Annotated in this window: 41 protein-coding genes; 13 read left to right on the top strand and 28 right to left on the bottom strand. The window is 67.1% G+C overall.

The features are described 5' to 3' along the window. Positions 1–163 precede the first annotated feature (163 nt). Entirely contained in the window at positions 164–322 is a 159-nt protein-coding gene (locus tag A5789_RS36890; RefSeq protein WP_156747602.1) for a hypothetical protein, read from the top strand. A gap of 145 nt (positions 323–467) precedes the next feature. Here A5789_RS36890 and A5789_RS36885 read toward each other — a convergent pair whose 3' ends face one another. From A5789_RS36885 to A5789_RS24870, 5 genes are all read right to left on the bottom strand, one after another. After that, positions 468–608 (bottom strand): hypothetical protein, encoded by a 141-nt coding sequence (locus A5789_RS36885; protein WP_156055821.1) that lies wholly within the window; start codon positions 606–608, stop codon positions 468–470. 18 nt (positions 609–626) lie between these two features. Further along, a complete protein-coding gene (locus A5789_RS24885) occupies positions 627–1,172 on the bottom strand; it encodes a DUF5994 family protein (RefSeq protein WP_064902766.1) in 546 nt (181 codons plus the stop codon). Between the two features lie 517 nt (positions 1,173–1,689). Then, positions 1,690–1,893: a cold-shock protein gene (locus A5789_RS24880; protein WP_030517997.1), complete on the bottom strand. Its 204-nt coding sequence runs from the start codon at positions 1,891–1,893 to the stop codon at positions 1,690–1,692. A gap of 218 nt (positions 1,894–2,111) precedes the next feature. Continuing rightward, a complete protein-coding gene (locus A5789_RS24875) occupies positions 2,112–2,336 on the bottom strand; it encodes a hypothetical protein (protein WP_064902765.1) in 225 nt (74 codons plus the stop codon). Beyond that, positions 2,333–2,617: a MerR family transcriptional regulator gene (locus A5789_RS24870; RefSeq protein WP_082940941.1), complete on the bottom strand. Its 285-nt coding sequence runs from the start codon at positions 2,615–2,617 to the stop codon at positions 2,333–2,335. The genes A5789_RS24875 and A5789_RS24870 overlap by 4 nt, the downstream gene beginning before the upstream one ends. Before the next feature lie 1,535 nt (positions 2,618–4,152). On the opposite strand from A5789_RS24870, the gene A5789_RS24865 reads away from it, so the two are divergent. Then, the gene (locus tag A5789_RS24865) at positions 4,153–6,330 is read left to right on the top strand and encodes an acyltransferase family protein (RefSeq protein ID WP_082940936.1); all 2,178 of its coding nucleotides are present in this window, start codon (positions 4,153–4,155) and stop codon (positions 6,328–6,330) included. Between the two features lie 42 nt (positions 6,331–6,372). On the opposite strand, the gene A5789_RS24860 is transcribed toward A5789_RS24865, so the two are convergent. The 4 genes from A5789_RS24860 to A5789_RS24840 form a co-directional block, all read right to left on the bottom strand. Further along, positions 6,373–7,218 (bottom strand): PHB depolymerase family esterase, encoded by an 846-nt coding sequence (locus A5789_RS24860; protein ID WP_197516711.1) that lies wholly within the window; start codon positions 7,216–7,218, stop codon positions 6,373–6,375. A 205-nt stretch (positions 7,219–7,423) separates the two neighbouring features. Beyond that, entirely contained in the window at positions 7,424–8,014 is a 591-nt protein-coding gene (locus A5789_RS24855) for a DUF6461 domain-containing protein (RefSeq protein WP_064906911.1), read from the bottom strand. 1,038 nt (positions 8,015–9,052) lie between these two features. Further along, a complete protein-coding gene (locus A5789_RS24845) occupies positions 9,053–9,577 on the bottom strand; it encodes a hypothetical protein (RefSeq protein WP_064906913.1) in 525 nt (174 codons plus the stop codon). Positions 9,578–10,090: 513 nt separating this feature from the next. Continuing rightward, the gene (locus A5789_RS24840) at positions 10,091–10,771 is read right to left on the bottom strand and encodes a TetR/AcrR family transcriptional regulator (protein WP_064906914.1); all 681 of its coding nucleotides are present in this window, start codon (positions 10,769–10,771) and stop codon (positions 10,091–10,093) included. An 81-nt stretch (positions 10,772–10,852) separates the two neighbouring features. Between A5789_RS24840 and A5789_RS24835 the strand changes: the two genes are divergently transcribed. After that, positions 10,853–12,262, top strand: coding sequence for an amidase (locus A5789_RS24835; protein WP_064906915.1), 1,410 nt, complete (start codon positions 10,853–10,855; stop codon positions 12,260–12,262). Positions 12,263–12,554: 292 nt separating this feature from the next. On the opposite strand, the gene A5789_RS24830 is transcribed toward A5789_RS24835, so the two are convergent. Next, positions 12,555–13,484 carry an AraC family transcriptional regulator gene (locus tag A5789_RS24830; RefSeq protein ID WP_064906916.1) on the bottom strand — a complete coding sequence of 310 codons (930 nt, stop codon included), beginning with the start codon at positions 13,482–13,484 and terminating at the stop codon, positions 12,555–12,557. 102 nt (positions 13,485–13,586) lie between these two features. On the opposite strand from A5789_RS24830, the gene A5789_RS24825 reads away from it, so the two are divergent. The 4 genes from A5789_RS24825 to A5789_RS24810 all read left to right on the top strand — a co-directional run bounded on the left by A5789_RS24825 (position 13,587) and on the right by A5789_RS24810 (position 18,359). Next, positions 13,587–14,501 (top strand): MBL fold metallo-hydrolase, encoded by a 915-nt coding sequence (locus A5789_RS24825; RefSeq protein ID WP_064906917.1) that lies wholly within the window; start codon positions 13,587–13,589, stop codon positions 14,499–14,501. Positions 14,502–14,733: 232 nt separating this feature from the next. Next, the gene (locus tag A5789_RS24820; protein WP_063015732.1) at positions 14,734–15,681 is read left to right on the top strand and encodes a DUF1214 domain-containing protein; all 948 of its coding nucleotides are present in this window, start codon (positions 14,734–14,736) and stop codon (positions 15,679–15,681) included. A gap of 167 nt (positions 15,682–15,848) precedes the next feature. After that, positions 15,849–16,937, top strand: coding sequence for a terpene synthase family protein (locus A5789_RS24815; protein ID WP_082857176.1), 1,089 nt, complete (start codon positions 15,849–15,851; stop codon positions 16,935–16,937). 135 nt (positions 16,938–17,072) lie between these two features. Beyond that, positions 17,073–18,359 (top strand): sensor domain-containing diguanylate cyclase, encoded by a 1,287-nt coding sequence (locus A5789_RS24810; protein WP_064906918.1) that lies wholly within the window; start codon positions 17,073–17,075, stop codon positions 18,357–18,359. 22 nt (positions 18,360–18,381) lie between these two features. Here the strand turns inward: A5789_RS24810 and A5789_RS24805 are convergent, their stop codons facing one another. Together A5789_RS24805 and A5789_RS24800 are read right to left on the bottom strand one after the other, a co-directional pair. Further along, on the bottom strand, positions 18,382–18,927 hold the full coding sequence (locus A5789_RS24805; protein ID WP_197516709.1) for a dihydrofolate reductase family protein: 546 nt from the start codon (positions 18,925–18,927) through the stop codon (positions 18,382–18,384). Between the two features lie 73 nt (positions 18,928–19,000). After that, complete coding sequence (locus tag A5789_RS24800; RefSeq protein ID WP_064906919.1) at positions 19,001–20,242, bottom strand: cytochrome P450; 1,242 nt, start codon at positions 20,240–20,242, stop codon at positions 19,001–19,003. 566 nt (positions 20,243–20,808) lie between these two features. On the opposite strand from A5789_RS24800, the gene A5789_RS24795 reads away from it, so the two are divergent. Next, complete coding sequence (locus A5789_RS24795; RefSeq protein WP_227462826.1) at positions 20,809–21,576, top strand: alpha/beta fold hydrolase; 768 nt, start codon at positions 20,809–20,811, stop codon at positions 21,574–21,576. Positions 21,577–21,682: 106 nt separating this feature from the next. Next, the gene (locus A5789_RS24790) at positions 21,683–22,321 is read left to right on the top strand and encodes a TetR/AcrR family transcriptional regulator (protein WP_063015768.1); all 639 of its coding nucleotides are present in this window, start codon (positions 21,683–21,685) and stop codon (positions 22,319–22,321) included. 24 nt (positions 22,322–22,345) lie between these two features. Here A5789_RS24790 and A5789_RS24785 read toward each other — a convergent pair whose 3' ends face one another. From A5789_RS24785 to A5789_RS24770, 4 genes are all read right to left on the bottom strand, one after another. Then, positions 22,346–23,869, bottom strand: coding sequence for a bifunctional 3-(3-hydroxy-phenyl)propionate/3-hydroxycinnamic acid hydroxylase (locus tag A5789_RS24785; RefSeq protein WP_064906920.1), 1,524 nt, complete (start codon positions 23,867–23,869; stop codon positions 22,346–22,348). A 73-nt stretch (positions 23,870–23,942) separates the two neighbouring features. Beyond that, on the bottom strand, positions 23,943–25,859 hold the full coding sequence (locus A5789_RS24780) for an acyl-CoA synthetase (RefSeq protein WP_064906921.1): 1,917 nt from the start codon (positions 25,857–25,859) through the stop codon (positions 23,943–23,945). Next, positions 25,856–26,794 carry a fumarylacetoacetate hydrolase family protein gene (locus A5789_RS24775; RefSeq protein WP_064906922.1) on the bottom strand — a complete coding sequence of 313 codons (939 nt, stop codon included), beginning with the start codon at positions 26,792–26,794 and terminating at the stop codon, positions 25,856–25,858. The genes A5789_RS24780 and A5789_RS24775 overlap by 4 nt, the downstream gene beginning before the upstream one ends. Further along, positions 26,791–27,924, bottom strand: a complete 1,134-nt coding sequence (locus A5789_RS24770; protein WP_064906959.1) for a VOC family protein — start codon at positions 27,922–27,924, stop codon at positions 26,791–26,793. The genes A5789_RS24775 and A5789_RS24770 overlap by 4 nt, the downstream gene beginning before the upstream one ends. Before the next feature lie 135 nt (positions 27,925–28,059). On the opposite strand from A5789_RS24770, the gene A5789_RS24765 reads away from it, so the two are divergent. Then, entirely contained in the window at positions 28,060–28,731 is a 672-nt protein-coding gene (locus tag A5789_RS24765; RefSeq protein ID WP_064906923.1) for a TetR/AcrR family transcriptional regulator, read from the top strand. Here the strand turns inward: A5789_RS24765 and A5789_RS24760 are convergent. Genes A5789_RS24760 through A5789_RS24750 form a run of 3 tightly spaced genes read right to left on the bottom strand, consistent with a single transcriptional unit; the run spans position 28,711 to position 32,356 of the window. Beyond that, positions 28,711–30,474 carry a bifunctional 3-(3-hydroxy-phenyl)propionate/3-hydroxycinnamic acid hydroxylase gene (locus tag A5789_RS24760; RefSeq protein WP_082940932.1) on the bottom strand — a complete coding sequence of 588 codons (1,764 nt, stop codon included), beginning with the start codon at positions 30,472–30,474 and terminating at the stop codon, positions 28,711–28,713. The two genes, A5789_RS24765 and A5789_RS24760, sit on opposite strands and share 21 nt — an antisense overlap. Then, positions 30,471–31,499 carry a VOC family protein gene (locus tag A5789_RS24755; protein ID WP_064906924.1) on the bottom strand — a complete coding sequence of 343 codons (1,029 nt, stop codon included), beginning with the start codon at positions 31,497–31,499 and terminating at the stop codon, positions 30,471–30,473. The genes A5789_RS24760 and A5789_RS24755 overlap by 4 nt, the downstream gene beginning before the upstream one ends. Beyond that, the gene (locus tag A5789_RS24750; RefSeq protein WP_064906960.1) at positions 31,496–32,356 is read right to left on the bottom strand and encodes an alpha/beta fold hydrolase; all 861 of its coding nucleotides are present in this window, start codon (positions 32,354–32,356) and stop codon (positions 31,496–31,498) included. Before A5789_RS24750 ends, A5789_RS24755 begins: the two co-directional genes overlap by 4 nt. A 154-nt stretch (positions 32,357–32,510) precedes the next feature. On the opposite strand from A5789_RS24750, the gene A5789_RS24745 reads away from it, so the two are divergent. Beyond that, positions 32,511–33,377, top strand: coding sequence for an alpha/beta fold hydrolase (locus A5789_RS24745; protein ID WP_063015740.1), 867 nt, complete (start codon positions 32,511–32,513; stop codon positions 33,375–33,377). Between the two features lie 40 nt (positions 33,378–33,417). Here A5789_RS24745 and A5789_RS24740 read toward each other — a convergent pair whose 3' ends face one another. Further along, entirely contained in the window at positions 33,418–34,053 is a 636-nt protein-coding gene (locus tag A5789_RS24740; protein WP_064906925.1) for a TetR/AcrR family transcriptional regulator, read from the bottom strand. 107 nt (positions 34,054–34,160) lie between these two features. Here A5789_RS24740 and A5789_RS24735 point away from each other — a divergent pair, with 107 nt between their 5' ends. Beyond that, positions 34,161–34,943 (top strand): IclR family transcriptional regulator, encoded by a 783-nt coding sequence (locus A5789_RS24735; RefSeq protein WP_064906926.1) that lies wholly within the window; start codon positions 34,161–34,163, stop codon positions 34,941–34,943. A gap of 123 nt (positions 34,944–35,066) precedes the next feature. Here A5789_RS24735 and A5789_RS36880 read toward each other — a convergent pair whose 3' ends face one another. The 4 genes from A5789_RS36880 to A5789_RS24720 are packed head-to-tail and all read right to left on the bottom strand — an operon-like array spanning position 35,067 to position 38,489. Then, entirely contained in the window at positions 35,067–35,204 is a 138-nt protein-coding gene (locus tag A5789_RS36880) for a hypothetical protein (protein WP_156511404.1), read from the bottom strand. Then, on the bottom strand, positions 35,201–36,337 hold the full coding sequence (locus tag A5789_RS24730; RefSeq protein WP_064906927.1) for a Rieske 2Fe-2S domain-containing protein: 1,137 nt from the start codon (positions 36,335–36,337) through the stop codon (positions 35,201–35,203). Before A5789_RS24730 ends, A5789_RS36880 begins: the two co-directional genes overlap by 4 nt. A 13-nt stretch (positions 36,338–36,350) precedes the next feature. Continuing rightward, positions 36,351–37,256: a VOC family protein gene (locus tag A5789_RS24725; protein WP_064906961.1), complete on the bottom strand. Its 906-nt coding sequence runs from the start codon at positions 37,254–37,256 to the stop codon at positions 36,351–36,353. A gap of 48 nt (positions 37,257–37,304) precedes the next feature. Next, positions 37,305–38,489 carry an acyl-CoA dehydrogenase family protein gene (locus A5789_RS24720; protein WP_064906928.1) on the bottom strand — a complete coding sequence of 395 codons (1,185 nt, stop codon included), beginning with the start codon at positions 38,487–38,489 and terminating at the stop codon, positions 37,305–37,307. A gap of 406 nt (positions 38,490–38,895) precedes the next feature. Here A5789_RS24720 and A5789_RS24715 point away from each other — a divergent pair, with 406 nt between their 5' ends. Then, positions 38,896–39,996, top strand: a complete 1,101-nt coding sequence (locus A5789_RS24715; protein ID WP_082940930.1) for a TIGR03857 family LLM class F420-dependent oxidoreductase — start codon at positions 38,896–38,898, stop codon at positions 39,994–39,996. A gap of 239 nt (positions 39,997–40,235) precedes the next feature. On the opposite strand, the gene A5789_RS24710 is transcribed toward A5789_RS24715, so the two are convergent. The 4 genes from A5789_RS24710 to A5789_RS24690 all read right to left on the bottom strand — a co-directional run bounded on the left by A5789_RS24710 (position 40,236) and on the right by A5789_RS24690 (position 43,524). Further along, positions 40,236–40,970 (bottom strand): SDR family oxidoreductase, encoded by a 735-nt coding sequence (locus tag A5789_RS24710; RefSeq protein WP_063015745.1) that lies wholly within the window; start codon positions 40,968–40,970, stop codon positions 40,236–40,238. Positions 40,971–41,205: 235 nt separating this feature from the next. Next, positions 41,206–41,481 (bottom strand): hypothetical protein, encoded by a 276-nt coding sequence (locus A5789_RS24705; RefSeq protein WP_064906929.1) that lies wholly within the window; start codon positions 41,479–41,481, stop codon positions 41,206–41,208. A 110-nt stretch (positions 41,482–41,591) separates the two neighbouring features. Further along, positions 41,592–42,512, bottom strand: a complete 921-nt coding sequence (locus A5789_RS24700; protein ID WP_064906930.1) for an NADP-dependent oxidoreductase — start codon at positions 42,510–42,512, stop codon at positions 41,592–41,594. 280 nt (positions 42,513–42,792) lie between these two features. Beyond that, positions 42,793–43,524, bottom strand: a complete 732-nt coding sequence (locus tag A5789_RS24690; RefSeq protein ID WP_064906931.1) for a hypothetical protein — start codon at positions 43,522–43,524, stop codon at positions 42,793–42,795. Positions 43,525–43,990 lie beyond the last annotated feature (466 nt).

The following is a 43,990-nucleotide window of genomic DNA, read 5'->3' as shown; positions in this document are numbered from 1 at the left end:
GTATAAACTAAGACCGGTGACACACCCCACCGAATCTCCCGGCGCACGCCGTCGGCAGCGGATCCAGTTCACATCACTTCGGCGTCTCGCTCAGCGTCGGCAACGATGCACCGATAGGTCCGATCGTCCGACGGCCGGGGTACGTCACCACCGCGCCCGCCGGATGTCGAACCGAGAGGGCCGTCGGCACCTCGCTCTCGGCGATATCGACCCGTCGCCGACGCTCTACGACACGCTCGGTGAGTCGGTGCCGATCCTGTTGCCGCGCTGCGATATCGGTGCCACCGAGGGCGGCGATGTCCTCGCCCGCGAGTTCCGGTGACTCGTATCGGCGGCCGGCGGTGACGACCGTGTTCGATCTGCCGATGGCGCACTGTACGGCGTCGGTAGGCCTCTCGACGCCGATGCCGGTGCGGTCGAAGCGGCGCCTGCGGGAGCCGCCATGATAAATCGAGGTGCGGCTGGGGTTAGTCGTCGTGTTGCCGGTCTTCGTGCGCGGAAAGGAATTTCGGTCGCAGGTCGGTGTCGATTGCACTGGCGGGAGTGCTGTCCGGTGCGGTGTATTCGTGGCTGAACAGCTGAGGTCCGGCGGATGCTCTGTCGCTCATGGTGAGTTCTCTCTGTCGTTATCGGATAGGTAGCTGGTGTGCGCTGCCGGATGTGTCGACCCGGCGGATGGTTCCGCTGCTGCGCCACTGTCGTAGGGCTGCGGCTCTGCCGGTGCGTCCGGGAAGCTGGGCCAGCAGTTGGTCGATCGTGGATTCGTCGTCGACGCGGCAGGCCATCGCCATCACGGCGGCGGCCCTGTGGGGATCGGTGTGTGACGGGATGATCAGAAGGATCTGCCGCCGGTCGCGGGCGCCGAGGATTTCGATCGTATGCGCGGTGCCGTGCCGGTTCCCGTCGAGGCGGACACTGCGTCCGGCGTGGGCAAGTTGTTGTGGGGTGGGAGTCCATTCGCCGGGCTGGTAAACCACGCGGTGAATCGAGTCGAGCCGTCCCGCGATCGCGGTGATCAGGTGGGGCAGTTCGGCGGCGAGATCGGTGCTGTGCGGCCACCAAGCGCCGTCGACATACCCCGTTTTCGTCTCGGCTGTCTTGAGTTGCACGCGTGCGCCATGCTCGCGGTCCAGGTGTGCGGTGTTGGGGATGGGGCGGGTCGGGCAGTTCATGCCGACGCTCCTGACTCGGCCGCGGATCGGCCGCATTGAGGGAAGCCGGCGACGTGACGATCGTGAGATCGGTCGGGATGTCGCCGAGCCGAACGGTTCGCTCCGCTCCGGCGTCGCCGGCGCTGGGCCCGTTCGCGGCCCGTGGCGGTCCTGTGGTGAGCGATGGAGAACACACACCCCGAGCAAGCGAATCATGCAGGCGCTGGTTGCGAAGAGTGATCCAGCGGCGTTCGACCGCTCGTGGTTTGCCGATCCGATAGTCGATCGTCAGGACCGTGATCCCGTCTCCGGATCAGAAGCGCCGAGCGGACCCTGTAGTCCACCCTCCGCTGCTACGAGACCGGGTTTCTACCTCGACGCTACGGGAATCTGCCGTCCGTGTCCACGTGGGCCCACGCCATCCGCATACCGCCCATGCCCGGCCGGATGCCGGCGAACGCTCTGCCGCCCGGGCCGGCAACCCTCCGAAAAGCACGAAACCCGCGCCACAGGCGCGGGTTTCGTGGAGACTCGGTCCCTAGATGGCGCGAACGCTCTGGGCCTGCGGGCCCTTCTGGCCCTGGCCGATCTCGAATTCGACGCGCTGTCCCTCATCCAGGGACTTGAAGCCGGAGCCGGAAATCTCGGAGTAGTGGACGAAAACGTCGGGGCCTCCCCCGTCCTGAGCGATGAAGCCGAAGCCCTTTTCGCCGTTGAACCACTTCACACTGCCCTGCGACATACTGATGTACAACTTCCTGTTGCGAGCCGAGCGATCATGTCAACAACCCGTGCTCGTCAACCAGCATGTCACATGAACGCTGACCGGCCCGCGCCCGCCCCGGCCGAACTAACCGCGCCGATGTCTCTGCGGGCAGGGCACTGGGTGAATATGCCGATGAGAAGTCGGCACAACGCGACGCCGCTGAACCCTACCTCTGGGATTGGTCAGTGGTTGTGTCACTCCTGCTGCGGGAGACTACCGGTGGTGTAGGACACCGGCCAGCGGGTGACCCCCGGCGAGTGTGACCGGCCGGTGCCGTACTCGATGGTGGCGGCCGATTCGCCGGTGCGAGCCAGGGCCGAGGCGACGTGGAGACGGATCACCGCGTCGAGGACGGCGACGGCGAGCGCCTGGGGAAGGAAGACATCCATCCGGCCGGTGCGGGCGTCGGGCACGTTCACGTCGTCTCTGTGGGGTTGCTGTGCTGGTCGAGGGTGTGCCGCAGTTCGGTGTTGAGGCGTCGGGCCTCGGCGAGCTGGTCTTCGAGGATGACGATGCGGCACGCGGCGTCGAGGGCGTTGCCGGCGTCGACGAGTTCACGCACGCGTGCGGCGATACGCAGCTGGTAGCGCGAGTAGCGGCGGTGCCCGCCGGTGGATCGTTGCGGGGTCAGCAGTTGCGCGGCGTCGAGGCTGCGCAGAAACGCTTGGGTGACACCGAGGATTTCCGCGGCGCGTCCCATCGAGTAGGCGGGGTAATCGTCGTCGTCGAGTTTGTCGGCGGCACTGGGACCGTCGGCGGAGTGGGGGTTGGGTAGTTGCACAGGGCCTCTCGGGGTCAACGCCGACAGGCCCCGGCGCGGTTGCGCCGGGGCCTGGAATCTACGGAAGGGGGAATGATGTCATTACTGTTCACCAGCCCGTGAGGGCCGCTTCCACACACCGCATCCGCTGCTTTCCCGGATGCGGAACTGATGATCGTCTATTCAGTGACCACCTCCTGGATCGCCGACATTGCTGCGGTGCTCGGACATTCGATTGTTCGGTGATGTTTCGTCCCCTTCCGGCGGGTCCGGCCGACTGCTCCGGGTCTATCTGTCATCCGCCGGAAGGGGACGGTGGAACCTACTTCTTCCGGGCAGTTCACCTGCCCGGCCACTCGGACTCATTAATTCGAACAACAGCGACTCTACAACGGCATCGAGCGAATGTCTACACCCGACACGACAGATTTTCGGCTGCCAGAGGAAGTGCTTATGTCACATGTGTGGGCTGGGTTTCGCGGGCGTGGGGACCGGGTAGATCCGAAGTACCCGAGCGGACGGAGGGGGCGAGGCTCATGGGCACGGCTTCACCCGGGCGCGGGTTCCAGGTCGTGGATCGGCGAAACGCAGCACGGCTATCGGGAGCCGACATGGGCAATGACCAGATACTAGAAATCGCCACCGAGGCGATCCGGCGCTCATCAGCGCGGCTGATCGCCGCCGACGCCAGACTCGCCGCATCTCAGGCCCGACTCACTCGGGCACAACAGCAACTCGACACCGCGCGCCGCACCGCGGCCCACACCGGAAGACCCCTGTTTCATCCGTTCAGGCCCGCGAGCGGTCCCGCCAGCCTTCGCGGTCGAGCGTCGGCGAGTGCGCACAGCAGTCAGCAAGGAACACACTCGAAGTGGTAGCGTGGCCTGCGATTTCCCGGCTGGACACGGTGCCGGCGTGAGATGACCAGTGGCAGGGCTCCCTCGCCGGCACCGGGCCTTCCGGTCCCTCGATTCCCCGGCTCAATGAGGAAGTCGAGGGCACAACAAGCCGGCTTGGGCAAACCGGCCCGCGGAAACCCGTGGCACACACCAAAACATCGGCGAAAGCGCCGCCCCGACAGCGTGTGATGTTGTGGCGCTTCACAACCTAGCGCATCCCCCCGGACGAGCAAACCCGCATCCGGCAACTTCGCAGACATGAAATCGACAGCTCCGCTGCCTGTTTCGCTCGCGCGACCGCTCACCGTCTTCTACGGTGAGGTCGAGGACCCCGGCGGACCGAGCCGCCGGGGCCCTCGTCGCGCTCGGGCGTGAAGGCGCCGGCGGTGACTTCGAGCGCAGACAACGGCCGGACCGGTTCGGACACAAGCGGTTACATTCCGATCCGGGATTCGTACAATTCAGCGACGCGAAAACCGCGTAATTCGACCATAAGTGGCACACCGGGCAGCGGCGAATTTCTTCAAGCCACGAAATCGGCACGTCGTCGCGTCACGACCGGGTCGATCCACCACAATGCTGCACATGACGGACACGGCCGTAAGCGGGTTGGCAAATCGGCAGGCAGACCGGGTTCACCAGGCATCGCAGCCCCGGGAGGGATTTCGGCCCGATATTGAGGGGTTGCGAGCAGTCGCGGTCGTGGCGGTTGTGTTGTTCCATGCCGGAATTCCGGGGATCAGCGGTGGATTTGTCGGTGTGGACATCTTTTTCGTGATCTCCGGATTTCTGATCACCGGAATACTGTGCCGGGAGGTGAGGGCCGGCGGCACCGTCGCGCTGGCCCGTTTCTACGGCGCACGTGCTCGCCGGCTGCTGCCCGCGGCGGGCATCGTGGTGGTCGCCACCGCGATCGGCGCGGTGGTGCTGCTGCCGCCGCTGCAGGCGCGTCAGGTCCTCGGCGACGGGATCGCCAGTGCGTTGTATGTCGGGAACAATCGGCTCGCCCTGCGCGGCACCGACTACCTCGCGGCGAGCGAGCCCCCTTCGCCGTTCGAGCACTTCTGGTCACTCGGCGTGGAGGAACAGTTCTATCTGGTGTGGCCGCTGCTCATCGTCGCGGCGGCGTGGCTCGTGCGGCGCCGCCGCACCGGATCGGCCACCGCACTCCCCTACCTGATCATTCTGGCGGTGGTCGCCGCGCTCTCGTTCGCGATCTCACTGATCTGGACCGGCACGCTGCCGCCCTGGGCGTTCTTTTCGCTGCCCGCCAGGGCGTGGGAATTGGCCGCCGGCGGCCTGATCGCGCTCTCGGTTGCCGTGTGGTCCCGGTTGCCGCACTCGGTGGCCGCACCGGCCGGATGGATCGGCCTGGTTCTGGTCGTGGTGGCCTGCACCCAGTTGAACGGCAGGACACCGTATCCCGGCAGCGCGGCCCTGCTGCCCGTCGCGGGCACCACTCTGATGATCGTATCCGGCTGTGCCGGAGCACGTTTCGGGGTCGGCTCACTGCTGACCCGCGGTCCGGTACGGGCGATCGGCGGCTTGTCCTACGCCTGGTACCTGTGGCATTGGCCGGTGTTGCTGCTGGCGCCGCATATGCTGGGCCACCCGCTCGGGCGAGTCGGCGCACTCGGTGCGCTCGTGATGGCCGGCGGGCTTGCCATGCTCACCCAGTGGACGATCGAGAATCCGGTTCGCTTCGCGGCGCCGTTGCGGAACTCGGCCGTGCGCAGTCTCGCCTGCGGGGGCGCCTGCACCGCGCTCGCCGCGAGTGTGGCATTCGCGCTGCTCGTGCTCGTCCCCGCCCCGGTCGGTCACGGTGTGGCGGCACCGTCCCTCGTACTCACCACGCCCCGGGACTCGGCCGCGCCCGCCGCCGACCCCCGCGACGAGGCGGTCCGGCAGCTGATGGCACAGGCGCAAACCGCGGTCGCCGCCTCGGCCGAAATCCGTGCTGTCCCATCGAATCTCACCCCCTCGCTGGACAGCGCGCCCGGCGACAAGGCCGATGTGTTCACCAATGGCTGTGTCCGGTCGTGGCGCGAGGTCGGCCAGGCCGAGTGCGCCTCGGGTGATCCGGACTCGCCCACCACGGTGGCTTTGGTGGGCGATTCCCATGCGGCGATGTGGAATCCGGCGCTGGAGCCGATCGCCGAGGCGCGGCACTGGCGGCTGGAAACGATGGCCAAGGTCACCTGCCCGCTGCTGGACCTGCCCATCACCAGCCCGTACCTGGACCGGGAGTACACCGAATGCGAGCAATGGCGCGGCCAGGTGCTGAATCGGCTGCGAAACGAACACCCGCGGTTGATCGTCCTGGACATGTCCCGGCGCTACGGGGGCGATTTCGGTTTCGTCTCCTACGATCGAGCCTGGGTCGAGAGCCTGGGCCGCCTGGTTGCCCAACTCCGCGCGATCGGTTCGGCCGTTCTCGTTCTCGGGCCGATCCCCGATCCCCACACCACGGTGCCGACGTGCCTGTCCGAACACCTCGACGATGCCACCGCATGCGCACCCGCACGCCCGGCCGGGGTGAACGACGCCGGCGTCGCGGCCGAGCAGGCAGCAACGACGGCAGGCGGCGGCCAGTACGCCGATCTCACCCCGTTGTTCTGCACCGCCACCCGCTGTCCCGTCATCGTCGGCAATACCTTGGTGTTCCGCGACGACAACCACCTGACGGTCAGCTACGCCGAGACCCTCGAACCCGCGATCGGCGCCCTCACCGACCGCGCCTTCGCCCATGAATGACGCGCATCGGACGCCGGGAACGACGCACTGCCCGCTCGGCTCCTACGGGAGGGTCGTGGCGGACATGAAGTTCCACAGTCGATCTCGCAGGTCCTCGCCGGCCGCGCCGGACGGCCACTGATGCAATTGCCCGTTTTCCACCCGGTACTGCACGGAGGTCCCGCTCCGGCACGGTCCGTAGCCTGCCGTCGTGCCGAATGCGTCGCTGGACTTGGCCGGCGGGACGGGGCAGCCATCGCGATCTACCCATGCGTCGACGTTGGCCACACCGGCCAGCGGATCGGAGATCGGATCGATCTGCCCCTGGGCGATGCCGACGGAGATCGGCCGAGCGGGTTTGCAGGGCGATCCGGGACTGGGAATCAGCAGGGTTGGGTTCGGGAGGGTGGGATCGCCGCCCTCCCAGGAGGTTACGTCCGCGAAGACGTCGGGGGCGTCGCACGCCATCCGCTGCGACATGATGCCGCCGTCGGACCACCCGCTGCTGTAGACGCGTGCGGTGTCGACGCACCACGTCGCCTCGATGTCGGCGACGACCGAGCGCAGGAACTGGACATCGATCGAGCCCTGCTGAAACTCCCAATCGTTGCCCACCAGACCGTTACCGGGATCCAGCGGCAGATTGTTCGCGTTGCCCTGCGGGTAGGCGACGATGAAGTGGTGCGCGGCCGCATAAGGAGTCCAGCCCGAGACCTGCTCGAAATCTGCCGCATTGCTGGCATTTCCATGCTCGGCGAGCAGCAGCGGCACCGAGTGCCCCGTCAGGCCGGCAGGAACGTCGAGCCGATAGATCCTGGTACCGATAGTCCGCACGACCGTGCCGGCTGTCGGTGCCAGGCTGCACTGCGCCGCGGCGAGGCGGATTCCGGTCCGATCACTGTGTGCCACAGGCGCAACCTGGAACGACGTGACGACTGCTGCGATGGCGGCCACGGCCGCGGCGAGTCGAATTGCGATAGCGCGCATACTTTCCCATCGTCGAGCCGGCGACCGACAGCAGCCTACTGCGGCTGCGATTCTCACCAGTGGTAAACGGCCGAATCGGTACCGATGCGCGGTCGTGCCGGCAACGTGCGGCTGCGAGTAGCGGCGGCTATGCGGTCGGCGGCCGCAGCCGGCCGCTGAGGACGGGGCGTTGGATGAGGTCTTCCTGAGGGATGCCCACGCCGAGGTTCTCGGCCAGTTTGTAGAACAGGCCGCGGAATCCCAGGGGGCCGTATTCGCACTCGTCGCCGTCGAGCCGGGCGCCTAGTGCGTGCATCTGGTCGTCGAAGCGGTGCGGGTCGCTGCCGGCCCTGTCTTGTGGAGCGAGGTTCATACTCAGCAGCGTGTTGAGGCCGGTGACGAGCTCGCCGTTCTCGGCGTACAGGAACTCCACCATGGGGTTCTCGTTGTAAAGCAGTACGAGAGCAGCGGTTCCGGCGGAAGCCCGACGGACGAGGTCGCGATCCTCGGCACACTTCCAGCTGCCGTGTTCCCAGGCCCATGCCCACCGGCCGTACTGTCCTGCGCTCACCACATACGCGCCGTTCACGTAGAGGAGGTCACCGAACTCCGCGAAGAAATCGTCCTGCGCACGCACCGCCACCGTGTCCTGATCGACATCCATCCGCTCCAACAACTGCCGGGCCGTCATGTCGCGTGCGAAGGTGAGGCCGAGCAGAGGCAGATCGCGCCCGTACATCCACCCCAACCCACCGGTCTGGGCACTCATGATGCCCTGAGCTTTCCGAGAAACCCTGCTGGTGCGGCATTCTCGGCCACCGCGAGACAGGTACGCCTCGCGAAATCATCGGACACCGTGATCGGAATGCCAGGCGCCGTAGCAGCTGAAGCAGTCATAGCGGCAGATAGTGTCATGAAGCACCGACATTTCGGCGACGACCTCGCTCGCGAACCGCACCCACCGGCCTGATTCGACCTGTTCTTCGTGCGTCCGAGGAGACGCCGAACCGCTCAGCTCCGGCGTTCGAAATGTGCTGTCACACTGCCCGTTTCGCCGAGTACGTCACGGACGATCCGGTCGAGGACCTCGGCGGTATCGGTCGGATCGGCGCCGGGATTGCGTGCGCCGCGGCGGGGCCGTGGGAGGCCGCCAGGTCGGCAGCGGCGTCCAGCAGCGAGTCCAGGGTGTGCGTCGGTTTCGACTCACTTGGCCTCTCGTGTGGCGCCCGCTGCACGATGCACTGATGGAGGACTCGATCGACCTCGCCGAGACCACACTGGTTCCCGGATCGGCGCCCCGGAACCACCACAATCGAGCCGCTCGCTTCCCGCGTGGACGGATCCACCGTGATCAGGTCCGCAAGAGCAGGATCCGACTGTAAACGTGCCCGGATCGTCTGCGTCGCACTCGGAGCCGCACCCACGACGCCGGCATCGTCACCCTCGACCGAGTCTTCGCCACCACCCTCGACCGAGGTAGCCTGCCATTGCCTGAGGGTGACGCGGAGGGAAACGCCGATTGAATACTTCGCTCAGCAGGTACTTTTCGCTCGATACTCGAGCGCTGAAGGTTTGCTAGCGATCGCGGAATGGGTAACAGAACAGTAAGGCCGGCGTCCTGCCCGGCGTCGGCCTGCGCGTGAGCCGGCAGGCATGACGGGTTACGCGAAGTCGTTGCGGTGCCGCCGGGCCGATCGCCACCCCGGCGGCATCGCTACGTTCGGTGAGACGGCAATGTTCGCCGACAACAGGCTGGGTCGCCGAGAGTCGGCCGTGGTCAGGGCGTCGGCGGCAGCATCGGGGACGGGGGCTCGTGAACCGTGACGAGAACGACGACGTCGCCGTAGGGGGCGCTGCCGCGTGCCAGCCGGTGGCCGAACTTCGCCAGGGGGATCTGCCACCGGTACTTGGCCTCGATCTCGGCTTGAACGAACGACACCAGCGTGCCTGCGGTCACCACCTGCGCGTGTCCCTGGCGCTGGTGGGACCCCAGCGCCGGATGTCCGCGCCAATCGCCGGCCTGGACGAGCACACGGCCGTCGCGCAGCAGATCGTCGGCTTCCGGAGCTCGGGAGGAGACGCGAAATGCCAGCTGGCCGAGTCCGATAGGGACAACCAGCCGTGGCACGGTCACCAACTGCTTCGGCCCGGCGACCCGGGTGACGAGCACCGTCTTGGCTTGCTGCCACTCCCGCGCGACCCCGGTCGCCGGAACCCGGTTTCGCGGCGTCGCCCGCGCCACCGGGACCGGGCGTGCGAGCCGAAGGGGTGCGGTGGGAAAATCGGTCAGGGTGTCTGTCATCTCATTCGCTCCTCTCCGCGACGAATTCCGTTGCTGCTATCGCCGCCAAGGCGTACCGGAGACCGGCCTGGACCACCGGCCGCGCCGTGCCGGGGCCGGCACGCGCCGTTCACGAAGGAGAGAGTGCCCAGTCCTCGAGGGATTTCACGGATTTGGCAGCTCGGGCTCGATCGGCCCCGCACGAGCATCCTTGATCGGCCGACTTCGATAGTGCACGCACGTCGGCGCCGCGGCAACGATCCTGATCACAGCGGGCACGCGGCGGCGTGCAAGTGGGGCTCATCGACGCGCACTCGATCGCCGACGATTCCGAGTTGCGGCTGTCATGCCGACGCGGGCACTACGCCGCCGCGGACCTACTCGACCGAGTTCCACCCGTTAGCTGCACCTTTGGCGTGCGGACCGGGGTGAGCACCTGGACCGCGCCTACAACCAGTCCGCCCAGCACCGCCGCAGGGGTGCGCACATCGGGATTCGTGCCCAGTAGGCGCACACGCGACGCGAATGACGTTGTCACGCATCGGATTCGGCGGGCGACGGATCGCCCTCGGATACCTGATCGTCCGCCGCGGCATGGCGCCGCAGTCGCAGAGCCAGCTCCACATGACCGTTGTCGAGCAAGAATCCCAGAAACAGCGCGCGAAACGCCGCATGCACCGAATCCGGCGGCAGCGTGCCCGGCACCGCCAGTTCGTGCAGTGCCAACCCGTGCGCCAGGGCCGTGAACGCCGGTGCGGCCGCGTCGGGTTCCGGGGCTCCGGCCGCGCGCACACCCGCGGCCGCTGCCCGGCGTGCGGCATCGAGCGCCCGCGCGGCGGCATCGCGGAACTCCGGGTGCCGCGCGGCGTGCAGATAGGCCTCGAACAACGCCGGCGTCTCCGGTGAGCGCGGGGTCGCGGCCGACGACAGCGCGGCGGCGATCTCGTCGGGTGTGCTGTGCGCCTCGGCCAACGCCTCGGCGAGCGCGACCTGAGTATCGGCGTCGGCGTCGGTATAGACCCGCAGCGCTTCCTCGGTCAGCGCGTCGATCGAGTCGAAGAAGTAGCCGACCGTGGTCAGCGGCAGTCCGGCTCTTTCGGTGACCGCGCGATGAGTCACCCCGGCCACACCCACGGTCGCGGCTACCTCGACAGCGGCCGCGAGCAGGGCTTCGCGTCGGGCCAGGGCACTGGGACGGTGGCGGCGCGCGGTCACGATGCAACCCTAGGCCATCTCTGTAACTTCTTACAGTTTTCCTCTGGGCAGAGTCTGTACATTCTTCTAGACTCAGCCGCCATGACGTCCCTTCACGCATTTCGCGACGATGCGCTCGCCGAGCACGACGCGGTCGCCCTCGCCGAACTGGTCCGCAACGGTTCGATGAGCCCGCAGGAACTCGCCGCCGCCGCCATCGAGCGAGCACGTGCGGTCGACCCGCAACTGGACGCCGTCGCCTGCGCGATCTACGACGCCCCGCGCTACCACTCGAAGTCCGATTCCGCCCTCTACGGCGTGCCGACGTTCGTCAAGGACAACACCGACCTGGCGGGACTGCCGACCAACCACGGCAGCGAGGCGTTCCGGGCGCGGCCGGCCGCGAAGAACGGCGCCTACGCCGAGCAGTTCCTCGGCACCGGGCTCACAGTGCTCGGCAAATCGCGACTGCCGGAGTTCGGCTTCAATGCCACCACCGAATTCATGACCGAACCTCCGACCCGCAACCCGTGGGATCTGGATCGCTCGATCGGCGCCTCGTCGGGCGGTTCGGCCGCACTCGTCGCTGCGGGCGTGGTCCCGATCGCCCACGCCAACGACGGCGGCGGATCCATCCGCATCCCGGCCGCATGCGGCGGGCTCGTCGGGCTCAAGCCGAGCCGAGGCCGCCACATCGACGGCGAACAGGCGCGGCATGTGCCGATCCACATGATCTCCGAGGGCGTGCTCACCCGCACCGTGCGCGACACCGCGGCCTTCGTCGCCGCTGCCGAAAACGTCTGGCGCAACCCGAAACTCGCCCCCATCGGCGAGGTCCGCGGCCCGGCACAACGACGGCTGCGCGTCGGGCTGCTCATGCACAGCGTCACCGGAGCCGAGGTCGACGCGCCCACCCGCGCCGCGGTCGAGCACACGGCCACACTGCTGGAGAAGGCCGGGCACGTCGTCGAACCGATCGCCCTCCCGGTCACCGAGCAGTTCGCGGTGGATTTCGTCCAATACTGGGCGCTACTGGCCGATCTCGCGGTGAGCACGGGCAAGCTCATCCTGGACCGGTCGTTCGACGCGGCCGCCACCGACGGACTCACCCGCGGACTGCGCGCCCATCACCGCCGCAATCTGCACCGCACGCCGGCGGCGCTGCGCCGACTGCGGCGCATCCCGGCGGCATATGCGCGAATGTTCGCCCGGCTGGAAGTCGTTGTGTCGCCGGTACTCTCACACACCACACCGCCGCTGGGCCACATCGCCCCGACCGTCGCCTTCCCGGAACTGATCGACCGGCTCACCCGCTACGTCAGCTACACACCACTGAACAACATCGCCGGCACCCCGGCGATCTCCCTGCCGATGGGCCGCACCACCGAAGGCCTGCCGGTCGGCGTGCAACTATCGGCGGCCCACGGCGACGAACGCACCCTGATCGAACTGGCCTACCTCCTCGAAGCCGAACAACCCTTCCCCCGCATCCAGGAGCACCCGAACCCCTGACACCACGGTGCGGCGACAGGGTGTGGCTCCGTGCGTGCTGTATGGATGGATTGCGACTGCGGGTCGACGATGCGCTCGCATTGATGGTGCTCGCGCGCGCACCTCACATCGAGCGCACAAGGCGACGAAGTCGTGACCCGCATCATGGCCGCGATATGCGCACACCTCAGCTGAGTCGGCTCACCCGGGAGCCGGACGCATTCGAAGACGAATTCAGCAGCAGGACTGCATCATTCGTCACTTATCAGGGCTCGCTCGCTCTCCTCGGTGATAGAAGGGACCGGGGCGACGCTCACCGGTCGACAGCGGAAGGTTCGCGGTCGTTGCGGTAGCGGCCGGGGGATGTGCCGAATTGCTTCTTGAACGCGTGGGAGAAGGCGTAGGGGTTGGCGTATCCGACCTGTTCGGCGATGGTGGGCAAGGGGTCGGTGGTGTCGCGCAGCAGTGCGGCGGCTCGCGTCAGGCGCCACCAGGTCAGATATCCCATCGGCGGCCGGCCGACGAGGCCGGCGAATCGGCGGGTCAGAGTGGCGCGCGAGACTCCGGTTTCCGCGGCGAGGCTGTCGGTGGTCCAGGGCGCGGCCGGTGCGGAGTGCAGTGCCCGCAGGGCGGTGGCGGTGACCGGGTCGGTGAGCGCGGCCGACCAGAGACCGGCATCGTTCTCTCTCATCCACGCGCGGATCATGTAGACCAGCAGCAGATCGAGCAGGCTCGGAACGGCGATGCAGGAGCCGGGGCTGCGCTGGTCGGCTTCCAATGCGAGCAGGTCGATGGCGGCGCGCAGTTCGCGATGATCGCCGATGCGATCCGGGAGGTGGATGACGGTCGGCAACTCCGCGACGAGGGGATGCTGCCCTCGGCGGTCGAGCCGATATGTGCCGCACAACACCTCGAAACCGCCTGCGCCCGAGTCTGTTTCATTCGGCTGCGCGGCCCGCCATTGCTCGAACGGGATCGCCCGTGTCGTAGCCGGGGTGTCGGTGGCCCGGTCGGCGAGCAGATGCCCGGTCCCGTGGGGCAGCAGAACCGCGTCGCCGGTGCCGAGGGTCACCGGATCGCCCTGGTCGGGAAGCAATCGGCAGCTCCCCCGCAACACGATGTGGAAGCCGGCGCCGGAGTAGGGCGCGAGCCGGGTGCACCAGTCGCGCTCGCGGGTGAACAGCCGGCTCGACGACGGCTGCCCCAGTCGCACGGCCGCGATCGCATCGCTCAGCACATCCACATAGCAATCCTACGGAGAGCCGCTCACGGTTGATCCGTTTGCGTATTCAAGTGAGCATCCTGGGCATTGATCGGCTCGGTTGCGGTCCATACCGTCGCGAGTATGGAAAGTTCGCAGAGCATCGTGCTGGGTGATGTCGAAATCTTCCGCGTGATCGAATGGCACGGCACCCTGATGCCAGGCCCCGACCTGTTGCCGGACACGACCGATCGGACCTGGCGCGACAACGAGGACTGGCTCGCACCCGATCATTGGGATCCCGCTACCGAGTTGGCGGTCGCGGCAATCCAAACCTGGGTAGTGCGCAGCGCCGGGCGCACGATCCTGATCGACACCGGCGTCGGCAACGGGCGCGAACGGCCCGCCCGCGCGTTGTTCCACCACCGTCACGGTGATTTCCTCGACCGTCTGGCTCGTGCCGGGGTGCATCCGGACGATGTGGATCTCGTGATCAACACTCATGTGCACGGCGATCACGTCGGCTGGAACACTCATGACGTCGACGGGCAATGGGTGCCGACATTTCCCAACGCTCGGTATCTGATTCCGGCCGGCGACGACGCCTACTTCGGGCCCGACGGCGGCTACGCAGGCGGGCGCCGCCCCGACGACCGGCTGCTCTACGACGACAGCGTCGCACCGATCCACCGTGCCGGTCAGGCAGTCCTCTGGGACGACAGCTACCGGATCGACGAGAACCTGATCCTGGAATCCGCACCCGGCCACACCCCGGGTTCCGCGGTATTGCAGGTGAACTCCGGCACCGACCGCGCCGTCTTCGTCGGCGATATGGTCCACAGCCCACTGCAACTGCTCGAACCCTCCCACAGCAGCTGCCTGTGCCTCGACCCACACCGGGCCGCCACCACCCGGCGCCGAATTCTCGAACGCGCCGCCGACCGACGGCAATTGGTGATCCCCGCCCACCTCGCCGGACCAGGAGCAGTCGAAATACGCCGCAGGGGAACACATTTCACACTCGGCGAATGGGCCGTGGCCGCAGCGGCACCACGCTGACATCGGCAACCCCGACCCCCGCATCGCCGACCCGGCCCGTTGGACGCCGCGGGCCACGCAGGGCCGTACGTGCAGTAGACAGCACGATGACCAGCGCCGTCACCGGCCCGGCGCGGTGCCCATCGTTTCGAGACACGACTCGGGTCAAGATGCGCGAAGCGGCCCGGAACGGACCGCGTGGACCACAATAGGGACCGTATCGGGCTTGTCGGCAACAGTGAGGAGTACAGCGATGGCGGTGCATGTCAATGTCGACAATTTCGTGCGGGCCGAGACGGATCGGATGTTCGCCGATCTGCAGCGCGACGCCGGCGGGATCAACACCTTTCTGCACAATCGGGAACCGGCCTCGATCGATCGTCAGACCGTGATCCGCCTCAACCGCGACACCCTCTACAGCTTCGCCGTCGTCGACCTCGCCGCGGGCGCGACCGTGACGCTGCCCGAACACGGCGACCGATACCTGTCGGCCATGGTGGTCAGCGAGGACCACTACGTCGAAAAGGTCTTTCACGATGCCGGATCCTATGAACTGCGGTCCGACGACTGCGGCACCGACTACGCCCTGGTGGCGGTACGGATCCTCGCCGACCCGAATTCCGCCGAGGACCTCGCGGCGGTTGCGGCCCTGCAAGACGGACTCTCGCTCACCGCCGGCTCGGCGCGCGAGTTCGTCCCACCCCACTACGACACCGCCGGGCTGGACGCCACCCGCACGGCGCTGCTGACCCTGGCCGCGGGCATGAACGGTTTCGACGCTACGTTCGGCCGCCGCGATCAGGTCGACCCGGTGCGTCATCTGATCGGTACGGCGGCCGGCTGGGGCGGGCTGCCCAGCGAGGAAGCCTCCTACGTCGGCGTGGCTCCCGACCTGCCGCCCGGCAACTACGAGTTCACCCTGCGCGAGGTGCCCGTCGACGGGTTCTGGTCGGTCTCGGTCTACAACGCGGCCGGCTATTTCGAGAAGAATCCGCGAAACAGCTACAGCGTCAACAACATCACCGGAGTGCCGAACGCGGACGGATCGGTCACGGTCCGGTTCGGCGACTTCCCCGACAGCGTTCCCAACGCGATCCCCACCCCCGAGGGCTGGAACGTCGTGGTCCGGTTGTACCGGCCCCGCCCCGAGATCCTCACCGGCGCATGGGCGCTGCCGGAGCTGGTGCCGGCGCGCGAGTGACCGCTCCACGACCGGCGGTTCGTGCCGGTTTCCGAAATGCGTTCGCTTCGCATACCCACTCCCCACAGCTGCCCCGGTGAAATACTGGTACCCGGTATCACCAACTGCCGGCGACAGTTTCGAGCCGGCGGATGCCGCTCACGGATTGGGAGACGTTTGTGCAGTACATGCCCCAGATCGCATCGGATATCGCCGCAATGCACGCCCAGTACCAGGAACTTCTTCATGAGGATCGATGGTCACTGCGCGCTCTGTTCAGTACCGACGACTGCGATATCGCGCAATATTGCAGCAGTTTCAGACCCAACCGGTTCGGCGCCCGAGCCTGCGCGGAGGTCGAGGCCTTCTGCCGCAGGCACCGGATCTGGCTGGAAAGGGGTGGTGCCGCCTACAACTCGATGACGCCCTACCTGCATCCACGCACGATCAGCCTCGCGCGGATGACGACGATCGGTATCTACAACGCAATCCTGTTCGCGCTCAACGACACCGTGGGCCGCGAGAAGTTCAGCCACCTGTCCGAGGCCGAGCGAGCGCAGGCACAACTCGAGGTCGACCGGCTGTGTCGATTATTCGAGTCCGGCCGGATCCGGCCGGACAACTCCACGCCCATTGTCGAGGCGACCGTCGAATTCTTGACGACCCTCACCGATCAAGCCGAGCCGGTGTGGCTGGAGCGATTCCGCGCATCGACGATCGACCATTTGCGCTCGGCGATCCGCGATCAGAATGTCGGCGCACGCGGTGACCTGCTCAGCGTCGACGACTACATCGCCCTGCGTAACGAGGTCTCGGGGATGTACCCCGCGATCCAGCTGTGCGAGTTCGCGCGCGACACCACCCTGCCCTGGGACCGGCTCGCGGCCGCGGGCCTCGCCGAGGATCTGCGCACGCTGGAACGTCTCACCGCCGAAGTCGGAGCGCTGATGAACGATGTCTTCTCCTTCGAGAAGGAGGTCATCGTGGACCGCTCGGATTTCAACCTCATCTCGATTCTGCTGCTCAATACGCCCGGCGCGACGCTGGCCGACGCCGTGCTCGGCGCCGCGCAGATCGTGCGCGAGCGATTCACCGACTTCCGCGGGCTACGGCAGGATCTGCTCGACCGCTGCCCCGCACTCAGCCCACCACTGGCCGCCGCCGTCACCGCCTACGCCGACGACCTCGATCAATGCGTCCAGGCGAGCTGGGTGTGGCAATGCGCCACCTCCCGCTACAAGGGCCGGTCGATATTCGCCGAGGCTCACCACCGGTGAGCAGTCCACCGATGACGTGACGAATCGGGCATGCAGTACCTTTGTCTGCAGCGTCACGATCAGCAGTACCAGCCGGGGGAAGTTTCGCCGGGCACCGAAGTAGCAGCAGAAGCGCATCGGACATGGGGAGTTGGAGTGGACGATCTGAGCACGGCACTCGCCCAGCAATGGGAGCGCGCGCTGGCGACGATTACCGCTCACCCTTCCTACGCCACCGTAGAAATTTCGTTTCTGCGCGATCTTCTGGAAGAACTCCACGCCAGTCTCACCGCGGAGACCTTCGACGCGGCCGCCGGCTCCCGAGCGGGAGCGGCGCTGGCGGGTGCCCGGCTCACCGATCCCGCCGTGCCGGTCGTATCCGCGCCGGTATTGCACCGACTCACCGAATTCAGCGATCACCCCGAGACCGGCCCGCGTATGGCCGCCCTGCTCGTCGCGTTCGGCCACGGCCACCACTTCCTCGCCGAAGCGATCCGGGCCGACGACGTCGAGGAAGGCCAGCGCCGGTTCCGGCTCGTGTTCGACCACGCGTCCATCGCCATCGCGATCGGCGACACGAATGGTGTTCTGCTGGAAGCCAATCCCCATCTGGCCGACATGATCGGGGTACCGGTCGAGTCGCTGCGCGGCATCAGCGTCTACGACTTCGCCCACCCCGACGATCAGGCCGCGATCCGCGCGATGGTCTACGACGACCTCGTGCCGGCCAGGGCGGGCACGGCGAAGATCGAACGGCGCCTGCAGCGCGCGGACGGCAGCACCGGATGGGCCACATTCGCGATCACCTATGTCCGGAGCGCCTTCGGGCCTGACTATCTGCTCGCCATCGGCGAAGACGTCACCGAACGCCACCAACTGCAGGAGCAGCTCCACTATCAGGCGCGCCACGACGCGCTCACCGAGCTGCCCAACCGCCGCCATCTCCTCGACACCCTCAAATCGGTGATCTCCGCGGCCGGCGAGGACGATCTGATGGGACTGTGCTTCACCGACCTGGACCACTTCAAAGAGGTCAACGACCGATACGGTCACGGCGTCGGCGACCAGGTGCTGGCCACCGTCGCCCGGCGCCTGCACGACAGCCTGCAAGACGACGGATGCCTGGTCGCGCGAATCGGCGGCGACGAATTCGTCACCCTCATCCCGCCCCCAGCCGACACCCGCAGAGTCGCGGCGGTCGCGGACCGCCTGCGCGGCGCCCTCTCGCATCCTCTCATCGTCGGCGGCCACCGGCTCCACATCTCCGCCAGCATCGGAGCCGTCGTCACACCGGTCGCCGGCAAGGACCCGGAATGGCTGCTCGACGCGGCCGACACCTCGCTGTACGACGCCAAATCCGGCGCCCGCGGCAACTGGATCCTGCACACCGTCCATGCGGCCGAGGGTGCCGACGACAGCTCCGCCCGATGCGGAAACGCTTGAGGCGCAACGGTTTCGACGGCCGCTATGCGCGGGTCGGCAACACTCGATAGACGATCTCCACACCGCCACCGTCCAAGGGCCGCGAACTCTCGAATGCCAGATCGGTCTGCGGATTCAGCGAATCGGTCAGGCGCATGCCGCTGCCCACGAAGAACGGCAGGATGACGAGTTCGAGTTTGTCGAGAACGCCGAGAGCGCGATAGGTCTCGATCGTGCCGGGCCCACCGATGAGATGGACATCACCGCCGCGATTGGCCGCACGCACCTTCTCCAGCAACCGGACCGGATCGTCGTCGACGATCACATCGTCGGGCGTGCCCTCGGGCCGATGCGAACCCAGGACGAAGACCTCCAGATCCGGCCACGGCCAGCGATCGGCGGTCAGTGCCGGTTCGAAGGTGGTACGGCCCATCAGGGCTGCCTCGCAGGTACGCAGGAATTCGGCGATGCCGTGGCTGCCCGGACCGTGCACCGGATCGACGACCTGAGGCGGCCAACCGTCCGGAGTCGTCACATAGCCGTCGGCGCTCATACACAGGCGAGCCAGGATCTGCATCGATTCATCCATTCTGTCGAGTACGCAGAAGAGACGATGCCCGCGGCCGAAAATCATCGACGGTTCGCGGTGGTGGAGACGGTCCTCACTCGCCCCGGTAGCGCACCTGGAATTCCTTGATCCCGTTCAACCAGCCCGACCGCAATCGGCGTGAGTCGCCCAGTTTGCGAATGTCGGGAAGGTGGTCGGCGACGGCGTTGAAGATCAGGTCGATCTCCAGTCGGGCCAGGTTGGCGCCGATGCAGAAGTGCGCGCCCGTACCGCCGAATGCCAAGTGCGGGTTGGGATCACGAGTGATGTCGAAGGTGAACGGAGCGTCGAAAACCTCTTCGTCGAAATTCGCGGATCGGTAGACGATCAGGACCCGCTGACCCTTCCGGATCGGTACGCCACCGAGTTCGGTGTCCTCCAGCGCGGTGCGCTGGAACGTACTCACCGGCGTCGCCCAGCGGACGATCTCGTCGACGGTGGTCTTGGGCCGCTGCGACTTGAAAAGCTCCCATTGATCCGGGTTTTCGAGAAACGCGATCATGCCGTGCGTGATCGCGTTACGGGTGGTCTCGTTGCCCGCGACGGCCAGGAGGATGACGAAGAAGCCGAACTCCTCGGAGGTCAGCGCTTCCCCGTCGACGTCGGCGTGGACCAGTTCGGTCACGATGTCGTCGGCCGGCTGCGACTTTCGCGCCTCGGCCATCTGCCAGGCGTAGGCCAGGAGTTCGGCGGAGGCGGCCAGCGGGTCGACGCCGGCGTACTCGGGGTCGTCGTAGCCGATCATCTCGTTGGACCACCGGAAGATCTTCATCCGGTCCTCCTGCGGCACGCCGATCAATTCCGCGATCGCCTGCAACGGCAATTCGCACGCCACCTGCGTGACGAAGTCACCCGCGCCCGCCTCGGCGGCCGCGGTGACGATGGCCTCGGCGCGGGCGGACAACTCCGCGCGCAGCCCGTTGACCGCCCGCGGCGTGAACCCTTTCGAGATCAGCTTGCGCATCCTGGTGTGTTGCGGCGCATCCTGATTGAGCAGAACCAGCCGCTGCATCTCCATCCGCTCGGGGGTGAGTTCGACGCCGTATCGCGGCAGCGCGGTGTTCTCGGCATTGGAGAACACGTCGCTGCGCCGCGACACCTCCTTGACATCGGCGTGCTTGGTCACGACCCAGAATCCGTCGTCCGGAAAACCGTCGGAACCGGGCGACTTGGCATTCCACCAGATCGGAGCCGCACGGCGCAGTTCCGCCAGCTCTTCGACCGGCACCCGCCGGGCCCACATATCCGGATCCGTGACATCGAAATCTCGCGGAATATCGGGACGCGTCGCACGCATATCAACCACCGGGCCGTCATCGCTGACTGAAACAGGTTCTAGAGGTATTCAAGCACAATCAGCGGCCGCTCATACCCGTCTCCAGCGACCTCGATGGTCGTGGCAACCGGCCGCGACGGTGGAATCCGGGGCATCCGGCGGCCGAAAGTCCTCCCGGCCGTAGACCAGTGGCCCGACCATGCCGGACATTGCACCCTTCCACCCGAACAGCGCTCTCGACGAGTCTGGATCCGACGCGGCTTCTTTTTCGTCCGAGGGCTTGCCGCATCCCGCGACGATGGGTGACCGGGTTGCGCAGCACCGACGGCGAGGCCGCCGAGACGACGTCAGGAGTTCCGATGCCCCACTGGCGAGGCCCGCTGCGACCCGACCGTTCGACCGAGGATGCTCTCACCCCGGCGGTTGCCGATGCGACTCTCGATCGAATCGCCGACGCACCCGCCGCATCGGCGCCGCCGACCGGGTCAGAGCCACGACAACATCACCGCTCTGCGCGGCTGCGATCACGATCGGTTGTCGTCGAGGGCCGTATCGCCCGCTATTCGGCCGGCGGACACGGTCCCCGCGTGCTCTTCCTGCACGGCTGGGGACTGGGGAGATACGCCTATACCCGCCCGCTCGAGGAACTCGTTCGAATGGGAGTGCATGTCTTCGCCCCCGCGCTTCCCGGCTTCGGGGGCACGGCCGGGTTGCCGATCGAGGATCGGTCTCTCGCCGGCTACGCCCGGTGGGTCGGAGATTTCATCGAGGCGATCGACCTGCCGCTGCCGGTCACCGTGGTCGGGCACTCCTTCGGGGGCGGCGTGGCGATCCAGGCCGCGCACGATCTACCGGAGCTCGCCGAGCGGCTCGTGCTCGTGAACTCCATCGGCGGCTCGGCATGGACCGACGGTCGCGGGGTGGCACGCGCACTCCGTGAACGTCCGCTGTGGGACTGGGGCCTGCACTTGCCGGCAGACCTGCTGCCCGGTCGCCAACTGACCCGGGTCCTGCCGGTGATCATGCGTGACGCGGTGCCCAACGTCCTGCGGAACCCGACAGCGGTGTGGGAAGTCGCGCACCTGGCCCGGACCGCCAACCTCACCTCCGAGCTCAACGAACTCGCCGAGCGCCGACTGCCCGTCTTCGTGGTGTGGAGCAAGCGAGACACGATCATCCCGGAATCCACGTCGATGTCGCTGCGGACCGCCCTGGGCGACCCCCGCACGATCACCGTGCCCGGCGGGCACGGCTGGCTCCTCGACGACCCGCACGCCTTCGGGGAAATCATCACCAACGTCGTCCGGGAACCGGATTCCGGCTTCGAGCCCGACACCCGGCCGACGGCACAGTAGCGATCGACACCGGCGAAGGGCACGCCGCCCTAGAGCTTCGGGCAGCACCGGTCTGATGTTTTCCTCAGATATGATTTCGGTGACGATTCCGACGCAGGAGGGCCTGATGACCACCGAATCCGTCACGCGCAACCGTGTCGATCGGCGCCGCGAGCGCACCCGCAACGCCCTACTCGGTGCTGCCCGGAAGTTCCTGTCCGAGGGGCGAACCGCGGTGAGCATTCAGGAGATCACCGACGCCGCCGACGTCGGATTCGGCTCCTTCTACAACCATTTCGAGTCGAAGGATCAACTCTTCGACGCGGCGGTGCGCTCGGCGTTGCAGGTCTACAGCGAGATGCGCGACGCCATCGTCGCGCTCTACGACGACCCGGCAGAAGTGTTCGCGGTGAGTTTCCGCATGACCGGACGTTTGCAGCGGCAGGTGCCCGAGATGGTCCGGGTGATCCTGAACTCCGGGATGGCGGTATTGCTGCGCGAAGAAGGTCTGGCCCCACGCGCCCGTCACGACATCATCGCCGCGCAGGAGGCGGGCCGCTTCGACCCGATGGACCCGGATATGGCGGTGATGGCCGCGGGTGGGGCCCTACTGGGTCTCCTGCAACTGCTCGACGCGCAACCCGGCGCCGACGTCGAGACGCGGACCGACGACATGGCGTTCCACGTCTTGCGCATGTTCGGCATGAACAAGCGATCGGCGCACAAGCTCGCCACCAGCCCACTGCCACCACAGCCCCAGCTCTGAACACCGCCGGCCGACGCCGGCGCATCACCGCCGAACGCTCGGCGCGAAGTCCGGAAGCGAGGCACACAGCGCGGACAAGCTGCCGCGACCGTCCTGCACGGTGCCGTCGGGCCGCACGACAAGCGTCGACGCGTGACCGCGGCGCATCCACCGAGACAGCTCCGAGTTCGGTGCCGGGCACACGATGACACCGCCGCGTCGGCGGACCACAGCGCGGTCCCATGCCGTCGGATCTTCCAGGGTGATGACGGCGTATCGGCCGCCGATGACGTCGTCGACGCACTGCCCGTCCGGCATTCGATCGTTCGGAATCAAACGACCGGCGAGAAGACCGTGTATCCACCTCGCCGTCACCGGTGAGGAGTCGCGCAGTGGTGGGGATTCACCGCTGGTGACCATCCGGGCGAATCCCGGGATGTGCTGCAGGTACGGCGCGATCAGGCCACGCAACCGGTTGCCCAGTTCGCCGCCTTCGGTCATGGTCAGCCCGGTGAGCTTCGCCAGCCGAATCATCTTGCGCGCGTGGGGTTTCCTTTCCCTTTCGTAGGTGTCGAGCACAGCGGCCGGCAACTCGGCGCGCAGCACTCCGGCCAGCTTCCAACCGAGGTTCGCGGCATCGCGGATACCCGCGCCCATCCCCTGCCCGATGAACGGCGGGGTCAAATGGGCCGCATCCCCGAGCAGGAACACCCGCCCCTGTCGCCACCGATCCGCGAGTTGCGCGCGGAAGGTGTATTCGGCGACGCGCACCACTTCCATCTGCTCGTACTCGGTCTCGCCGAGCCACGGGCCCAGGAGCGGACGGAGGGCAGCCGAATCCCGGTAATCGTCGGCGTTTTCACCCGGATGCAGCCGAAATTCCCATCGGTACCGCGTCTTCCCGATGCGCATATAGGTAGCCGCGCGATCGGGATCGCAGACTTGGTGGACACCTTCCCAGTGCTGCAGCTCGGTCGTGGCGGCGATATCGACCACAAGCCATCGCTGCTGGAATCGCAGGTCTCGCATATGTCCGCCGATTCGATTGCGCACCAGGCTGTTCGCCCCGTCGCAGCCCAAGACATATTCCGCTCGTACGGCCTCGGTCCGCCCGCCCGATCGATCGGTGAATTCCACGCGCACGCAGTCGTTCTCCCGGACTACGGAGGTGACGTCCGCATTGCCGCGCATTGTCACCTGCGGGTACCGAGCCAGGTTGCGACGAAGAATCGCTTCCAACTCCGGTTGGTCGAACAGGTTCGCCTCCGGATGTCCGTTGCGACCGCCCGTCGTATCCCGATCGAACTGTGCCAGCACGCGGTGATCCGGATCCGCCAATCGCAAACCCAGCGCCGGACGGGAGACGGCGTCGAATTCCGCACCGACACCCAGTCGTTCGAGGATCCGGCGGATTTCGCCGTCGAGGTGGACAGCGCGCGGCTGCGGGTAGACACCCTCCCACCGCTCGAGTACCAGCGATTCGATCCCGTACTGGGCGAGCAGCGTGGCCGCCGTCAACCCGGTCGGGCCCGCGCCGACGATCACGACCTGTACCACCGGCGAGGTCACGACAACACACCCCGCACCGTGGCGACAGTCGCGATGGCAGCGGGACCGCGGCCGAACGCGGTGGGTCCGATCGTCATCGACGCCTCTCCACTCTCCAGGTGACGGCGTAGCGGGCCAGAACAGCTTCGATCGCGGCGCGGTCGGCGGTGGAGTCGAGCACCACCGTCGCGACGACGGCGCCGTCCTCGACCGCCGCGACGATGTCGGCAACACCGGCCGCATTCGCCAGCGCGTCGACCAGTTCGCGCCGTGTCGCATCGGCGCGCAGGCCCAACTTGTACGGTTTGCCGACGTCGGTGACCGGCAGCGCGTCGAGGATGGTCACGGTCTTCGGTACGGCCGCGCGTTCGTGCATACGCTCGGCGGCCCAGCGCACCAGCTCGTCCTCGGTGACGTTCGCGTCCCCGGTGAGCGCGACGTAGGCGACCGGCACCTCACCGGAGTGCACGTCCGGGCGGCCGACGGCTCCCGCCGCGCCGACCCGGGGGTGGGACAGCAGGACGTCCTCGATGGTCGCGGGATCGATATTGTGACCGCCGCGAATGATGAGATCCTTTGCGCGACCGTGCAAATGGATGAAGCCCTCGGGGTCGATATGCGCCAGGTCGCCGGTGTTCAGCCAGCCGTCGATCACCGTGCCGAGTCCGTCGAGGCGGTGGCCGGCGTCGGTACGGCCGGTGACATAGCCCGCGAAGACAGTGGGTCCATCGACGACCAGCACGCCGATTTCCCCGGCAGGCAGGTCTTCCCACGCCCCGTTGTCGGCCGCGCGGACGACCGCGACGCGCTGGTAGGGCATGCGCTGGCCGACCGCGCCGGGTCGGGGAACGTCCGGAAAGCTGCGCGCGGTAGCGCACGTGGCCTCGGTGAGGCCGTACCCTTCGACGAGGGTCACGCCGGTATGTTTCTGAAAATCCTCGCGCACTGCCGCCGGCAGCGGCGAGGCTCCGACCATCGCGTAACGCAAGCTGGAGAAATCCGCCTGGACCGGGCACCGGGCCAGCACCGCGTAGACGGTCGGCACGGCGCTCATCGCCGCAATCCGGTAGTGCGCCACGATGTTCCAGAACTCCGCGTACAGGGCGAGATCGCGGTATCCCAGCGGACCCGCCCACACGACCGACTGGCCGCGGAACAGCGGCGCGAGCAAGGTGACGACGAGCGCGTTGACGTGAAACAACGGCAGTGCCGCGAACCCCACCGCTTCGTCGTCGAGCAGCGAGTTGGCGGCGATCATCCACGCGTTGGCGACCTCACCGGAATGACGATGAGCGGCCAGCTTCGGCACACCCGTCGTTCCGCCGGTATGGAACAGCGCCGCCAGATCCGATCCTGTAGGCGGCTGCCCGGCGAATTCGGTCGAAACCTGTTCTGCGGCAAGCAGCTCGAGGTAGCCGACCACGACGCCGTCGATGACCGGCAGTGCCGGCCGAGGCTGCCCGGTAGCCGTCGGACGCATGACGAGCAGCGCGTCCAGCAGACCTCGCTCGGCCAGCTCACGCGCGGTGTCCCAGGTATCGGGCGCCAGCTCCGGACCCGCGGCGATCAGTGTCCTGGCGCCGGAACGGCGCAACAGTTCCGCGATGTGATCGCCGGACAGCCCTCCGTTGATGGGAGCGGCGATGCCCGCCAGCTGTGCGGCCAACGTCGCCGGAATCAGCTCGGCACAGTTCGGGGCGATGAGCGCGACCGCATCGGAGCGGCCCACACCCAGCTCGTGCAGCAGATTCGCGTAGCGATGGACGTCGGCGAGCAGCTCGGAGTAACTGCGCTGCAAAGGTTCTCGCCAGCGAGACGCATCGGGCAGCACAGTGAGTGCCCGTCGCCGCGGCCATCGCGTCGCGGCGCGGACGAGCAGCGCGTACGTCGATTCCGGCAAGCCACGCGCCTCGAGTGGAATCGACTCGATCGTCTCGAGGTCTGCCGGGCTCTCGTAGCGCGGCCACAACAGTTCCTCGGACGCGCCGACCAGGGACGCGGTGTCGGTCATCGGGCGTACCTCACGACCGTGCGCTGGCGGCCGAGGTCGAGCACGCCGTCGTCGGTGCCGATCGCGGCCTCCACCACGTCGCCGTCCCGCAGATACTTCGGATTCCGGGCCTGGCGGGAGAAGAACAGTTTCCACTTCACCTTCGGCGGCAGCAGGGAGCCGATGATCTCCACCGGCTTGGGCGGGGCACTGATCGCGGTGCCGACCGGCGTTCCGGTCAGCAGCAGGTCACCGGGGTCCATCCGCTGGAAGCGGGTCAGTTCCCGCAGCGCCTCGACCGGCCGGTAGATCATGTCGGCAACCGTCATGTCCTGCCGTAGTCCGCCGTTGACCCACAGCCGCAGCCGGAGGTCGGTGAACCGCTTCAGCTCGTCGTCGTCCAGCAGCACCAGCGCCGGCCCGACCGGGGTGAAGGTCGGATACGACTTCGCCTCGTAGAACTGCGTTTTCGGCAACTGGACGTCGCGAGCGGAGACGTCATTGGTGACGACCAGCCCCGCGACGTAGTCGGCGAGATTCTCGGCGGTGACCTCCGAGCCGACCGGCATCTCCCGGCCGAAGACGAGCCCGATCTCCACCTCGTAATCCAGCAGGGACACATGGGCGGGCCGGATCACATCGTCGTACGGGCCACTGATCGAACCCGATGCCTTGCGGAAGAACGTCAGCGGCACGGTCTCGGGGTCACCGCCGGAATCCTTCACGTGGGAGGCGAAGTTCGTCATCTGCGCGACCACGCGGCACGGCGCGGTCACCGGAGATATCAGCGAAAGGGTCTCCACCGCAACGGTTTCGGAGCTGCGGGCTGCCGCGAGGACGGCGCCTCGATCCGCCAGCAGCTCCCGGGTGGTGGTCGCGGCGGTGTCGATCCGGGCGGCGCCCGCTGGTGTGCGCACCCACCAGCCGTCGACGGTGCGCAGTACGGAGATGGTCATGAGTTGGCTACTTTCAACAGGCCGCGCAGGCGGCGGAAATCGAATTCGTTGTCCTCGCGCAGCGCGGCGACGATCGCGCGTGCCTCACGCAACGACTCGGCTCCCGGCTTGATGCCGAGGAAGTCCTTCGTCGCGGGTGGTCCCCACTGGGCCAAACCGGACGCGCTCATCGGAGCCCAGCCCGGCTCGACGGTGGCATCGAACATGTCTCCGTCGCTGAAGTGTTCGACCATGAACCCGTCGGGGTCACGCCAATAGTCGAAGATCTGACTGCCCTGGATATGCCGGCCGATGCCCCAGGATCGGCGATAACCCTGCTCGCGCAGATACTCGCCACCCGCGGCGAGAGCGTCGAGGTCCGCCACCTGATACGCCGAATGCACGTACCGGTTCGACGGGCCCAGGGTCAGCGCGAGCGTGTGATGGTCGGCCGGAGTGCCCGCTCGATCGCAACGGATGAAACTCATGACCGGCCCGCGCTCCCGCTGGCCGGGGTAATAGAGGAAGTCGCTGACGATCAGTCCGAGATTGTCCAGGTACCAGTCGAGGGTCTCCCGGTATCTCGTGGTTTGCACGACGACGTGTCCCAGCCGCTGCACCCGCGCCGGCACTCTGGCCGGTCGCTGGGTGGCGTTGACCCGCACGATGTCGTGCCCCGTGTTCAGCAGGTGCGGTGGCTGCGGGGCGAGAGCATCGAGGTCATGCGCGCCGGCGACGACCCGCACCCGGAGCCCGCTCGGATCGGCAAGATCGACGGCCGCTCCCCCGAGTGACTCCGCCAGCGGCACGATCCGAGCGCCGCGCGCCTCGGACAGGCGCAGCAGGTCTGCGGAATCGGCGGCACGGAAGGCCGGGCCGACGAATCGGGATAGGGCGCCGCGCCGGATCAGGACACACGGTGCGCCCGGGTCCGTGCCCCGCAGGTGCAGCTGATCGGGCGTCCGCATCGCGGTCGTGAAGCCGAAAGCGTGAGCGAAGGTCTCCGCCTTGTCGAGATCGGGCTTGTCGAACTCGAGCCACGCGAGGTCGAGCACCTTGACGACCGGGTTGCGCGAACGCCCGGGGTGTTCACCCGGCAACGCGCCGTGCTCGCTGTGCAGGCCGCTGTGCACTTCGTGATGGCCGCTCATCGGCCGCTCCTTCCCGTAACTGACGATATCGTCACTCACGAAGATATCCACAGTCAAGAGTTGATGAGAATTTCGTCAGTATTGACAAGAGCGGCTACTATGACGGGCACGGAGGCGAGAAGAGGTGATGCAGCGATGACCGCACAGACCGGAGCCCGGCCGAACCGGCTCGAGCGCCGCAAGGCACGCACCCGCGCCGCGCTCGTGACGGCCGCGCAATCGCTGCTGGCGGACGGAAAAGTGAACGTCCCGATCGTCGAGATCACCCAAGCCGCCGACGTCGGCATGGGCTCGTTCTACAACCATTTCCAGAGCCGGGAGGAACTGTTCCGGGCAGCGGTCGAGGAGGCGCTCGACCGGCACGGCGCACTGCTCGACCTGCTCTGCGAAGACCTCGACGACCCGGCGCAGGTGTTCGCTCAGAGCTTTCGGCTGACGGGCCGTATGCACCGGCGCAATCCGACCCTGAGCAAGGTTCTGATCAACAACGGGCTCGAGCTGGCCGGCTCGACGAAGGGGCTGGCTCCCCGCGCTCGCCGCGATATCGAATCCGCGGTCGAGGCAGGCCGATTCGACGTGCGGGATCCGGAACTGGCCATGACGATCGTCGCGGGCGCCACGATCTGCCTCGGGCGACTGCTGCACGACCAACCCGACCGCGACGACGGCGAGGCCACCGATTCGGTGACCGAAGATCTGCTGCACATGTTGGGCCTCTCGCGCGAGGACGCCCGCGAGATAGTCCAGCGTCCGCTGCCGTCGCTCGATACGTCCCCGCGCGATACGTCAGCGGCCGGCCTCGCCTAGCCTGCCGCTCGCAGCAGACGTCGAATGGGCAAGGGAGACAGCGGAAACAGGTGATCGCCTGACGTCGACGTCGAGCTGCCCGGTGAGTTCGGCGACCAATTCGCCTCCGTGCCCGGCCGGCGCGGTGCCGAAGACGAAGCGGTCCGGACGGAGCAGCACTATCCCGCCGGAACCGACGCCGGCCCTGGCGAACCATCGGATCAACGCGCCGGTGTGGTCTTCGACATCGGCATGGTCGTCACCCGTCGTGCGCCCGTCGCCAGGGGCACCCTGGGGCCGCCCGCCGAAGGGATAGACGGTGACGAATCGTGTTCCCAGCGCTTGCAACGCGGCCACATCGTCCGCATCGAGCACGGCACGGGGGTCGACGCCGTAACCGAGCACCGAGAAACCCAGGCCGAGTACATCGTCGAGACGCTGGTGACGGCCGTCGTAGGTGCGGACCTCCGGTTGCGGGGACAACGCTCCTTCCACGCCGCGCCACCCGAATCGTCGGCGGGGCAGTCCGAGGTATGCGTCGCGGCGGAACCGCGGACGCGGCTTCATCTTGGCGGCGCGGATCCAGCCACCGAGGCCGGGAGTGCGCAACGAGGCCTTCATCGCGATGTCGCGGGCCGCCGCGATCAGTGGGTTGTCGACCGACACCAGCGATTTGTTGAAGACCGAGAAGTCGATCATCGCCTCGGCGTGCGGGCGGCGTTCGGTTTCGTAGCTGTTCAGAATGTCCTGGCCGGCACCGTGTTTCAGGATCGCGGTGAGCTTCCAGGACAGATTGTCCGCATCGCGCACGCCCGAGCCCATACCCTGCCCGACGAACTGCGGTGTCATGTGCGCGGCGTCGCCGGCGAGCAGGATGCGCCCGACGCGCCAGCGATCGGCGACCACGGCGTTGAACGTGTAGACGAGCTTGCGCAGCACCTCGACCTCGTCCGGGTGCACGAAACGGGCGATATGCCGGCGGACTGTTTCCGGGTCCTCCATCTCCTGTTTCGTCTGCGATTCGGTGAGCATGAACTCGAATCGGTGATGTCCGTCCGGTTGGGGACACGACACGATCGGCAGATCGGGGTCACACACGAAATCGAAGTACGGCAGGTGCCGGAAGGCGTCCACTCCGTCTTTCGCCTTCAGGTCCACCACCAGCCACCGTTCCGGAAAACTGGTGCCGGTCATGTCGATTCCGAGCTTCGTGCGCACGACACTGCGCCCGCCGTCGCAGCCGATCAGGAACTCGGCCCGCACTCGCTCGGTGGTGCTCGGATCGGTTTCCGATTCGCGCTGACCGTAGCCGGTGCCACCGCATCCGACGTGCTCGACGACGACACCGTCGGGGCCCTGGTCGACATCGACAACCTCACGGCCCCGGCGCACCGTCACATGCGGGTATCTGCCGAGGGCGCGTTCGAGACCGTTCTCCAGATAGGGCTGGTACAGGAAGTTGACCACCGGCCAGCCCAGCGGGCGCTGGACCTGTTTGAACTGCACCAGCACACGTCCGTCGCGGCGCACCCATTGGACGGCGGAGTCGGTGTTCATATCCGCGGCGAGTTCGTCTGCGGTACCGGCGGTTTGGAAGATCCGCATACATTCGTCGTCGGTGTAGACCGCTCGGGCCAAGCCGTAGAATTCCGGTTCGCGTTCGAGCACCAGCACGCTGATCCCGCGACGGCCGAGCAGATTGGCCAGGGTCAGGCCGGTCGGGCCCAGGCCGACGACCACGACGTCGTAGTCGGTGGTACTCATCGTGACAATCCTTCTGCGAGCTCGGGAACGGTGATCTCCGGAGTTCCGATCGTCTGCAGCGCCTGCCGGAACTGGGCGAATTTGCCCAGGACGGTCTCTCCCACCGGGGTGTGGCCCCAGATGCTGATGCCCTGATAGGTCCTCGGCTCCCAGGTGGATTCGAGTTCAGGGCCGACCACGATCGGGTTCCAGCCGACCTCCAGCTCGAAACCGGAGGGGGTCACGCAGTAGAACGACAACTCCCTGTCGTTGGTGTGCTGACCGACCGACCATTGCATCCGGAACCCGAGCGCGGTGACCCGCCCGAAAGCGGCGAGCATATCGTCCAGCGTCGCGGATTGAATGTTGATGTGCTGCACCGAGGTTCGAATCGGATCGAGCTTCACACCGCGCACGTTGGCGATGGCGATCGAGTGGTGTCGCTCGTTGACCCGCAGGAATCGGATCTTCATCTTCAGCCCGGACACGGTCTCGTCGATGTAGTCCGACAACCGGGAATCGAAGACGGTCTGGTAGTAGCCGCGCATCGCCTCCGGTTCGCGCGAGATCATCGCCACGTGCCCGAGTCCGGCCTCACCCGTCACCCAGCCGGAGCTGATCATTCGCAGCGGCTCCGGGGTGGTGACCGGTGTCGTGAAGATTTCCTGGGCGATGCCTTTCGGGCCGGCGAAGCGCCACAACCGCTCTACCCCTCGCAGTACCGCGTCCTCGGGTGTCGCCTCGATGACCGGGATCCCGCGCTCGGTGACCCGCGCGACGATGCGGTCGAAGGTTTCATGATCGTCGACCTGCCAGCCCAACGCGATGACGTCCTCGGCCGAGCCCCGGCGGATCAGGAACCGGCAGGAGCGATCGTCGAGGCGAAACCGCACGGTATCGCTGTCGAGATCGTCGACGTGCAACCCGATCGCATCGGCCCCGAAGCGCCGCCAGTCGGTCAGCCGATGCGATTGCACGACAACGTATCCCAGGTGCACCGCACCGAACACCGAAGCATCGGTGCGCGGGCGGAGGAACTCGCTCATCGGTCCGCCTCGAGAAAGGCGGTGGCCAGGGTGTTGAACAGGTCCGCACGTTCCCACTGCACCCAGTGGCCGGCATTCGCCGCCAGGTACAGATCACAGTCGGGCATGGCGTCGGCCAGCATGCGCCCACCGGCGGGCCGATTGACCTTGTCGTCGGCCCCCCACACGACCAGCGTCGGATGAGCGACCTTGCGCAGGCGCGAGTCACGCGTGAAGTCCATTCTCCACAGCGTGCGCAACGCCAGCGGTCCCGAGGGCCGGCGCAGCGGCGGGTCCGCTATCACTTCCGGGTCGAGGCTGGCCCGGTAGCGGGCCTCGATGAGCTCGTCCGGCACCGCACTGCCGTCGTAGACCAGATACTCGCGAATGAACGTCGAGAGCTTCTCCCGGCTGGGTCCGGAGCCGGTGTAATAGCTCAACAATTCCCGCAGCCCCGCCGTGGGCAGGGCCCGCGTGGTGCCCACGCCACCGGGCCCCATCAGGATCAGCCTGTCGACCTTCTCGGGCCGATCCATCACCAGCCGCAGGGCTGCCGCGCCACCGTAGGAATTGCCGATCAGGTGCGCGGACGCGATGCCCAGTTCGTCCAGCAGCCCGCCGATCGCCCCGGCGAGGTCACCGAACGGATCGGACTGGTTCACCCGCTTGGACGACCGGCCGTAGCCCGGCATGTCCGGCACGATCACACGAAACTTTCGCGCCAGCGCGTCGATGTTGCGGGAGTAATTCGACAACCCGGTCGCGCCGGCGCCACCACCGTGCAACAGAACCACAGCCGGGCCGGATCCGACCTCACTGAAGAAGATCTCCCGATCGCCGACCCGCACGGTCCGCCCGGTTCCGACGCCCTCGTCGATGCTAGTCACGACACCTCCACACCTCTTTGTTGATGAAATCATCAACTGTGGAGCACGGCCGCGTCAAGCTTTTCTGATGAAAATGTCAGAATTAGCCGACCGCTGAACGGGAAATATCGCCGGTGCCGCGCCTCGGCGATGGCAGGCTCGGCATATGAGTACCTCCGTCGACGCCCACGCCGTCCCCGAACTGCTGGAATTGCCCACCGAACACGGCGTCCTGCGCTACCGCGACACCGGCGAGGGCCCGCCGCTGCTGATGCTGCACGGATCCGGACCCGGTGTCACCGGCTGGCGCAACTTCAGCGGTAACGTGCCGACGTTCGCACAGCAGTACCGCACGCTCGTTCTCGAGTTCCCCGGATTCGGGGTCAGCGACGACTTCGGCGCGGCACATCCGATGATGTCGGCGCAGCAGGCGGTCACCGCGTTCCTCGACGGGCTCGGACTCGAGACCGTCCGGATCATCGGGAACTCGATGGGCGGTTTCGTGGCAACGGAATTCGCTCTCGCCGCGCCGCAGCGAGTCGAGCGCCTGGTGACCATCGGCGGCATCGGCACCACGATCTTCGGTCCGCAGCCCGGCGAGGGAATCATCCGGCTCAGTGAGTTCGTCGAGAATCCGACCCGCGACAGCTTGGTCGCCTGGCTTCGCTCGATGGTCTACGACCAGAACATGCTCACCGAGGAGCTGATCGAACAGCGCTGGCAGCAGGCCACCGAACCCGGCGTCCTGGAGAATTCGCGGCGGATGTACGGACGTGCGGCGCTGGCACGGATGGCGGAGGCGGCGCGTGCCGCCGATGTCACACCGGGCTGGGCGAACTTGCGCCGGATCTCCGTTCCGACGCTGATCACGTGGGGGCGTGACGACCGGGTGAGCCCGGTCGACATGTCGTTGATCGCGATGCGGACCCTGCCGCACGGCGAGGTGCACATCTTCCCGAACTGCGGGCACTGGGTGATGATCGAGCAGAAGCAGGCGTGGGAGGCGACCGTCTCGGCGTTCCTCGCCCGCTAGCCACAGTGCCGGCGCCGGTTCCGCCGCACCTATTGTGCGGCTACGGGACCGGCGCCGAGGGCTGCCCCATCACCGCTCGCAGACCGACGAGCAGCATCTTCATGCCGCGCAGCTGCAAAGCCTCCACCTCGGAGAAATCGCCGCCGACCTCCTGGTCGACCCACTGGATGTAGGCCTGGCGGCTGGTGTGCACGATCAGCTCCGCCGGAAGTCGGCGCAGAAACGGATCGTCGCCGAGTTCGACTCTCGCCGAAAGGAATTCCGTGATCGGCCCGCAGAGCTGCTCGCCCCATTCCAGCCAGCGCAAACGGTACTGCGGCGTATGGATCATCAACGTCATGAATGTGCGGTCGGACTCGGGCGTCCGGCGCTTGTAGACCTCGGTGGTGAACGCGCGCGCCAGCGTTTCGGCGACGTCGGCGTCGGCCGGCGCATTCTTCAGGAAGTCGATGATGATCGCCTGGCTGCGCCGGAACAACGGCCCCATGACGTCTTCCTTCACCGGGAAGTGGCGATGGAAAGTCCTCGGCGCGATGCCGACCGTCTCGCAGATGCGCTCCACGGTCGCGGAGGTGTCACCGTCGGCGACGAACATATCGCGCGCGGTGTTCGCGATGGCCAGACGCAGTTCCTCCGCGCGGCGTTCGGTCAGCGTCGGCCTGGACGACTTGCTCACGGCCTCTGTCCTCCTTGATCGCAGTCCACGGTAACGCTTACACTCAAGCCTGTCAGAATCTGACATATAGTCACATTCTGCCGGTGTGTGGCGCTTGGAGGCAACAGATGGCAACGGTGCAGCTCGAACAGACCCCCAACGCGATGATCGATCGCGTGGCGTCGCTGCTGGAAGCATTCGTCGGGCAGAGGCCCATGACGCTGGCCGACATCACACGGCGGTCCCAACTGCCTCGCTCGTCCGCGCATCGAATCCTGCAGCGGCTCGTGGAACTCGGCTGGGTGGAACGCCACGGCTTCGAATATGTCCTGGGCATAAGGATGTTCGAGTTCGGGTCGCAGGTGGTGCGCCAGCGCAGCCTCAACGACGTGGCGACGGCCGTCATGACCGGATTGCACCGGCGCACGGGTCTGACCGCACATCTGAGCCTGCTGTCGGGCGCCGAAATTCTGCATCTCCATCGGGTCGGAGCCTGGCCGATGCCGGGGCGGCAGTGGGCGGTCGGCGCACGCCAGCCCGTCGAACTCACCGCGGCCGGTCATGCGCTGCTCGCGGCGATGGATCCGGAGCAGTGGCCCGAGCTGCCGTTCGCCGTCGCCCCCACCCGCTACAGCGTGCGGACTCGCCGGCAACTGGAACGCGAGTTGGAGAAGGTCCGCGCTCGCAGCGGGGTCGCCGTGGACTCGCAGGGCTGCGCCCTGGGAGTCACGGTGGTAGCGGCCGCGCTCGACATCGACGTGGACCGCGGTCGCATGGCGGTGTCCCTGTGCGGTCCGACGCGCTCGATCAAAACCACGGCGGTCGTATCGGAAGTGCGCCTGGCGGCGAACGAGATCCGGCGCGCGGCCTCGGCCTCGCGCCGGATCGAGCCGCGGGCGGTGCGCGTCTGACGGTCGCTGCGCCGATGCAGCGATGCGTCCTCCCGCGGGATGACAGAGCATCGCACCTTCGGGCACGCGCAGCAGAACGGGCCCCTGCCGTCGGATGACGGCAGGGGCCCGTTGCCTCCGCGCTCAGCTCACCGCGCTGTCGAGTACGCGCAGTTCCCCGGATTCCGCGGCAGCCCGGATGGATTCGCGAAGTTGCGAGCACTGCCGGCACTCGACCGGCGCCATCGGCACCTCCCGAACGCGTTCGTCGATCGGCGTCACGAAGTCGCCTCCGCCGCTTTGCGGGCGATGTTCTCGCGGACCTGCTCCTCCCAGCCGGCCAGCGGTCGCGTGGTGTCGAGTTCGAATTCGAACCTGTCGACCATTTCGGGAGCGACATCGGCGACATCGACGTAGAACTGCTGATACCAGCGGCGCAGCTGATATACCGGGCCGTCTTCCTCGCAGAGCAGCGGATTGTCGATGCGCGCCTTGCTCTTCCAGATCGCGACGTCCTGCTCGAAGCCGAGCTTGACCCAGTCGCCGAGCGCGACGGCAGTGGCCATCGCCTGCTCCTCGGGCAGCGTCTCGGACTTCTCGACGATGATGCCGTATTGCAGGACGAACGAATTCTCGTCGATCGGATAGTGGCAGTTGAGCAACACGGTTTTGTAGTCGCCGTGTTCGTAGTGATAGACGAGGTCGTCGATCATGAACGACGGCCCATAGTAGGAGGCCACCGACGAGGTGCCGAGCAGTTGCGGCTGGCCCACCGGTCCGGGTAGGTCGGCGCGAGCGCCGCTTTCGAAGTACTGGGTCGCCACCGGTCCCTCGAAGACATTCTTGAAGAAGGTCGGCAGGGAGCCGTGGATGTAGAAGAAATGCGCCATATCCACGACGTTGTCGATGATTTCGCGGCAGTTCGTGTCGACCACCGTGGTGTACCAGTGCCAATCGGTCCAGTTGTCGGCGCCAGCACCCGCGATCCGCGGGATGGTGACGTCCTCCGGCGGCGGATTGCCCTCCGGATCGTTCCAGACGAACAACATGCCGTCTTGCTCGAGCGGCGTCCAGGCCCTGGTGCGCGCCAGTGGCGGCACCCGGCGAGCGTACGGGATCTGCTTGCAGCGCCCGTTGCCGCCCCAGCGCCAGTCGTGGAAGGGGCAGGCGATCTCGTTGCCCTTGACCTCGCCGTCGGACAGGTCGCCGCCCATATGCCGGCAGAACGCGTCGAGCACGTTGACCCGGCCGTCCTCACCGCGGAAGACCACCAGCTTGGTGCCGAAGGCCCGGATCGAATGCGGCCGTCCGTCGGCGAAATCTCTGATCAGCCCGAGACAATGCCAGCCGCGGGCGAATCGCGTGGGCACTGCCCCTGCCTCGATCCGGCGTACCTCGTCATGCGTCGTTGTCATGTCCACCGTCCTTTCACGCCTGTTTCATCTGCTTGGCCCACAGCCATTCATGTCCCCAATAGCTGTCGGCGGTGATCTCCTCGGCGGTGTAATAGGACTCGTCGACCAATTCGCCCGCGGTGCCGTATTCGATATCCCAGCCGCCGGGCACCCCGACGTAGAAGGACACCATTTTGTCGTTGGTGTGGCGGCCGAGTGTCGACGACACCGGGAAATCCCGTGCCATCACCTGGTCGAGCGCCTGCCCGACGGCATCGAGCGAATCGACCTCGACCATCACGTGAATCAACCCGGGATCACGGCCTTCCAGCGCGGGCATGATCGCCAGGCTGTGGTGGCGCTGATTCACTCCCAGGAACCTGATCCGCAGCGGTCCGGCACCGGGAGGTGAGGGCATCCGGAACGCCCCGCGCGACAGGAAGCCCAGCGTCTCGGTGTAGAAGGTGTAGGACTCCTCGAAGTTGGCGGTCGGCATCACCACGTGCCCGAGTCCCTGTGCGCCGGTGACGAATCGCTGCGCGTATTTGGTGACCACCGGACTGTGCTCGAGTACCGGACCGTGGAAGAACTCCAGCGGCGTCCCACCGGGGTCGGTCATGCAGATACCGGCTTCGACCTTGCGGCGGTCGGCCAATTCCTGTGACATGGCGGTGTATTCGTATCCGGCGTCCCGCAATGTCGCTTCCAGCCGGCGCAGCGCCGGCCCGTCCCGCAATTCCCAGCCGACCGCGCTCACCCGGTCGACATCGGAACGTTCGACGGTGATCCGCGACGGGCGCTCGTCCATCCGGAAATGCAGCGCGTCCTTTTCGTCCCCGAATCCCGGTGCGAAGCCGAGCACATCGAAGCCCAGCTCCCGCCAGCGATCCACATCCGTGGCGAGCACCCGGATGTAGCCGAGCCCCTTGATTTCACTCATGTACAACTGCTTTCACTCATGAAGACAACTCGCATTCGGTTCGCTCGGTCAGATCATCACGCGCAGGGGACCCTGCGGTACTTCCACACCCAGCGAGGCCATGGCCGACGCGTGATAGGTCGTGCTGGTGACGTGGATGGCGTGGTGCAACCCCGCGTGAGCGTCGTGCCAGAACCGTTGCAGCGCATTGTCCATGCGCAGCGCGTTGCCTCCGGCGCGGTCGAAGATGTCGTCGGCGGCCCGGACCGCCCGCCATGCCGACCGGATCTGATCCCGGCGCACTGCGGCGCGCATCGCGAAATCGATCTCCTTGCCCGCGTCGACCAGGTCCCAGATGCGGTCGACGTTGGCGAGCAGCTGCTGACGGGCGGCATCGATCTCCGATGCGGATTCGCCGAGCGCGTGCAGAACGTAGGGGTCGTCCTTGACCAGAGTTCCGGTGGCCCCCACCCGATTTCGCTGATAGTCGATGCCGGCGGCCAGCACGCCCTCACAGATGCCGATCGTCGCCGAGGTGATGCCCAGCGGGAACATGGTCGACCACGGCATCTTGTACAGGGTCTCGGTGACGCCGTATTCCACGGCGGCACTGCCGTCGATGACCTTGCCCTGGTCCATCACCCGGTAATCGGGGATGAACGCGTCTCGCACCACGATGTCCTTGCTGCCGGTGCCCCGCAGCCCCACCACATCCCAGGAGTCCGCCACGATCTCGTAGTCCGAGCGGGGCAGGATCACATGCAGGGGCTGCGGCGGCATGATCGGTTCGCCGTCCGCGTCGCCGACCAAAGCGCCGAGGAAGATCCAGTCACAGTGATCGGTGCCGGAGGAGAACTGCCAGCGCCCGCTCATGACGTATCCGCCGTCGGCAGGAACCGCGACACCACCGGGCATATACGGTGATGCCATCCAGGTGTCGGTGTCCGCGCCGAGAACTTCCTCCTGCACCTTGGGATCGGCGAAGGCGAGCTGCCACGGGTGCACGCCGACGATGCCGGCCACCCAGCCCGCCGAACCGTAGAGGCTCGCGGTCTTCATCACCGTCTCGGCGAACTCGCGCGGATGCGCCTCGTAGCCGTTGTACTCCTTGCGCTGCAGCATCCGGATGACGCCCGCGTCCTTCAGCCCTTTGGCCATGTCGTCGGGCAGCCGGCCGAGCGAGTCACCCTCGTCGGCCCCGTTGCGGATCTCCTCGGCGATTCTGTCGATATTGCCGAGCACTGTGTTGGACATACAGCTCAGCTTGGCCGCTGAACCCGCATCTGTGACGTGAGTCTCCTACTCATCGGAACATCGGATCACCGCCCGAGCTGATCGCGGACCCAACCGGATTCGCGTAGCGGCGCCGGGCGGATGTGCGCGCCGGCGTCCGCGCCTTACCCACCGCAGACTGTTGACACTCGGCAAGACACGTGTCTATTTTCGGTGAGTCCGCAAGCCACATCCCCTCTCGGGTGCCGCAGTTCCGACGCGTCGTGGCGAACAGGCCCTGTGATCGGAGAGCCGGTGACCGAAGCCGAACGCGAACTCGGCGGGACACCACACCCGATCGAGGAGGCGATCACGGACGCCGCGAGGTTCTTCACCCGCAGGAGATCGACCATCCGCGCAGTGGTCCGCAACGAGAAAGGACTCGCAGATGACCGACCCCTCCGACGGCAGCGGCCGACCAGAGCGGCTCGACGCCGATTCGTCTGTGCCCGAACAACTTTCGGAACTCGGCTACTATCTTCTCGCGGGAGCGGGGGGTGAGGGGCCCGCGGCGCTGGTCCAGGAGGCCCGCCGAGGCGAGGAGCTCGGCCTGGGCACCGCGTTCATCTCGGAACGATGGAATATCAAGGAAGCATCCTCACTGACCGGTGCGGCATGCGCCGTCACCACACGCATGCGGATCGCCACCGCGGCCACCAACCACAACACACGCCACCCGCTCATCACCGGCTCGTGGGCGACCACCATGCATCGCCTGTCGGGAGGCCGCTTCACCCTCGGCATCGGCCGCGGCATCGGCGCGCTCTATGCCGGCTTCGGCATTCCCGCGGTGACGACCGCGCAACTGGAGGATTTCGCCGGCGTGATGAGACGGCTGTGGCGCGGTGAAGCCGTGATCGGCCACGACGGGCCGATCGGGAAATACCCGGTTCTGTTCCTGGACAGCGATTTTCGCGAACACATCCCGCTCGGACTGGTCGCCTTCGGACCGCGCACACTCGAACTCGGCGGCCGCGTCTTCGACGACGTCATCCTGCACACCTACTTCACGCCACAGACCCTGCAGCGCTGCGTCACCACGGTAAAAACGGCTGCCGAACGAGCCGGACGGGACCCCGCCACGGTGCGAGTGTGGTCCTGCCTGGCCACCGTCGGCGACCACCTGCCCGAGGAACTGCGCCTGAAGAAGACAGTGGCACGCCTCGCGACCTATCTCCAGGGCTACGGCGACCTCCTGGTTCGCACAAATGACTGGGATCCCGCTGTGCTGCAACGCTTCCGTGCCGACCCGATCGTGCAATCGGTCGCCGGCGGAATCGACAGCAAGGCCGGCGTCACCCAGATCGAACACATCGCCGGCCTGATTCCGGACGAGTGGCTCGCAGCCGCCGCCACCGGAAGCCCAGAACAGTGCGCCCGCCGCATCCGCGACGAATTCGGTTACGGCGCAGACCGAGTCATCCTGCACGGCGCCACCCCGGACGAACTGGCACCGATCCTCGACGCCTACCGCACCGGCCGGACGTGAGGGCAGTCCGGTCGCCGCACCGGCCCTAGGTCCGGCCTTCGCCTTGCAGCACCGGCTCGGTGTGTGCGGTCGACGACGGCATCGGGAAGGTCGAGACCGTGGATGTCGTCGTGGACGAGTTCGATCGGTTCCCCCGCCCGGACCGGTCGCCGCGGCGAAGCCACGCAGGTCCGCCCCAGGCCCGCCATTAACCATGTCGAAGGTACCGATGCCCTGCGCAAACCGGCAGGCGCGTCCGGTCAGTGCGAGCGCAGCCAGTCGCGGTAGTGGGTGCTGGCCAGGTGGGCGTCCGGGGGCGCTGTCAGCTCATCGCCTTCGACCGCGGCGAACAGGCCCGCGGTGTTGTCGGTGACGACGTGGCGGTGGTCGCCGGTGGCTTCCAGTGTGATGCGGCCGAGTTCGTCGAGAGCGAAGACATCCGGACCCGCGATATTGCGAATGCCCCGCAGTGGTGCGCCGGCGGCCACCTCCGCGACCTCGGCGGCGACCTCCGCGGAGCTGATCGGCTGGATCGGGGTGGCGGGCAGGCGCACGGCGTCGCCGTCGGTGGTCGCGTCCATCGTCGGTGCGACGAACTCCATGAACTGGGTGGCGCGCACGATCGAGTACGGAATCGGCCCCGCCTCGACCAGATTCTCCTGCAGGGTTTTCGCCCGGTAGTAGGCCAGGGCCGGCACACGGTCGACACCGACGATGGACAACGTCACGAGATGCCCGACACCGGCCGCCTCCGCGGCGGCCAGCAGATTGGTCACCGTGGTGCGGAAGAAGTCGATGGACGCATCGTCGAAGGTCGGTGAATTGGTCACGTTCACGACGACCTCGGCGCCGCTGAGCGCGTCGTCGAGGCCCTGCCCGGTGAGCAGGTCGAGGCCGGTCGAGCGGGCGTGCCCGGATGCCTCGTGTCCTGCGGCCGTGAGGCGCTGGATCACCTGGGAGCCGATCAGTCCGGTGCCGATGACGGAGACTTTCATGCTGCTCCTACGGTTGGGTTCGAACTCGGAGGCCCCGGATTGCCTGGGGCGACGGGTTTTTCCGCGTGCTGCCGGCATCGGTGGACGGGGCGCGATCACCGTGGCGGCGTCGTAGTCGAGCGCGGCAATACTATCGACGCGCGGTCGCCTGCCGGGGGCCTCCGAGGGGAGGGTTTCGACGCCGCCGCCGAGTTGCGGCCATCTCGTGATCCGACGCGGACGCGGCCGCCACGGCTCATCGTTTTCCGGGCGGCGTGATTCCGGCGAGGAGGACATCGGCGACATGGTCGGCATAGGTCAGGGGGTCGACATCCGGATTGGTGTCCAGATAGTCGAGCATGCTGTCGACCATCCCCTGATACGTCACCGCCAACAGCTGCGGATCGAGGTCCGCGCGCAGCTGTCCATGGTCCTGACCGCGCCGTAGTAGTGCGGCTTGCCGGGCATACAAGGCGCTGTACTCCCGGTCGCGCAGGGCGGCACCGCCGCCGAATGCGCCCAGATTCAGCACGATCTGGCGGATCGTGCGCAGCTCGGCACCGTGCGTGGCGGGCAGCTGCGCCGCGCGCCGGATCGCCGCGCGCAGCAGATCATCGACATCGGCGTCGAGGTCGTGTCCCGCTACTCGTCGGCGACCCGGATGATCGTCCGGCCCGGTGTGCGGTGGCGGCGAGCGAATGCGGACGCCGTGTCGGCGAGCGGTCGCACGGAGCCGACGATGGGCTCGAGCCGCCCCGACCGCACCCGCTGGGCGAGATCGGCCAGCCGCGCGCGGTCGGGTTCGACGACGAAGAAGACGGCGCGCCCGTCCCTGGGCTGCGTGGTCGGCGGCATGGCGATGGTGACGAGAGTGCCACCGGGACGGACCAGTTCGGTCGAGCGCTCGAGGATCGCGCCGCCGATCACGTCGAAGACGACATCCACCGCACCGGCGTCCCGGAGGTCGTCGCTGTCCAGATCGAGAAAGGCCTGTGCGCCGAGTCCGAGGACGAGGTCACGGTCGCCGACTCGGCCGGTGCCGATCACGTGCGCGCCCACCTCGCGCGCGAGTTGCACCGCGATCGAGCCCACACCGCCTGCGGCGCCGTGAATCAGGACCGTCCGGCCGGTTGTCAGGTGGGCGTGGTCGAACAACCCCTGCCATGCGGTCAGGCCGGAAATAGCCAGCGCGGCGGCCACGATGTAGTCGATATCGGCCGCGAGCGGGGCGAGGTTGCGGGCCTCCACCGCGGTGTATTCGGCCAGCGATCCGTTGCGCGCCCAGTCGGTCGGCCCGAATACCCGCTGGCCGACGGTGAGACCGGTGGTTCCGTAGCCGAGTTCGACGACGACACCGGCCAGCTCGTGTCCGGGGATGGTGGGTGTCCGGTCGCGGCCGGCACGATCGGACCACGTTGTCGGCCAGTCGAGTTCGCCGGGCGTGAAGCCGGCGGCGTGCACCCGCACGACGACGTCGTTCTCCGCGGCGTGCGGGTAGGGCATATCGGTCGAGGTGAGCCCGGCGATACCGGAATCACGGTCGCGCACGGTCATCGCTCGCATGCTGGAGTCCTTCCCGGGACATCCCCGTCGGCAGCGGCAGATAGTCGGGCCGGCTCGGCCGGGGCGAGCCGAGAACGCTCTCGACCGCCGTCGGACGCCGGAAGCCGGGGGCGAAATGTGCGAGCACATCGGAATTCACTGTGCCGTCGATACTTTCGGGCCGGTTCCGGAGTCCGTCGATGACCTCCGGCATGACGTGCGGCCTTCCGGCTGACGACATCCCCATTCCCTCGCAGTCGCGAAGACCGCGAGGGGGTAGGGACGTCGCGGTGACCGTGCGCTATGCCGCCGCGGGGGTGGATGCATCGGCGGGGATAGGCGCATCGGTGGGAGTGGATTTCGGCGGGAGCGGCGCGGTGATCCCGACGATCGCGCCGACCGCCGCACCGAGTGCCCCACCGAGCGCGGCAGCGGGTGCGGCGACGACCGCGGCGCCGACGGCCGCGCCGATCAGCGGGCCGGCCACCAGACCGGTCGGCAGGAACGGGATACCGACGACGAATCCGGCCGCCGCACCGAGCGCCGCGGCGGGGATCGCGAGGGGCGCGGACACCGCCGCGCCGATGCCTGCACCGATGGCCGCACCGACCCCGGCATCGACCACCGTGGCGGCACAGCGATCGGGATCGGCGGGAACCTGTTCACAGAACGTCTCGATCGGATGCTGGTCCTCGACGGGCAGCGCATCCGCGATCGGGGCCGGCGACGCGGCCGTCGTGTCGACGGGCGCCGGGGCCGTGACGGCAGCAGCCGCGGTGGCGACGGACGGCACGTCTGCTGTCGCCGCCTGGGCCGATCCGTCGTCGCCGGGTGCGTTCTGCGGGGCGACGGCCGAATTGCCCTGGACGACAGGAGCGTCGGCGGGCGGCAGGGGCAGCGGCACCGGGACGGGAATCAACCCCTGCACATCGTGCGCCAGTGTTTGCCAGTCCACTGCCAGCGGCGGCACAGCGGGTGCCTGCGCGGCGTCGGCCGGGGTGAGAACGAGATCGCCGGGAGACGCCGTGGCCACTCCCGTGCCTAAAAAGACCGCAAGCGGCAACATGCTCGCAATCAACAATGGACGTGACATGCGCCGATGACCAGTCTCCGGCATTTCACACCTCCCGGGTGTTTATCTTCGAGTTTTTCCCGACCCTCTCGAATGGTTGTGCACGTTGCGGCTGAGGTAGTTTAAGCTCCAACCCGGACCGGGCAGTGGAGAAACGGCGAATCCACGTGCGTCGATCGAATGACGATTTCGCCGCCCGAAACCGTGAATCCCAGCGTGCGGCGCGGTCGACTACGAATTATCGGCAAATTTGTGGCAGAGTCCGATCGGAACGCGATCCGCAACGCTTCCGCGCTCTCCGGGACCGGTTTCGCCACGCAGGCTTCCGATTAGCTGTCAAGCTGCCGTCGATCGCGAGCGGGTTCACCGCGACGGGCTACGCTCAGGACCCGAGCACGGGACCGGCGGCCGAGTAGAGGGGTCGGAT

The organism is Nocardia sp. 852002-51101_SCH5132738 (assembly GCF_001665695.1).
In the GTDB taxonomy this organism is placed as follows: domain Bacteria; phylum Actinomycetota; class Actinomycetes; order Mycobacteriales; family Mycobacteriaceae; genus Nocardia; species Nocardia nova.
Note: the sequence above shows the minus strand (reverse complement) of the source record. Positions and strands in the feature narration are given on the sequence as shown.

What these genes read in the sequence shown, in the direction of transcription:
- A5789_RS36890 (WP_156747602.1), top strand. Translation starts at nt 164, where the DNA reads ATGTCGAACCGAGAGGGCCGTCGGCACCTCGCTCTCGGCGATATCGAC.
- A5789_RS36885 (WP_156055821.1), bottom strand. Translation starts at nt 608, where the DNA reads ATGAGCGACAGAGCATCCGCCGGACCTCAGCTGTTCAGCCACGAATAC.
- A5789_RS24885 (WP_064902766.1), bottom strand. Translation starts at nt 1,172, where the DNA reads ATGAACTGCCCGACCCGCCCCATCCCCAACACCGCACACCTGGACCGC.
- A5789_RS24880 (WP_030517997.1), bottom strand. Translation starts at nt 1,893, where the DNA reads ATGTCGCAGGGCAGTGTGAAGTGGTTCAACGGCGAAAAGGGCTTCGGC.
- A5789_RS24870 (WP_082940941.1), bottom strand. Translation starts at nt 2,617, where the DNA reads ATGGGACGCGCCGCGGAAATCCTCGGTGTCACCCAAGCGTTTCTGCGC.
- A5789_RS24865 (WP_082940936.1), top strand. Translation starts at nt 4,153, where the DNA reads ATGCTGCACATGACGGACACGGCCGTAAGCGGGTTGGCAAATCGGCAG.
- A5789_RS24855 (WP_064906911.1), bottom strand. Translation starts at nt 8,014, where the DNA reads ATGTACGGGCGCGATCTGCCTCTGCTCGGCCTCACCTTCGCACGCGAC.
- A5789_RS24845 (WP_064906913.1), bottom strand. Translation starts at nt 9,577, where the DNA reads ATGACAGACACCCTGACCGATTTTCCCACCGCACCCCTTCGGCTCGCA.
- A5789_RS24835 (WP_064906915.1), top strand. Translation starts at nt 10,853, where the DNA reads ATGACGTCCCTTCACGCATTTCGCGACGATGCGCTCGCCGAGCACGAC.
- A5789_RS24825 (WP_064906917.1), top strand. Translation starts at nt 13,587, where the DNA reads ATGGAAAGTTCGCAGAGCATCGTGCTGGGTGATGTCGAAATCTTCCGC.
- A5789_RS24820 (WP_063015732.1), top strand. Translation starts at nt 14,734, where the DNA reads ATGGCGGTGCATGTCAATGTCGACAATTTCGTGCGGGCCGAGACGGAT.
- A5789_RS24815 (WP_082857176.1), top strand. Translation starts at nt 15,849, where the DNA reads ATGCCCCAGATCGCATCGGATATCGCCGCAATGCACGCCCAGTACCAG.
- A5789_RS24805 (WP_197516709.1), bottom strand. Translation starts at nt 18,927, where the DNA reads ATGGATGAATCGATGCAGATCCTGGCTCGCCTGTGTATGAGCGCCGAC.
- A5789_RS24800 (WP_064906919.1), bottom strand. Translation starts at nt 20,242, where the DNA reads ATGCGTGCGACGCGTCCCGATATTCCGCGAGATTTCGATGTCACGGAT.
- A5789_RS24790 (WP_063015768.1), top strand. Translation starts at nt 21,683, where the DNA reads ATGACCACCGAATCCGTCACGCGCAACCGTGTCGATCGGCGCCGCGAG.
- A5789_RS24780 (WP_064906921.1), bottom strand. Translation starts at nt 25,859, where the DNA reads ATGACCGACACCGCGTCCCTGGTCGGCGCGTCCGAGGAACTGTTGTGG.
- A5789_RS24775 (WP_064906922.1), bottom strand. Translation starts at nt 26,794, where the DNA reads ATGACCATCTCCGTACTGCGCACCGTCGACGGCTGGTGGGTGCGCACA.
- A5789_RS24770 (WP_064906959.1), bottom strand. Translation starts at nt 27,924, where the DNA reads ATGAGCGGCCATCACGAAGTGCACAGCGGCCTGCACAGCGAGCACGGC.
- A5789_RS24765 (WP_064906923.1), top strand. Translation starts at nt 28,060, where the DNA reads ATGACCGCACAGACCGGAGCCCGGCCGAACCGGCTCGAGCGCCGCAAG.
- A5789_RS24760 (WP_082940932.1), bottom strand. Translation starts at nt 30,474, where the DNA reads ATGAGTACCACCGACTACGACGTCGTGGTCGTCGGCCTGGGCCCGACC.
- A5789_RS24755 (WP_064906924.1), bottom strand. Translation starts at nt 31,499, where the DNA reads ATGAGCGAGTTCCTCCGCCCGCGCACCGATGCTTCGGTGTTCGGTGCG.
- A5789_RS24745 (WP_063015740.1), top strand. Translation starts at nt 32,511, where the DNA reads ATGAGTACCTCCGTCGACGCCCACGCCGTCCCCGAACTGCTGGAATTG.
- A5789_RS24735 (WP_064906926.1), top strand. Translation starts at nt 34,161, where the DNA reads ATGGCAACGGTGCAGCTCGAACAGACCCCCAACGCGATGATCGATCGC.
- A5789_RS24730 (WP_064906927.1), bottom strand. Translation starts at nt 36,337, where the DNA reads ATGACAACGACGCATGACGAGGTACGCCGGATCGAGGCAGGGGCAGTG.
- A5789_RS24725 (WP_064906961.1), bottom strand. Translation starts at nt 37,256, where the DNA reads ATGAGTGAAATCAAGGGGCTCGGCTACATCCGGGTGCTCGCCACGGAT.
- A5789_RS24720 (WP_064906928.1), bottom strand. Translation starts at nt 38,489, where the DNA reads ATGTCCAACACAGTGCTCGGCAATATCGACAGAATCGCCGAGGAGATC.
- A5789_RS24715 (WP_082940930.1), top strand. Translation starts at nt 38,896, where the DNA reads ATGACCGACCCCTCCGACGGCAGCGGCCGACCAGAGCGGCTCGACGCC.
- A5789_RS24710 (WP_063015745.1), bottom strand. Translation starts at nt 40,970, where the DNA reads ATGAAAGTCTCCGTCATCGGCACCGGACTGATCGGCTCCCAGGTGATC.
- A5789_RS24700 (WP_064906930.1), bottom strand. Translation starts at nt 42,512, where the DNA reads ATGCGAGCGATGACCGTGCGCGACCGTGATTCCGGTATCGCCGGGCTC.